51 protein-coding genes and 1 other annotated feature (1 of these 52 running past the window's edge) are annotated in these 57,671 nt (G+C 40.2%); of the genes, 26 read left to right on the forward strand and 25 right to left on the reverse strand.

Translation table 11 applies throughout. The features are described from left to right. Both gshA and B1F84_RS04835 read left to right on the forward strand, forming a co-directional pair. Positions 1-1,337 carry the 3' portion of a glutamate--cysteine ligase gene (gene gshA / locus B1F84_RS04830; RefSeq protein ID WP_131690739.1) on the forward strand. It extends 241 nt beyond the left edge of the window, so the window shows 1,337 of its 1,578 coding nt (coding positions 242-1,578); its start codon lies off the left edge, out of view; it ends in the stop codon at positions 1,335-1,337. A gap of 436 nt (positions 1,338-1,773) precedes the next feature. Further along, the gene (locus tag B1F84_RS04835; protein WP_131690740.1) at positions 1,774-2,382 is read left to right on the forward strand and encodes a hypothetical protein; all 609 of its coding nucleotides are present in this window, start codon (positions 1,774-1,776) and stop codon (positions 2,380-2,382) included. A 56-nt stretch (positions 2,383-2,438) separates the two neighbouring features. Here the strand turns inward: B1F84_RS04835 and B1F84_RS04840 are convergent, their stop codons facing one another. Beyond that, positions 2,439-3,707, reverse strand: a complete 1,269-nt coding sequence (locus B1F84_RS04840) for a CNNM domain-containing protein (protein WP_013464491.1) — start codon at positions 3,705-3,707, stop codon at positions 2,439-2,441. A gap of 61 nt (positions 3,708-3,768) precedes the next feature. Next, on the reverse strand, positions 3,769-4,578 hold the full coding sequence (gene ccsA, locus B1F84_RS04845; protein WP_131690741.1) for a cytochrome c biogenesis protein CcsA: 810 nt from the start codon (positions 4,576-4,578) through the stop codon (positions 3,769-3,771). Between the two features lie 223 nt (positions 4,579-4,801). On the opposite strand from ccsA, the gene ffh reads away from it, so the two are divergent. The 7 genes from ffh to tyrA all read left to right on the forward strand — a co-directional run bounded on the left by ffh (position 4,802) and on the right by tyrA (position 10,915). After that, positions 4,802-6,181, forward strand: a complete 1,380-nt coding sequence (gene ffh, locus B1F84_RS04850; RefSeq protein WP_131690742.1) for a signal recognition particle protein — start codon at positions 4,802-4,804, stop codon at positions 6,179-6,181. 260 nt (positions 6,182-6,441) lie between these two features. Next, positions 6,442-6,690, forward strand: coding sequence for a 30S ribosomal protein S16 (rpsP, locus tag B1F84_RS04855; RefSeq protein ID WP_008114468.1), 249 nt, complete (start codon positions 6,442-6,444; stop codon positions 6,688-6,690). 17 nt (positions 6,691-6,707) lie between these two features. Beyond that, entirely contained in the window at positions 6,708-7,244 is a 537-nt protein-coding gene (gene rimM, locus B1F84_RS04860; RefSeq protein ID WP_008114470.1) for a ribosome maturation factor RimM, read from the forward strand. Further along, a complete protein-coding gene (gene trmD, locus B1F84_RS04865; protein ID WP_008114471.1) occupies positions 7,244-8,011 on the forward strand; it encodes a tRNA (guanosine(37)-N1)-methyltransferase TrmD in 768 nt (255 codons plus the stop codon). The genes rimM and trmD overlap by 1 nt, the downstream gene beginning before the upstream one ends. Before the next feature lie 33 nt (positions 8,012-8,044). Beyond that, positions 8,045-8,404: a 50S ribosomal protein L19 gene (gene rplS, locus B1F84_RS04870; RefSeq protein ID WP_008114473.1), complete on the forward strand. Its 360-nt coding sequence runs from the start codon at positions 8,045-8,047 to the stop codon at positions 8,402-8,404. Positions 8,405-8,596: 192 nt separating this feature from the next. After that, on the forward strand, positions 8,597-9,466 hold the full coding sequence (locus tag B1F84_RS04875) for an MYG1 family protein (RefSeq protein WP_131690743.1): 870 nt from the start codon (positions 8,597-8,599) through the stop codon (positions 9,464-9,466). A gap of 315 nt (positions 9,467-9,781) precedes the next feature. Continuing rightward, positions 9,782-10,915 (forward strand): bifunctional chorismate mutase/prephenate dehydrogenase, encoded by a 1,134-nt coding sequence (tyrA, locus tag B1F84_RS04880; protein WP_131690744.1) that lies wholly within the window; start codon positions 9,782-9,784, stop codon positions 10,913-10,915. Between the two features lie 42 nt (positions 10,916-10,957). Here tyrA and B1F84_RS04885 read toward each other — a convergent pair whose 3' ends face one another. Further along, positions 10,958-12,115 carry a chorismate mutase gene (locus B1F84_RS04885; protein ID WP_008114478.1) on the reverse strand — a complete coding sequence of 386 codons (1,158 nt, stop codon included), beginning with the start codon at positions 12,113-12,115 and terminating at the stop codon, positions 10,958-10,960. A gap of 44 nt (positions 12,116-12,159) precedes the next feature. Continuing rightward, positions 12,160-12,275: a sequence feature (Phe leader region), on the reverse strand. A 196-nt stretch (positions 12,276-12,471) separates the two neighbouring features. Between B1F84_RS04885 and B1F84_RS04890 the strand changes: the two genes are divergently transcribed. Beyond that, a complete protein-coding gene (locus B1F84_RS04890) occupies positions 12,472-15,474 on the forward strand; it encodes an EAL domain-containing protein (RefSeq protein WP_131690745.1) in 3,003 nt (1,000 codons plus the stop codon). 15 nt (positions 15,475-15,489) lie between these two features. On the opposite strand, the gene B1F84_RS04895 is transcribed toward B1F84_RS04890, so the two are convergent. Further along, entirely contained in the window at positions 15,490-15,819 is a 330-nt protein-coding gene (locus tag B1F84_RS04895) for a translation initiation factor (RefSeq protein WP_008114484.1), read from the reverse strand. Between the two features lie 236 nt (positions 15,820-16,055). On the opposite strand from B1F84_RS04895, the gene B1F84_RS04900 reads away from it, so the two are divergent. Together B1F84_RS04900 and B1F84_RS04905 are read left to right on the forward strand one after the other, a co-directional pair. Continuing rightward, complete coding sequence (locus tag B1F84_RS04900) at positions 16,056-16,715, forward strand: GAF domain-containing protein (RefSeq protein WP_131690746.1); 660 nt, start codon at positions 16,056-16,058, stop codon at positions 16,713-16,715. A gap of 78 nt (positions 16,716-16,793) precedes the next feature. Beyond that, positions 16,794-17,984, forward strand: a complete 1,191-nt coding sequence (locus B1F84_RS04905; protein WP_076918962.1) for an amino acid aminotransferase — start codon at positions 16,794-16,796, stop codon at positions 17,982-17,984. A gap of 75 nt (positions 17,985-18,059) precedes the next feature. Here B1F84_RS04905 and B1F84_RS04910 read toward each other — a convergent pair whose 3' ends face one another. From B1F84_RS04910 to B1F84_RS04945, 8 genes are read right to left on the reverse strand one after another with little or no spacing between them, the layout of a single operon-like run. Next, on the reverse strand, positions 18,060-18,812 hold the full coding sequence (locus tag B1F84_RS04910) for a DUF3379 family protein (RefSeq protein ID WP_131690747.1): 753 nt from the start codon (positions 18,810-18,812) through the stop codon (positions 18,060-18,062). Continuing rightward, positions 18,812-19,369 (reverse strand): sigma-70 family RNA polymerase sigma factor, encoded by a 558-nt coding sequence (locus tag B1F84_RS04915; RefSeq protein ID WP_131690748.1) that lies wholly within the window; start codon positions 19,367-19,369, stop codon positions 18,812-18,814. Before B1F84_RS04915 ends, B1F84_RS04910 begins: the two co-directional genes overlap by 1 nt. 53 nt (positions 19,370-19,422) lie before the next feature. After that, complete coding sequence (locus B1F84_RS04920; RefSeq protein ID WP_131690749.1) at positions 19,423-21,066, reverse strand: BatD family protein; 1,644 nt, start codon at positions 21,064-21,066, stop codon at positions 19,423-19,425. Next, entirely contained in the window at positions 21,060-22,940 is a 1,881-nt protein-coding gene (locus tag B1F84_RS04925; protein ID WP_131690750.1) for a VWA domain-containing protein, read from the reverse strand. Before B1F84_RS04925 ends, B1F84_RS04920 begins: the two co-directional genes overlap by 7 nt. Then, positions 22,940-23,923: a VWA domain-containing protein gene (locus B1F84_RS04930; RefSeq protein ID WP_131690751.1), complete on the reverse strand. Its 984-nt coding sequence runs from the start codon at positions 23,921-23,923 to the stop codon at positions 22,940-22,942. Before B1F84_RS04930 ends, B1F84_RS04925 begins: the two co-directional genes overlap by 1 nt. Then, complete coding sequence (locus tag B1F84_RS04935; RefSeq protein WP_010391338.1) at positions 23,916-24,350, reverse strand: DUF4381 domain-containing protein; 435 nt, start codon at positions 24,348-24,350, stop codon at positions 23,916-23,918. Before B1F84_RS04935 ends, B1F84_RS04930 begins: the two co-directional genes overlap by 8 nt. A gap of 3 nt (positions 24,351-24,353) precedes the next feature. Beyond that, positions 24,354-25,298 carry a DUF58 domain-containing protein gene (locus tag B1F84_RS04940; RefSeq protein WP_131690752.1) on the reverse strand — a complete coding sequence of 315 codons (945 nt, stop codon included), beginning with the start codon at positions 25,296-25,298 and terminating at the stop codon, positions 24,354-24,356. Between the two features lie 3 nt (positions 25,299-25,301). Next, the gene (locus B1F84_RS04945) at positions 25,302-26,258 is read right to left on the reverse strand and encodes a MoxR family ATPase (RefSeq protein WP_076918973.1); all 957 of its coding nucleotides are present in this window, start codon (positions 26,256-26,258) and stop codon (positions 25,302-25,304) included. Between the two features lie 329 nt (positions 26,259-26,587). Here B1F84_RS04945 and fadI point away from each other — a divergent pair, with 329 nt between their 5' ends. Together fadI and fadJ are read left to right on the forward strand one after the other, a co-directional pair. Further along, a complete protein-coding gene (gene fadI / locus B1F84_RS04950) occupies positions 26,588-27,898 on the forward strand; it encodes an acetyl-CoA C-acyltransferase FadI (protein WP_008114501.1) in 1,311 nt (436 codons plus the stop codon). Further along, complete coding sequence (gene fadJ / locus B1F84_RS04955) at positions 27,898-30,021, forward strand: fatty acid oxidation complex subunit alpha FadJ (RefSeq protein WP_131690753.1); 2,124 nt, start codon at positions 27,898-27,900, stop codon at positions 30,019-30,021. Before fadI ends, fadJ begins: the two co-directional genes overlap by 1 nt. Before the next feature lie 60 nt (positions 30,022-30,081). On the opposite strand, the gene B1F84_RS04960 is transcribed toward fadJ, so the two are convergent. Next, positions 30,082-30,468 carry an MmcQ/YjbR family DNA-binding protein gene (locus B1F84_RS04960; protein ID WP_131690754.1) on the reverse strand — a complete coding sequence of 129 codons (387 nt, stop codon included), beginning with the start codon at positions 30,466-30,468 and terminating at the stop codon, positions 30,082-30,084. A 193-nt stretch (positions 30,469-30,661) separates the two neighbouring features. Between B1F84_RS04960 and yeiP the strand changes: the two genes are divergently transcribed. Then, the gene (gene yeiP, locus B1F84_RS04965; RefSeq protein ID WP_131690755.1) at positions 30,662-31,234 is read left to right on the forward strand and encodes an elongation factor P-like protein YeiP; all 573 of its coding nucleotides are present in this window, start codon (positions 30,662-30,664) and stop codon (positions 31,232-31,234) included. A gap of 144 nt (positions 31,235-31,378) precedes the next feature. After that, positions 31,379-31,573, forward strand: a complete 195-nt coding sequence (locus B1F84_RS18000; RefSeq protein ID WP_240702024.1) for a hypothetical protein — start codon at positions 31,379-31,381, stop codon at positions 31,571-31,573. On the opposite strand, the gene B1F84_RS04970 is transcribed toward B1F84_RS18000, so the two are convergent. Beyond that, the gene (locus tag B1F84_RS04970; RefSeq protein WP_008114510.1) at positions 31,570-33,810 is read right to left on the reverse strand and encodes an EAL domain-containing protein; all 2,241 of its coding nucleotides are present in this window, start codon (positions 33,808-33,810) and stop codon (positions 31,570-31,572) included. The two genes, B1F84_RS18000 and B1F84_RS04970, sit on opposite strands and share 4 nt — an antisense overlap. Before the next feature lie 51 nt (positions 33,811-33,861). Beyond that, complete coding sequence (locus tag B1F84_RS04975; protein WP_131690756.1) at positions 33,862-36,585, reverse strand: insulinase family protein; 2,724 nt, start codon at positions 36,583-36,585, stop codon at positions 33,862-33,864. Positions 36,586-36,769: 184 nt separating this feature from the next. On the opposite strand from B1F84_RS04975, the gene sixA reads away from it, so the two are divergent. After that, positions 36,770-37,246: a phosphohistidine phosphatase SixA gene (gene sixA / locus B1F84_RS04980; protein ID WP_076918984.1), complete on the forward strand. Its 477-nt coding sequence runs from the start codon at positions 36,770-36,772 to the stop codon at positions 37,244-37,246. 54 nt (positions 37,247-37,300) lie between these two features. On the opposite strand, the gene B1F84_RS04985 is transcribed toward sixA, so the two are convergent. Next, entirely contained in the window at positions 37,301-38,224 is a 924-nt protein-coding gene (locus B1F84_RS04985) for an AEC family transporter (RefSeq protein WP_008114516.1), read from the reverse strand. A 17-nt stretch (positions 38,225-38,241) separates the two neighbouring features. Then, positions 38,242-38,799 (reverse strand): endonuclease SmrB, encoded by a 558-nt coding sequence (gene smrB / locus B1F84_RS04990; protein WP_008114517.1) that lies wholly within the window; start codon positions 38,797-38,799, stop codon positions 38,242-38,244. 297 nt (positions 38,800-39,096) lie between these two features. On the opposite strand from smrB, the gene prmB reads away from it, so the two are divergent. Both prmB and aroC read left to right on the forward strand, forming a co-directional pair. After that, complete coding sequence (gene prmB, locus B1F84_RS04995) at positions 39,097-40,032, forward strand: 50S ribosomal protein L3 N(5)-glutamine methyltransferase (RefSeq protein WP_008466678.1); 936 nt, start codon at positions 39,097-39,099, stop codon at positions 40,030-40,032. Between the two features lie 91 nt (positions 40,033-40,123). Beyond that, complete coding sequence (aroC, locus tag B1F84_RS05000; protein WP_008114519.1) at positions 40,124-41,221, forward strand: chorismate synthase; 1,098 nt, start codon at positions 40,124-40,126, stop codon at positions 41,219-41,221. A gap of 62 nt (positions 41,222-41,283) precedes the next feature. Here the strand turns inward: aroC and B1F84_RS05005 are convergent, their stop codons facing one another. The 4 genes from B1F84_RS05005 to B1F84_RS05020 all read right to left on the reverse strand — a co-directional run bounded on the left by B1F84_RS05005 (position 41,284) and on the right by B1F84_RS05020 (position 44,004). Further along, a complete protein-coding gene (locus B1F84_RS05005) occupies positions 41,284-42,438 on the reverse strand; it encodes a lipase family protein (RefSeq protein WP_131690757.1) in 1,155 nt (384 codons plus the stop codon). 13 nt (positions 42,439-42,451) lie between these two features. After that, positions 42,452-43,066 carry a DUF6795 domain-containing protein gene (locus B1F84_RS05010; protein WP_131690758.1) on the reverse strand — a complete coding sequence of 205 codons (615 nt, stop codon included), beginning with the start codon at positions 43,064-43,066 and terminating at the stop codon, positions 42,452-42,454. Positions 43,067-43,138: 72 nt separating this feature from the next. Continuing rightward, the gene (locus B1F84_RS05015) at positions 43,139-43,348 is read right to left on the reverse strand and encodes a hypothetical protein (protein WP_240702014.1); all 210 of its coding nucleotides are present in this window, start codon (positions 43,346-43,348) and stop codon (positions 43,139-43,141) included. Then, on the reverse strand, positions 43,345-44,004 hold the full coding sequence (locus B1F84_RS05020; RefSeq protein WP_240702015.1) for a DUF6795 domain-containing protein: 660 nt from the start codon (positions 44,002-44,004) through the stop codon (positions 43,345-43,347). The genes B1F84_RS05015 and B1F84_RS05020 overlap by 4 nt, the downstream gene beginning before the upstream one ends. Before the next feature lie 185 nt (positions 44,005-44,189). Here B1F84_RS05020 and B1F84_RS05025 point away from each other — a divergent pair, with 185 nt between their 5' ends. After that, the gene (locus tag B1F84_RS05025; protein ID WP_010391373.1) at positions 44,190-44,576 is read left to right on the forward strand and encodes a DUF4112 domain-containing protein; all 387 of its coding nucleotides are present in this window, start codon (positions 44,190-44,192) and stop codon (positions 44,574-44,576) included. 45 nt (positions 44,577-44,621) lie between these two features. Here B1F84_RS05025 and B1F84_RS05030 read toward each other — a convergent pair whose 3' ends face one another. Further along, positions 44,622-45,320 carry a 2'-5' RNA ligase family protein gene (locus tag B1F84_RS05030; RefSeq protein WP_131690759.1) on the reverse strand — a complete coding sequence of 233 codons (699 nt, stop codon included), beginning with the start codon at positions 45,318-45,320 and terminating at the stop codon, positions 44,622-44,624. Between the two features lie 207 nt (positions 45,321-45,527). Here B1F84_RS05030 and B1F84_RS05035 point away from each other — a divergent pair, with 207 nt between their 5' ends. The 5 genes from B1F84_RS05035 to B1F84_RS05055 all read left to right on the forward strand — a co-directional run bounded on the left by B1F84_RS05035 (position 45,528) and on the right by B1F84_RS05055 (position 52,535). After that, a complete protein-coding gene (locus B1F84_RS05035; protein WP_131690760.1) occupies positions 45,528-48,713 on the forward strand; it encodes an HD domain-containing phosphohydrolase in 3,186 nt (1,061 codons plus the stop codon). Positions 48,714-48,866: 153 nt separating this feature from the next. Next, positions 48,867-49,421, forward strand: a complete 555-nt coding sequence (locus B1F84_RS05040; RefSeq protein ID WP_055011741.1) for an elongation factor P hydroxylase — start codon at positions 48,867-48,869, stop codon at positions 49,419-49,421. Beyond that, on the forward strand, positions 49,411-50,553 hold the full coding sequence (locus tag B1F84_RS05045; RefSeq protein WP_131690761.1) for an ATP-NAD kinase family protein: 1,143 nt from the start codon (positions 49,411-49,413) through the stop codon (positions 50,551-50,553). The genes B1F84_RS05040 and B1F84_RS05045 overlap by 11 nt, the downstream gene beginning before the upstream one ends. Before the next feature lie 3 nt (positions 50,554-50,556). Further along, positions 50,557-50,832, forward strand: coding sequence for a YfcL family protein (locus B1F84_RS05050; RefSeq protein WP_008114527.1), 276 nt, complete (start codon positions 50,557-50,559; stop codon positions 50,830-50,832). Positions 50,833-50,975: 143 nt separating this feature from the next. Beyond that, a complete protein-coding gene (locus B1F84_RS05055; protein ID WP_131690762.1) occupies positions 50,976-52,535 on the forward strand; it encodes an AbgT family transporter in 1,560 nt (519 codons plus the stop codon). A 311-nt stretch (positions 52,536-52,846) separates the two neighbouring features. Here B1F84_RS05055 and B1F84_RS05060 read toward each other — a convergent pair whose 3' ends face one another. After that, positions 52,847-54,688, reverse strand: coding sequence for a DEAD/DEAH box helicase (locus B1F84_RS05060; protein WP_131690763.1), 1,842 nt, complete (start codon positions 54,686-54,688; stop codon positions 52,847-52,849). A 160-nt stretch (positions 54,689-54,848) separates the two neighbouring features. Continuing rightward, positions 54,849-55,112, reverse strand: a complete 264-nt coding sequence (locus tag B1F84_RS05065) for a GrxA family glutaredoxin (RefSeq protein WP_008114535.1) — start codon at positions 55,110-55,112, stop codon at positions 54,849-54,851. 290 nt (positions 55,113-55,402) lie between these two features. Between B1F84_RS05065 and B1F84_RS05070 the strand changes: the two genes are divergently transcribed. Further along, complete coding sequence (locus tag B1F84_RS05070; RefSeq protein WP_010391385.1) at positions 55,403-55,849, forward strand: Hsp20 family protein; 447 nt, start codon at positions 55,403-55,405, stop codon at positions 55,847-55,849. Positions 55,850-55,906: 57 nt separating this feature from the next. Here B1F84_RS05070 and B1F84_RS05075 read toward each other — a convergent pair whose 3' ends face one another. Next, positions 55,907-57,460, reverse strand: a complete 1,554-nt coding sequence (locus B1F84_RS05075) for a cryptochrome/photolyase family protein (protein WP_131690764.1) — start codon at positions 57,458-57,460, stop codon at positions 55,907-55,909. Positions 57,461-57,671 lie beyond the last annotated feature (211 nt).

Raw genomic sequence — 57,671 nt, forward strand, 5'->3', positions numbered from 1 at the left:
AAACGTTACAACAACTGAAAGATCTACAAAAGTTCACCCTAGAACATATGGACGATGAACTGCTGTGGCCAATTAGTATGCCGTGTTTTATAAATCATCAAGACGATATTGTCTTAGCTCAATTTGGCGATTCTAACGTTGGTAAAATGAAAACCTTATACCGCGAAGGTTTAAAGAACCGTTACGGCAGTATGATGCAAGCGATTGCCGGCGTGCACTTTAATATTTCTTTTCCTGAAACGTTATGGCAGTCACTACACTCATTAAAGCAAAGCAACGCAAAACTTGAAGATTTTATATCTGATGGGTACTTAGCATTAATTCGCAATTTTAAACGCGAGTTGTGGTTAATTAGCTATATGTTTGGCGCGTCACCTGCATTGTGTAGCTCATTCTTGCAAGGGCGTAAAAGCGACTTACCGTTTAAAAAGCTAGGCAAAGGTACTTTATACTTAGAAGTGGGCACTGCGCTACGATTAGGTAATCTAGGCTATACCAACAGTGCTCAGTCATCACTACGTGTAATGTATAACTCATTAGATGAGTATGTTGCAGGGTTGAAAAAGGCCATAAATACGCCTTCAGATATTTATGGCAGTATTGACGACTATACGAGTGCCGAGCCGAAGCAACTAAATAAAAATATTCTACAAATAGAGAACGAGTTTTATTCGCCAATCCGCCCTAAGCGTAATGCTAAAAATGGTGAAACACCCACCGATGCATTACTAAGAGCGGGTATAGAATATATTGAAATTCGTGCATTGGATGTTAACCCATTTAGTGAGGTTGGCATTGATTTAGAGCAAATACACTTTTTAGATGTATTTTTAACCTATTGCTTATTAAAAGACTCAGCGCCTATGAATTGGCAAGAGCAAGCACGTAGCACTGAAAACCTTGATACAGTGGTGAACCAAGGCCGAGAAAAAGGCCTGATGCTTAATTTTAATAATGAGCCGCGCAGTCTTGAGTCATGGGGCGATGAAATATTTAACCAGCTCGTTGACGTTGCGAAGTGGATGGATAAAGCATACGGTGTTGACTATTACTCAAACACTATTAAGCGCATGGCAACATGGGTGCATAATCCGTCATTAACTTATTCAGGGCGTTATGTTGAGCAGTTAAAAGCATCAGGGCTAGATAATGGGCACTACGCACTTTCACTTGCTCAAAAGTACAAACAAAGCCATGAGACAGCCAGTTATACTGAATTCTCAAAGTCGTGGTTAGCGCAACAAGCGGCAGAGTCTTACCAGGCTCAAAAAGCAATTGAGCAAGCCGATAATCAATCATTTACTGCGTTTTTAGATACGTATTTCAGGGTCTGTTGACCTTTGCGGATTACAATTTGTTCAAACTAGGAGCGGTTTAATCGCGGCGCGAGGTTTGTAACCTAGTGGGCTCGATAACTGCTCCTGCGTTATTCTACTGGCTTACATCCATGTAAGAATAAGTAAAAACCGAGCAACAAAGAGTAAATCGCTCCTAGGCAGAACCCGAAGGGCAGCACCTGTTTGGCATTGATGCTGCGTTATCGCCTATTTATGGGGAATAACCACACCACATAGGCTTTGCCTTGCCTAAATACCAAACAAACTGCTGCAAATTCAACCTTGAAAGGTCAACAGACCCAAGTAAGTAGTAGGCGAAAAAAACGCAGCTCATAATAGCTGCGTAAATATTCTTTAGGGATGAAACAATGCTGTACTGCTGCATTCATAGATTCAGACCCACACTTTTTTAAAAAGTTCAGTGAGATCTTAAAAAATGAAAAAAAATATTATTACTTTATCTCTAATGCTTACTTTAGCGGGGTGTGCCACTGCGCCACCTAAGCAACCCGAAGATATTTGTAAAATCTTTGAAGAGAAATCTGACTGGTATTTTGATGCTAAAGACGCGCAAGATAAGTGGGGCTCTCCCAAACACGTATTAATGAGCATGATGTATCAAGAAAGTTCTTTTCGTCATGATGCTGCACCGCCTATGGAATACTTTTTATGGATAATTCCAACCGGCCGCGCAAGTGATGCCTATGGTTATTCTCAAGCTAAAACGCCAACTTGGTCTGATTACATTCGTGAAACAGGTAATAGTGGTGCTGATAGAGATGAATTTGAAGATGCGATCGATTTTATGGCGTGGTTTGTTTATAAAACCCATAAGGTTAATGGTGTTTCTAAATGGGATGCTTACGCACAGTATTTAAATTATCACGAAGGGTGGGGCGGTTATAAGCGAGGCACTTATCGTAAGAAAAAATGGTTAATGAGCGTTGCCAATAAAGTAAAACACCGTGCGAGCCGTTATGGAGCGCAGCTAAGACGCTGTGAAGATGATTTAGACAAAGGTTGGTTAGAGCGTTTATTCTTTTAACTAATCTAAGCCCAGATTAATTAAAAAAGGAGCCATTTGGCTCCTTTTTTATTGGGTTATTTTTTACGTTTATTGGGCTGAATTTTAACTTGTTTAATCATGTTTTCTTTCACTTCAAGTACCTCAACCGGATAACCTGCAATACGAATGCTTAAGTTAGCATCAGGGATGTCTTCTAAGTACTCAACAATGAGGCCACTTAGCGTTTTAGGGCCATCTAATGGGAATTCCCAACCCATTTCTTTATTTAAGTCGCGTACGTTAGCACCACCATCAACAATATAAGAGCCATCATTTTGTGTGGTTACTTCTTCACTCGGTGTACGAGTTTGAGTAGTGGTGAAATCGCCCACAACCTCTTCAAGAATATCTTCTAGAGTAACTAAGCCTTGGATATCGCCATATTCATCAACAACGATGCCAATTCGTTCTTTCGACAACTGAAACTTCAGCAGTTGAGTATTAAGCGACGTTCCCTCAGGAATAAAGTATATCTCGCGTACAGCTCGAAGGAGCGAAGGTTTGTCGAATTGCTCTTTAGTAAGAAGACGTAATGCATCACGAGAGTGAATAAAGCCCACTGCATCATCAATGTTATCGCGGTATAAGAGCACGCGAGTATGTTGAGCATGAGTTAGCTGTTTACTAATTATTTTCCAGTCATCGTTGATATCAATCGCCACAATCTCATTGCGGGGTATCATAATATCTTCAACGGTAACCTGCTCTAAATCTAAAATTGAGGTCAGCATACTTTGGTGGCGTGCCGGGATCAGTGCACCTGATTCATTTAGCACGGTTTTTAATTCTTCTTTACTCATGCTGTGCTCATCTATTTGTGCAGCACTAATGCCAAATAAGCGTAATATGCCGTTGGTCATCCAGTTAACAACTACCACAAATGGGAAGAGTATTTTTAACAAGCCTTTAAGTATCACAGAGCTAGGAAAAGCGACTCGCTCAGGATAGAGAGCGGCCAGTGTTTTTGGCGTTACTTCAGCGAAAATTAGCACAACTAGTGTTAATGCACCCGTTGCTATGGCAATACCTAAATCGCCATATAAGCGAATACCTATTATGGTGGCTACCTGCGCTGCAGCAATATTAACCAGGTTATTACCAATTAGGATCAGACCTATCAACCTATCTGGTCGACTCAGTAATTTACTAACGCGTTTCGCAGCACGATGGTTCTCTTTAGCGAGGTGTCGCAAACGAATACGGTTGATTGACATGATTCCGGTTTCTGACCCGGAGAAGTAAGCAGAAAAAAGCACCAATAAACCTAATATGATAAACAGGGTACTTGTCGATATGTCGTCCAACGATGGATCCTTTTTTTATAAACCAATGCGTATTAAGCTAGAGTGAGCTTTCAGAGTCAAGTTAAAACTTATTTAGGACCACTTCTTGTATAAAACGGCTACCAAAATAAGCAAGTGTGAGTGTAAATGCGGCAATCATTATACTCACTACCACTACTTTTCCTCGCCAACCACGTTTTACATGGCCAACTGCAATCGTAGCAAAAATTGCCCAAGCAACTAGAGATAAGATTGTTTTGTGAATAAACTCTTTGGCAAACATGCCATCTAGAAATACAAATCCGGTAATGAGCGCCACACTTAATAATACGGTACCTAAGTTTAATAACTGGTAAAGTTGGCGTTCTACCACCATAAGTGGCGGTAAATGACTATGAACTATCGCTAAATCTTTTCGCTTTAAGCGTTTATCAATAAAGTAAAACTGTACGCCATACAAAGTGGCAATAATTAAAATACAGTAGGCCAATAACGACATTGATATATGTGCAACCAATGCCAGCTCTACATTTATACTTTGTAATAAAACATCATGATGAGGGATAAATAGGCTAGAAATTGTTAGCAGTGCAGCAAAGCCATAAACAACAGGTAGTAGTAAGGTTGCGGGAAACTTTAAAGAAACAGTGGTAACACACAGCACGATAATCCAGCAAGTCAGTAATGCCACATTAACAATACTTAAATCTTGCCCATCAGCTCTAAATACCGAATTTACTAATAGCAGCATGTGCGCCAAAATAGCGACAGTACTAAGTATTATAGTAACTTTTTGGCTCGGCCCCTGATGATGAAACAATCGCGAAAGCACGTGAGACGTTGCTAACACATAAAATAAACTGGCAATAATAGTTAAACTAATAATCAGCATTTTGCTTTGGCCACTTAATTGAAGTCAGATAATTCGTGTTCGTTATGTAGCCATTGTATTTTATAGCAAAGCAAATGCATAGACCCTGTAAAAAGAAACTCAATAAGCAGCATTTCAGCACTGTATTGTATACCACCATTTACGGTATACTATTTCTAATTGAATTTTAATAACATCGACCTTATTAATAGAGTTGATTTCAACGTCTTTTCGGAACCGTTACATGTTTGAGAACCTCCAAGAACGATTAGGTAAAACCCTAAAAAATATTAGTGGCCGTGGCCGCCTAACTGAAGACAACATTAAAGATACACTTCGTGAAGTGCGAATGGCATTTTTAGAAGCCGATGTGGCGTTGCCTGTTGTTCGCGAGTTTGTAAAACAAGTTAAAGAACGCGCTGTGGGTATTGAAGTTACTAAAAGCTTAAGCCCTGGCCAAGTATTTATAAAAATTGTTCGTGAAGAACTTGAAAAAGCCATGGGTGAAGCTAACGAAGAGCTAAGCCTTAACGCGCAACCGCCAGCTGTTGTGATGATGGCGGGTCTTCAAGGTGCGGGTAAAACCACCAGTGTGGGTAAGCTGGCTAAGTTTTTAAAAGAGCGCAAGAAAAAGTCTGTGCTAGTGGTGAGTGCCGATGTGTATCGTCCAGCGGCAATTAAGCAATTAGAAACCTTAGCAACAGAAGTTGATGTAGAATTTTTCCCAAGTGATATTTCGCAAAAACCAGTGGATATTGCCACTGCTGCAATTTCTCATGCGAAAAAGAAATTTATTGATGTTGTATTAGTCGATACTGCGGGTCGTTTGCATGTTGATAGCGACATGATGGATGAAATTAAAGCCTTACATCATGCAATCAATCCAATCGAAACGCTATTCGTTGTTGATGCAATGACAGGTCAAGATGCGGCAAATACTGCAAAAGCATTTGACGAAGCCTTACCGCTGACCGGTGTGATACTTACTAAAACAGATGGTGATGCCCGAGGTGGTGCTGCGTTATCTATTCGTCATATTACCGGTAAGCCAATTAAGTTTATGGGTGTGGGTGAGCACACTGATGCCCTTGAGCCTTTCCACCCAGACCGTATTGCTTCACGTATTTTAGGCATGGGTGATGTACTTTCATTAATCGAAGAAGTCGAGATGAAAGTAGACAAAGAACAAGCGGCAAAAGTAGCGCAAAAAGTATTTAAAGGTGATGGCTTTACCCTGGATGATTTTGCTGATCAATTAAAGCAAATGAAAAACATGGGTGGCATGATGTCGATGCTTGATAAACTGCCAGGCATGCAAAACATCCCAGATGCGGTAAAAGGCCAAATGGGTGATAAAACCTTTATTCAAATGGAAGCGATTATCAGCTCTATGACCAAAAAAGAGCGTGCACGCCCAGAGATCATTAAAGGCTCACGTAAAAAGCGCATCGCAGCAGGCTCGGGTACGCAAGTACAAGAGATCAATAAGCTACTTAAGCAGTTTACCCAAATGCAAAAAATGATGAAAAAGATGAAAGGTAAAGGTGGCATGCAAAAAATGATGCGTGGCATGAAAGGGATGTTACCGCCGGGAATGATGGGTGGCGGTGGCCCGAAATTTTAATCATTTAACTTTTATTATCTCCGATATCAGATAAAAGTAATCAATAAAGAGGCAAAACGCCTCTTTATTGTTGAATAAACTATGCACAGAATAGCTTGTTCACATGCTTTTTCTTCTTGGATCACGGTTTAATCTACTAAACTGGCTTTTTGCATCACTTCTTACTTGCATTGTTGCTAAAAACTCGTACAATTCACCGGCTCCCCATACTGGGGAGTAAATCTTATTAATGAAAACAGTCAATCTATTTAGAGGACGGTATGGTAACTATTCGTTTGCAACGTGGTGGCGCTAAAAAACGCCCTTTCTATCAAATTGTGGTTGCGGATAGCCGTTTCTCGCGTGACGGTCGCTTCATCGAGAAAGTAGGTTTCTTTAACCCAATCGCTTCAGGTCAAGAAGAAAAACTTCGTTTAGATTTACCACGTGTTGAGCACTGGTTAGGTCAAGGCGCAGGTCTTTCAGATCGTGTAGCTAAATTAGTTAAAGACGCTCGTAAAGCGGCTTAATAGGCGTAAGTGTAACCATGAGTCAAGAGAACACCTCATCAATAATTGTCGTAGGAAAGCTCGGCGCCCCATATGGTATAAAGGGCTGGCTTAAGGTGCATTCATTTACTGATGATCCCCAAGGGATCTTCGATTTCAGCCCGTGGTTGATAGGGCAGCAAGGTAAATGGCAATCCTTAGAAGTGGTCGACTGGCGTCGCCACAACAAAGGCTTTATCGCTAAGTTTGCGCAAGTAAACGACAGAGACCAAGCAATGGCTTATACCAATGTTGAAATTTCTGTGGATTCAGCGCAGCTACCAGAATTACCGCAAGGTGAATTCTATTGGCGAGATCTCATTGGCATGTCGGTTGTAACTGATAAAGGTTATAACTTAGGCATTGTTGATGACCTTATGGAGACAGGCTCAAATGACGTACTGGTTGTGAAAGCAAACAGTAAAGATGCATTTGGCCAAGCAGAACGTTTAATTCCTTTTTTAACTGATTCAGTTATTCAAGAAGTTAAATACGATGCGAAAGAAATTACTGTAGATTGGGATCCAAGCTTTTAATGAGTCAAACAAGTTCGTTGTGGGTAGGGGTTATCAGCCTTTTCCCGGATATGTTTGATGCAATTACAACGCAAGGTGTAACCGGTCGCGCTGTTAAAAATGGTTTAATCGACTTTAACTGCTGGAATCCACGTGACTATGCAACTGATAAGCATAGAACCGTAGATGATCGTCCTTACGGGGGCGGACCAGGCATGTTAATGATGGTTGAACCACTTAAACAAGCCATTCTTGAAGCCAAACAGGCTGCAGGTGATGGTGCAAAAGTAATTTATATGTCGCCACAAGGGCGCAAATTAGATCAGCAAGGGGCAAGCGAACTCGCAAACTCTGAAAAACTGATTTTAATTGCCGGTCGCTATGAAGGTATAGACGAGAGAATAATAGAATCGTACGTTGACGAAGAATGGTCAATTGGTGATTTTATTTTGAGTGGGGGTGAACTACCTGCCATGACATTAATTGACGCAGTAGCGCGATTAGTGCCAGGGGTTTTAGGACACAACCAGTCAGCAGAGCAAGATTCATTTTCGGATGGCTTGCTAGATTGTCCTCACTATACACGGCCAGAAACATTGGACGACAAACAGGTGCCTGCTGTATTACTCAGCGGAAACCACCAAGAGATAGCAAAATGGCGGCTTATGCAGTCATTAGGTAGAACTTGGCTTCGCCGTCCTGACTTGTTGCATAACCTAGCTCTGACTGAGGAGCAAGCGGTATTACTCGCGAAATTTCAGCAAGAGTACCAAAAAGCTTGTGGCTAGAAGACAGTTACACCTAGGAAAGTGAGAAACATAATGGCAAAAGTAAACCAAAATATTATTAAAGCGCTTGAAGAAGAGCAGCTTAAAACAGACGTACCTGCATTCGGCGCTGGTGATACAGTAGTTGTACAGGTAAAAGTAAAAGAAGGTGCTAAAGAGCGTCTACAGGCCTTTGAAGGTGTTGTAATCGCTAAGCGTAATCGTGGTCTTCACTCAGCATTCACAGTTCGTAAAATCTCGAACGGTGAAGGTGTTGAGCGTGTATTCCAAACGCACAGCCCTCTTATTGATAGCGTAACAGTTAAGCGTCGCGGTGCGGTTCGTCGTGCTAAGCTTTACTATCTACGTGAGCGTTCTGGTAAATCTGCACGTATTAGAGAAAAACTTAACTAATACGCGCTGTTTATCAACGCAAAAAAACGGGTTGCAACCTTTGGGTTGCAACCCGTTTTGGTTTTAATGCTATTGCGGTTTTTATATCGCTACATTTAAAAACCAATACACACATTAACCAGCTTGCGTTAAAGTGTGGTTCACTTCAAAGCACAATATCTTCTCACTTCTTGCAAAAAATGATGTACAAAAATGAATGATAAAACGATAGTTACACACAACGGCAATTTTCACGCAGATGATGTTTTTAGTATCGCTGCGCTTAAAATTATTTTCCCTTCTTTTACCCTGATCCGCACACGCGATAATGCGATTATTAATGACGCCGATGTGGTTATTGATGTTGGCGGTCAATATGACCCACAAACTGACCGATTTGATCACCATCAGCGCGGCGGTGCCGGTGCTCGTGAAAATGGGATTCCTTTTTCATCATTTGGCTTGGTGTGGAAAAAGTATGGTTTAGCAATATGTGATGATAACCAAGATGTGGCTAATGCGGTGGATGCAGGGCTTGTATCAACTATTGATGCCATTGATTGTGGTCATGTGGAAGGGGTTGCTACAGGCATTAGCTTAAGTCAAACAATTTCTATGTTTAACCCAACTTGGGAAGAGGAAAGTAATTTTGATACTGCTTTTGATCAAGCAGTCGAGTTTGCACACACTTTGCTGATTCGTTTTGTGGCCTCAGCGCGTGGTGGTTTAAATGCTAAAAAGATTGTTGCTCAAGCAATTAAACAAGCTGACGATCCTCGATTAATCGTATTGGAGCGTTATACGCCGTGGAAAAAAACCGTACATAGTTTATCTGAAGAGGCATTATTTGTTGTTTACCCATCTCATTCTGGCAAGTGGATAGTGCAAACGGTACCTGCAGAGTTAGGCTCTTTTGAAGACAGAAAGTCGTTACCTGCACCGTGGGCAGGATTATCGGATGATGAATTTCAAGCGGTAACTGGTATAGATGACGCTATGTTTTGTCACAATGGCTTATTTATCGCCGGTGCAGAATCATTCGACAGTGTTATGTCGCTTGCGGCTATGGCATTAGAATACTAATAGTTCTCCTTAACCGCTCGCCGGTTACTTAATAAAAGTGGCTTTTGCCACTTTTTAAGATCCTCTACTTAACCTGAACCTACGTAAATTCAATGTAGTTAGCGCTGAAATAGCTGCTTGAGATAGATTTATTATCTAGCGTTTAGGTTACTTACTACCGTTTCCACCTTGGTTTTAGTTGAACAACTGATAGTGATCTTTTCAATAATTTGCCTTTTAACCCCTAACGTATCCTGTTAGTATTTATCGTATTGATTAGTTTACTTTTTTGTAAGTTTTAATTTACGATTTTGCTTTTTTGGATGGAATGAGAACGTGGCAGAGATAAGTGATTTAGCGCAGCTAAGAACAGGTATAGATGAATGCGATGCGCAACTGGTTGCCTTACTTGCAAAACGCAATGGTATTACCCAACAAATAGGCGCAATAAAACAACAAACTGGCGCGCCATTACATGCACCCGATCGAGAAGCTGATTTATTAGCTGCACGACGCCAAGAGGCTATTAATCAAGGTGTAAATCCTGATTTAGTCGAAGACATTCTCAGACGCATGATGCGTGAAGCTTATCAAAATCAACAAGCCAAATTAGCCTGTGTCGACCCACAATTATCGCCAATTGTTATTGTTGGTGGTGAAGGGGCAATGGGTCAGTTATTTGCAAAACAATTTCAGCGTTCGGGTTACGAAGTCAAAATTTTAGATAAAGCGCAGCAATTGCAGGCAGCGGATATTCTAAAAGGTGCAAAACTGGTGATGATCAGTGTACCAATAAATGCTCTTGAAACCGTTGTTAACGAACTTCCAAAGCTTGATGATGATTGTTTGCTGGTTGATATTACATCAGTTAAACAAGCACCATTAGCTGTGCTTAAAAAAGTACATAGTGGGCCAGTTGTTGGTTTACATCCCATGTTTGGACCTGATATTTCCCATTGGGTGAAACAAACCGTGGTGGTGTGCGAAGGGCGTAATCATGAAGTGGCGCAAGGGTTACTAAAGCAACTACAAATATGGGGTTGTCAGTTGGTTGAACTTGATGCCAAAAAGCATGACGAAGCAATGCAAATTATTCAGGTTATGCGCCATTTAACTACCTTTGTGTACGGTCAGTTTTTAGCAAAACAGGGGCACACACTCGCCGAGTTAAGAAGTTGTTCATCACCTATTTATCAATTAGAGCTGATGATGGTTGGCCGTTTATTTGCGCAATCGCCAGAGCTGTACACTGATATTATGTTAGCGCAATTTGATAATGTAGAAAGTTTATTAGCGCAGTATCAGTCGCTGTTTTCAGAGACGCTCGAAAAGCTAAAAGCAGGGGATAAGCCCGCCTTAATTGATGCTTTTGCTGATGCAAAGTCTTATTTTTCAGATTCAACGGCGCACTTTTTAACCCAAAGCCGCAGTTTATTAAATAAAGCGAATGACGCGAAAGTACTCGATTAAAATTACTGAAAACAAAAAAGGGCCGATAGGCCCTTTTTTTAGTTAGCTTTCTACGCTAACAGCTTGCAAAGACTCGCTTTGGTAGCAACCGAGAACGCGCACGTATTGAGTGTGCTGTTTTAGCTCTTCTAATGCATGCTTAACTTGGTTATCGATTAAGTTAGCCTCCAAGTCTACATAAAATACTTCTTCCCATGGGTTACCAGGCGTAGGTCGAGATTCTAGTTTCACTAAATTAATATTATGCTGTTTAAAAATCATTAACGCATCGGCAAGTGAACCAGCTTGTTGCTTGGTTGACATAATTAAGCTGGTTTTAGTCGGAATTTGTGTCGATACTTGCAGTGGTTTGCGGGCAACGACAATGAAGCGACTGTGATTTTCTTTTTGGTTGGCAAGATTCGCCTTAATCACTTCAAGACCTACATTTTTCCCTGCTTGCGCTGAGCCAATTGCGGCACTATTTGGCGTTTCCATAGCAGACTTGAGTGCGCTTGAGGTTGAGTCACAGGTTTCATGCTGAAGTTCACCAAGCCCTTGTAAAAAGCGGCTACATTGGGCAAAGGGTTGTGGGTGCGCAAATACCTTGGTTAATTGGCTTAGCTCAGTGCCTGGGGTTGCTAATAAGCAATGATCAACGCTATGAGTAACTTCACCGACAATAGAGACTTGTGCATGCTGCAGTAAATCAAATACTTCATTAATACTACCCGAACTCGTATTTTCAATAGGCAGTAAGCCAAAGTCGGCTTGACCTTTTTCTACTTTTCCGGTGATTTCCTCAAATGAGGTGCAACCAATTTCAACTAATTTACCCGGGCGACGGCTAAAATATTTATGACACGCAAGCTGACTATACGAGCCTTGACCGCCTAAATACGTTACGCGATGAGTTTCGCTCAGTGCATCGGGATTTAAATTCTTTTGCAGCATGGCTTGTTGATGCAACACAGAGTCTTCTAATATCGTTTGGAAAACATTGTTAACGTAGTAAGCGTCAAGTCCTAACGATTTGCCATAGCCTATGAGTTTTTCGAGTAAAGCCAGTTCACGGGCTTCATCACGAATGGGTTTATTATTTGCTATTTTATATTCAACGACGCCATGACTAATACGGCGTCGTTTTGCTAGCAAGACAAGTAAATCGTTGTCGATTTCATTTATGTCGTGCCTGAGAGTATCGAGTACATCGTTGCTCATTTGGTTTTCCTCATTCCAAAACATGTCACTGATTATGCAGTGAAAACAAAAAAGCCTCCCGGTTGGGAGGCTTTACTATTCGGTTGATTTTATCTCACAAACAGGGAAGCCTCTTCTACATAAAGAAGCTAAAAAAAGAAAAAAAGGTGTGTGAGTAATTTATATTCATACCCTTAATGTATGAAGTGTAACCCCCAATGTCAACAAGCACTTACAGGAAATCGGCTTTTTACCCGATATATAGACAAAACACGTTGTTTTTAGAAAACTTCATAAATAATTTATAATTCTGATTTAAGTTCTGGTATATTTCTATTACTTGCAAAAATAATAATTATAAATAAGGTTGGCTTTTTGTGTATCGACGCCCTCCATCTCGATTTGGCATAAACTCACTCAGTGTAAAGTTATCATTGTTGATCTCTGGCATCTGTTTAGTGGCAGGCATTTGCGCGGCTGCATTAATGCTCAAGTCAGAAGAAAAACAGCTTGTCTTTGAAGAGCATGAGGTATTAAAGCAATCAAATGAATTATTAATAAAACAATTTAACAACTTGATAGCGACCAAAGTTAAAATAGCAGAGCAAGCTAATATTGTTGTTAGCGAGCAGTTATTTGAAGGGCAGCTGTCATTTAAAAATAATAATACACCCACAATGCAGCTGACCAATGATGGCTCAGTGCGCAGTGCATCAGCAGATGGCCTATCTGCCGCGTTTATCCCTCAAACTGCATATTCTCCCTTTTATAAACAGCTAATTGCTGACTCAGAATCGCTTTGGAAAGTTATTTCTCCGACGTTAATCCAAGACTTTTATAATTTTTATCTTATAACTAAAGATAACTTTATTCGTGTTGCACCACCTAATTGGGCGCTTAATGTGCCCGGCAATTACACATTCAACCAAAGTGAGAGCTTTAATTATGCCAAATCGTTAACTAACCCACAGCGTGATCCGCTTTGGTCGCGGGTTTACTACGATAATGTATGGAATAAATGGGTAGTGAGTTTAATTGTTCCTATTTATAAAGATGATGAATTTTTAGGTGTCACGGGGAGTGATATTTCACTCGATTCCTTAGTATCGCAATTACCCGTGGGTGGAAAAGAAAAGCACCTTGTCGTATTTGATGAGCAAGGGCAATTATTAGCGCACCCAAATTTAGGCTCTGATAGTTATACAAAATACGGTGAGGCAGGTAAAAAGCTACTACCAGAAGATTTTATTTCCCCTGAACTAAAGCGCGTTATTGATAACGCAGGGCAAATTCAATTGCCAGAATATGCCGATTCGTTTTCATTAAATGATGAAGATTACATTATCAACATTCATAAGGTGGCAGGTGTAAACTGGTATGTAGGTGTTTATAAAAAGCGCTCTTCAACGTTATCGGCACTTAAAGATTTAAAGCTTAAGTTTTTTGGCTTATTTATTCTGTATGCCATTTTAGTTGCTTTATTATTACACCAAGCACTCTACCAATTAGTATTAAGACGCTTACATTCATTGGTTTATGCAGTTACTAATTTTGGTAAAGGCCAGTTAGAAATTGATTTTCCAAAAGAAAATAAAGATGAAATTGGTACGCTTAATGGTTCATTCAAAGATATGACCATTGAAATTCGTAAACTCATTGATGGCTTAAATCAGCGTATAATAGAAAAAGAAATCGCAGAAAAAGCAGCAAACCGTTTGTCTAAAGCGGTTGCGTTCTCGGGGACGGGGGTGGTGATCACCGATGAAAATTTTGTCATTGAATATGTGAATCCAAAAATGTTGGAGATGACAGACTTTGCCGAAAATGACTTCTTGCGCCAGCCATTACTGACAATTATTGCTAATGAAATGACCATGTTGGTTGAAGATATTGATCTTGATTTACGCAACCGTAATTATTGGCGAGGAGATACGCTTATTGAAGCGCAAAATAAGCCGCCATTATGGGTATCGCTAAGTGTGTCACCAATTCGAGAAGACGGTGGTAAAATCACCAGTTACGTGGCATCAGCGCAAGATATTTCGTTTGTGAAAGAAAGCCAACGAAAAATGGAACAGCTCGCTTACTTCGACACATTAACCGGACTTGCTAATCGTACATTCTTTAGGATGCAACTTAGAAAATCCATGGCGCTTGCTGAAAGAGGGCGTTACTCGTTTGCTTTATTTTATTTTGACCTTGATGAATTTAAACGTATTAATGACACTTTAGGCCATGATGCGGGCGATCAGCTATTGGTTGAAGTGGCAACACGCTTAAAACAGCGTTTACGTGCGGAAGATACCATAGCCCGTTTAGGGGGGGATGAGTTTGCTGTTCTACTTAGCGGTATTGAGCACCAAGAAGAAGCATCTGAAGTCGCTGATACAATACAAAAAACGTTAAATCAGCCAATAAAACTTGGCAGCAATGAAGTGATTGTTAGTGCAAGTATTGGTATTACCTTAGCGCCATTTGATAGCCTAGAAGAAGATCAGTTATTAAAGCATGCCGATTTAGCTATGTATGAAGCAAAAGCCAAAGGGCGTAATACTTTCCACTTTTATAGCCAAGATCTTAATGCGGCAGCTAATGAACGATTATTCCTTGAAAATGAGTTGCGCCATGCGATTAAAGAAAAGCAACTCACGCTGCATTACCAGCCACAGGTTGATTGTCGCGATAACAGCGTGGTGGGATATGAAGCATTGCTTCGTTGGTTCCATCCTACACAAGGGTTTATTCCTCCGACTAAGTTTATTCCCATAGCCGAGGCAACCGGTTTAATTGTGGAGCTTGGTCAATGGGTGCTACAACAAGCCTGTGAGTTTACTAAGCGACTAGAGCAACAAGATAGAGCAAGTAATATGTCGATTAACCTGTCAGCAAGACAGTTTAAAGACGCAAGCTTAGTACCTATGCTGAAAAAGATAATTATAGAGACACAAATTAACGCAAAAAGTCTGCATCTTGAACTAACCGAGAGCATGCTGATGGGTAACGTTGAGGCGGCTATTGAACAGTTGCATCAACTTAAAAAATTGGGTATCTCAATTTCTATTGACGATTTTGGTACGGGTTACTCTTCGCTGAGTTACCTCAAGCGTTTCCCCGTCGATATTCTTAAAATTGATCGCTCGTTTGTCAAAGATATCCCTGAGGATGACAACGACATGGAGATCACTGCGGCCATTATCGCTATGGCACAAAAGCTGAAGCTTGATGTGGTTGCTGAAGGGGTTGAAACAATCGAGCAAGTTGAGTTTTTACAAAACAATAATTGTTTTATTGTGCAAGGGTATTATTTTAGCAAGCCAGTGGCTGAAGATGATATCCCCGCATTATTTGATCAACTAGCTGCGCTAAAAATTATTGAATAAGTAAAAAGTTGCGGGTTAACCACCCGCAATTTTTACTTTAAATTTTAACCCTTCTAAAATAGCTTTTAGTTTGTCGCGGTCATCACCTTGTACTTCGATAACCCCTTCTTTTACTGCGCCGCCTTGGCCCATCTTACTTTTTATTGTTTTAGCTAACTTTTTCAAATCATGCTGTTGTGGATCAAGACCAACAACCAGCATTACACCTTTGCCTTTTCGGCCTTTGGTTTGACGCTCTATGCGAATAGAGCCATCTTTAAATAGTTTTACATCCAGTTCTTTTTCTGGCTTTGGCTGGTCAATTCGCCCCGTTGCTGTTGAATACACTAAGTGACTATCACTCATAATTAACCTACTTAAGATTGAATATAATAATGCGGTAAATAATAACAAATTTACGACGCAAAGACGTAATTTTTACGCCTCGATTCATTTTTATAAAGTTATAAGCTTAACAATATTGACCTCATTAGGCTTATTAAAAATGCGCTTAAGTATTTTTTAAAAACCGTTTTAAATTGGCTAGCACTATAAAAATATCCATGCTACTATTTCGGCATTATAGATGTATGGACGTCCAAATGCTTAATTCTTACTTAGAGCACGCTCAGCTTAATATTGAGCAACAGTTAATTCACGCTGAGCTAGAAAAGCTCGATCAATATCTAAATAATAATGCTGCACCAGCGGTGCGTTTGGAGTATCAAATTCCTGAGCTAGGTGAAGGAGGGGCATGTAGCTTATTTGGTTACCTACAAGATGAGCCATTTAAACTAAGCGATTATGTTAGTCAAAGTGCGCAAACAACTGAAAAGCTGGCGCAACTTCAGTTAATTGTTGACTACGTTATTGAAAATACGCAGCTTGATTGGTACGGCATTTATCAAAACACCGTCACCAATGAAGGTGAGCAGCTATTAAAGCTGGCTTATTTTGGTGCCCCGAGTCGTCCTTTGTTTCCGCTTACCGATGAATTTGCAATGGGCAGTAATAACGTTCAAGTAGCGCTTAGCGGTAAAGGACGCGTCATTAATAATGTTGAGCAATATATAGCAGCAGGCGGTGAGTATTATACCTGCGATCCGAAGGTAAAAGCAGAAGCCTGTTTACCGTTATTTAATGCACAACAGCAGTGTGTAGGTATTGTTGATGGTGAAGCCTTCAATACTGATTTTTTTGATAAAGCGACGCTGGCGTTATTAATTGCGTGTTGCATTAAAATTCCTCACTTTTTAGTGTAAATAACACTAGTCAACCTAGTGAGTTTTTATGTTAAGCTTAGCGCAACAGCTAACCCCTAAATAACGAAGAGATAGTCAATGTTCTCAGTATTAAAACCATTACCAACAGACCCTATTCTTGGCCTTATGGCGGCCTATAAGCAAGATACTAACCCAAATAAGATTGACTTAGGGGTTGGTGTATATAAAGACGAGCAGGGGAATACCCCGGTATTAAAGTCAGTAAAAAAAGCAGAAGCATTTCGTTTAGAAAATGAAATGAGCAAATCTTACATTGGTCTTGCTGGTAATTTAGATTACTGTCAACAAATGGAAAATCTTCTACTAGGTGAACACCCAGCATTATTAGCTAATCGCGTACGCACAGCACAAGCTCCTGGCGGTACTGGTGCACTTCGTGTTGCTGCAGAATTCATTGTACGTTGTAATCCAGGCGCCACTGTATGGGTAACGAATCCAACGTGGGCAAACCACATTAGCTTATTTGAAGCTGCAGGCTTAACGGTAAAAGAATACCCATATTACGATTACGAAAACAAAGATCTATTGTTTGATGAAATGGTTGAAACCTTAACGCAGGTGCCTAAAGGCGATGTAGTGCTGCTACATGCATGTTGTCATAACCCAAGTGGTATGGATTTAAACGAAACACAATGGAACACCATTGCAGAACTTGCAAAAGATGTGGGCTTTACACCATTAATTGATATTGCATATCAAGGTTTCGGTTCTTCTTTAGAAGAAGATGCAAATGGCCTGCGTATTTTAGCCAATGCGGTTGAAGAGTTAATTATTTGTTCTTCATGCTCTAAAAACTTTGGTTTATACCGTGAGCGTATTGGTGCTTGTTCAATTATTGCCAAAGACAGCGCAACAGCTGATATTTCAAATTCAGTATTACTGAGTGTGGTACGTAGCATTTATTCTATGCCGCCAGCGCACGGTGCAGATATTGTAAACACTATTTTAAGCAGCACAGAGCTAACGCAGTTATGGCACAGTGAGCTTGATGAAATGCGTAACCGCATTAATGGCTTACGTAGTTTAATTAAAGACAGTTTGGCAGCGAAAGATATTGCGCAAGACTTCTCGTTTATTGACCGCCAACACGGTATGTTCTCTTTCTTAGGTATTAATAAAGAGCAAATTGAGCGCCTACAAAAAGAATACGGTATTTACATTGTCGGCTCTAGCCGTGTAAACGTAGCTGGTATTAGCCAAGCAAACATCGATTACTTTGCTAACGCCGTTGCTGATGTATGTAAGTAACCAATAATAAGCCTTAGCTTATTAGCAATAAAAAACCGCACACTCGTTGCGGTTTTTTATTGTTTACAAAACAGCTTAAAGCCAGCGAATAGCGCCTGCAATCCGTTCATTGTACATATCGACCGGTGAGCCAAGGCTTGCAATTAGCACGGTATCAGCTTGTTTGCCCCGACTTATATGGCCAGCATATCGAGAGTCACTAAAATCACCCGAACCTATTTCAAATACTTTATTTTCGCTAGGGACAATAAACACGGTCATAGGTCCAAAGTCAGATTCAAACACTAAATGAATGCCTTTTTCACCTTGAAAATCACAAAAATTAACGTAAGTTACTTTGCCTGGTAAATCAGTAAGTTGACCGCCAAGTAAAGCGAGCTTTTCGTTGATAGTTTGGATGCTAATTGGTTGAGTTTTATTTAACACGTAAACTTCATGATAAACATGGGCTAGCGCATGCTCACCAGCCGCATGATTAATATTTTGCTCTGCGCTAAACATAAACGCACTGACTGCAACTACAAACGAAGCAGCTAATGCCAAATGCACGCGGTCAAACTTAAACCAAGAACGTGCACTAATCACGTTACCTTTTTGCTCAAGTTCATCTGTTCTGGCTTTTTCTTTTAACGAAGTGTTTAAGATAATCCGTTCGGCAAGATTCTCAGGTACAGTAATATCAAGCGCGTCGTCGAGCTGTTTACCGAATGCTTTGCTTTCATTTAAAAACTGTTGCCTGTCGGCACTGCTGTTCGCAAATTCCTGTAGTTCTTTGTCTAGCTCGTTTGGCTGCGCAATTGTGCGGCGACGAAACTCAAGTTCATCCATTATTTTGATGCTCCTTTAAGTTGATCATCATCACGGCTTAATGCCTCTTTAAGTTGATTTTTTGCTCGAAATAAACGCGTCATAACCGTATTTTTATTTAAGTTAAGTATGTCTGCAATTTCATCTCCAGTGCAGCCCATAACCACCTGTAGCAACAGCGGCTCTTTGTACTCATCAGCCAATAATGAAATTTGCCGCTGGATAACAGTTTGCTCCATTGCAGCATCTAAACTATGGCTGGTTTGATCCACCAATGTGTCGTTATCTACATCACTGTAATCAAATTGCTTACGCTCAAAGCGTCTGGCATTCTCACGCCTTAAAATGGTCAGCAACCATGGCTTTGCTGCTTTTTGATCGAGTAACGAATCAAGCGAGCGCCATGCACGCAAAAAGGTTTCTTGCACTAAGTCATCAGCAATAGTCGGATCGTTACATAACCAGTAAGCAAAGCGATAGAGTTCCTTATGATAAACATGAACCAAGGCTTCATAGCGTTGTTGTTTTTCAGCCATATTAATTAAGACCCGATCATTCGATTTTTTATTTCCAAACATAAGCACTTTTTAATTAAAATTATTATAGGCCAAAAAAGTAACTAAGATTCTTATTAAGAATATAGCTCTTTTAACGCAGATGATGGCTTAGCTGTGTGCGATTGATGTTTTTTTAATAAACTAACAATCGCTTCTAAATCAGTGCTAGCCGATTGGTTACCGTACAACTGTGCTTGTAAATTATTTACCTGCGCAGTGAACTGCGAGTTGTTTATCATAGCGCATAAATGGGTGAGAGCTCCTACCTTTTTATCTGTTCGAGTTAGCGTGTATAGATTAAGTGCATCGTAAAATGCTTTATTATCATGGCTTTTAGCAAGTATTTGCAGTGTTTTTAAATCTGCTTGCTGATTGCCTCTATGATTTGCTTGCGTCGTTTGTTGCACTTCTTTAGCTGAGCGTTTCATAAAGTAAAGAACTAGGGTCACAATCCATAATATGTAACCTAATACGGCTACAATAATAAGCCATAGAGGCGTACTAGTGTGGCGTTGCACGCTGAGCGCTTGCTGCGTTGGCTCTGCATCCGTGTTGTTTAAAGTACTTTCAACGGGTGTATTTAGTGAGTTTGCTGGCGCTGTGGTACTTGGTGTTACCGTAATTGTGCGTTCTGGTAAAGTTGCGTAACTAATTCGGTTCATTTTGGTGTTATACCAAGGCAGGGTAATTTCAGGCAATGTATAAGTGCCTGGGGTTTGTGGCAGTAGCGCAAATGAGGCGCTTTGCTGTGATACCACTCGACCATCGCGTACTGCATTGTTGGTTTCTTTTTCATCCGGGTAGCTGCGAATACCATCTATAGTAGGCATATCAATTTCGGGTAGTTGCTCCTTAGTAACCCCTAATGCGGTAAGCATAATAGTGCGTGTTATTGGCGTGCCGGCCTCAACGGTATTATCGTCTGGTTGCCATTGCTCGGTTAGACTTACTAATTCACTGGGTAACCAATCACCTTGATAATTCTCAGGGATGGGTTTGATTTCAATCTGTTGTTCATCGCCAAGTGCCGACACCTCTAGTTGGCGATAGTTTTGTTGAACACGCCCTTGAAAAACCGGTGCTTCAATGGTGTATGCACCACTTTTTTGCGGCTGAATTAAATAATTACGGGTGATCACTAAATAACGTTTACCGTTAACCAGTTCATAATCTTCACTTTGCTTACCTAGCTGGGTGAGTTGAGCATCTTCCATGCTTGGCGTGCTTAAGCTGCCATCAAGTAGCTCTTTAGCTAAGTAAAGTTTAATGGTGTAAACGCCAGCCTCTTGCACAAATAAGCTGTTATTTGTAAGCGAGCTTTTTAAAAATATATCATCATTTTTACCTGTATCGCCACTACGCTCTTTAACCGATAAGCTCATTGGTTGAGAGCTGAGCCCTGCAACACTAAAAGAAGGAATTGTGTATTCGCCGGCTTTGCGAGTCATTAACTTAACAGACCACGATGTTTGTTTTTTAATGTTGCCGTTAATAATGTTGGTGCGGCTACTTAAACTCATAGGACCGACGACAAAATCTTTTAACAGCGCTGAAGTATCGGGTTGTTGCCCTTTGATTGAATCATCAATGCTAATATTGAGCATAAAAAACTCACCCGCCAGTACCGGGTTTTTATCAACGCTTGCCTCTAATGAAGTGGCGGCCATTAATGGCATGGCAGTTAATAGCAATAAACAGCAAAATAATCGCATTACCATGATTTTTCTACTCCTGTTGGACGGCGTTGATATTGTCTTTTTTGGGCTTCTAATTGCATTTTGTTTCTTAATAAAATAGCGGGATCGTCGGGCACTTTTCTTAGTAACTGATTTAGTTGCTGTGCTTTCTCTTTTTCTTCATTAGTAAGTTCAGCCGCCTGTGCCTGCATAGCTTGTTGTTGTGCTTGCTGCTTTTGCTCATCAGATGGCGGTTGCTCATTCATTTGATTGGGTTGACTCTGTTGCTCGTCTTGCTGAGGCTTACTATCGTCGTCTTTGTTCTCGTCTTGTTGGTTTTGTGATTGAGCTTGCATGTCAGGCTGATTTTGTTCATCTGACTGCTCACCAGATTGGCTTTGTTGATCTTTTGATTGCTCCGAGGGCTCACCCGATTGCTGCTCTTCACTGTTATCTTCGCTTTTATCTGCGTTATTTTTATCGCCATTTTTTTGCTGATCTTGTTTTGATTTATCTGCATCATCTTGACTTTGATCATCTTGATTTTGCGAATCATTACCTTGTTGGTTTTGCTGTTGCTTCAGTAACTGCTCAACTAACGCTTGGTTATCGGCTGCTTGGGTAAAATCAGACTGCAGTGATTGCGCTTGTTTGTAAGCGTTTATAGCAGCCTCCAATTGTCCGGCTTTAGCCAGTGCATTACCGTAATTGTAATAACCAGTAGCTGATTTATCTTGACTAAATTCGTTCAGAGCGCCTTCAAACTGACCTTGCTGATAAAGTGCAGCGCCTTTGAGTGCGTTGGACTTCGCTTGCGCTGCTTGTTGGTACTCTTGGTTGTTGTAAGCTTCTAATGCACGTTGATCGGTATTTTTAAATAGCGTTGGTAACTCTACTGCATGGGCATTTTGCTGAGGTAAAAAGCTTAGCAATAGCACCGCACCAATAAACGCAGAGCGCCTAAATAAGTATAGAGCTAAGGGCAGCAAAATAAGCAAGCCATAAATGCCAGCATCGATTCGCCACAAGGCTAAATTTGGTTTTTCACTTTTTAGTATTTCACTGTTTGCTTGCGGTGAAAAAATAGCAATATCGCTATTACTTGGCTGATAATTAGCGTATTGGCCGCCACTATTCTTTGCTAGTCCTTTGAGTAAAGAACCATTGAGTGTAGGCACTACAATTTGGCCGTAATTATCTTTTAAAAATCCGCCTTCAGGTAACTTTATTGGTGCACCTTGCTCAGTGCCAATACCGTAAATATTAAGTCGATACTGGCTACTGTTAGTAAAGCCACTTATATCACTTTGCTGTTGTTGTTCAATACCATCGGTGATCAAAATAATATCACCATCTAGGTAGCCTGCTTGAGTGAGCAGCTCTTGCGCCATGTCTAAACCTGCCAGCACGTTGGAGCCTTTATCAGGCATAATTTCAGGGCTCAAACTAGGAATAAGATTAGCAAGGGTGGTTGCATCATTGGTCAGTGGTGAAATGGTATAGGCAGTGCCTGCGTAGGCTACTAATGCAGTATCACCTTCTTTAAATAACTCAATCATATCGAGGGCTTTAAAGCGAGATTGCATTAATCGATTAGGAGCAATGTCGGTGCTATACATAGAGTACGACATATCCATTACAATAACGCGGGCACTTTTGCTTTGAAATACAGGGACTTGTTTTTCCTCAAAACTTGGGCCTGCACTAAATATAATGGCTAAACTGCAAAATAACGCAACTAGCCACAGCGGCTGACGAGCCTGATTATTTGATTCACTCATAACAAATTGTGCTAAATGTGGCGCAATGAGTGGCGCCGATTGGGCTTTTTTCTTTTTAAGCATGGCAATAAAAAACAGCCCTAGCGCAGGAAGTAGTAGCCATAGAATAGCGGGGCGAATAAACTCAAAATCCATTAGCTTGGCTCCTTCAATGCACGTACTGTTTTTAAAAATGCCATTGCACTTATTAATAGAATGGCCAGTAATAACGGATAATAAAACAAGGCTGTTTGCGGGCGAAAGGTCTGCTCATCGGCACTAATTGGCTCGAGTTTATCAAGCTCTGCATAGATTTGTTGCAACCCAGCGACATCTTTGGCTCTGAAGTACAGACCCCCTGTTTGTTCGGCAATATTTTTCAGTAAACTCTCATCTAAATTGCTGCCCCCAGAGCCCATATTAAATAAACTAAAGCCACGAGGATTATCTGAGCCGACTCCGATGGTGTACACTTTTATGCCTTCTTCACGAGCTAGTAATAGGGCATCTTCGGGATCAAGGTTTCCTGCGGTGTTTTGTCCATCTGTTAGTAACACCACAATGCGATTACTTTCTTTTTTACTAGCAAAGCGTTTAACAGATAAGCCCAAAGCGTCACCAATAGCCGTGGCACGTCCTACTAAACCTATTTGTGCTTCAGTAAGCATTTTGCTGACGGTTTTTACATCACGAGTGAGAGGTGTTTGCAAAAACGCGGTATCACCAAACAATATTAGCCCAAGTCTGTCGCCTTGACGTTGCTCTATAAAATCGCTAAGCACTGCTTTAACCATAGTTAAACGGTCAACATATTGGCCATTATAAGCCATGTCTTGTTCTGTCATTGAGCCCGATAAATCCACAGCGAGCATAATGTCGCGACCTTCATTAGGCAGCGATATAGGCTCATCTAACCAAGTAGGGTTAGCCGATGCTGTTACTAATAATGCCCATAGCAACCATTCAAGAGTGTTTAACTTACGTGCACTGGGCTCTACATGTTGATTATTTAAATTATGCGATGCAAAACTTGGGATGCGTAAACGTGTCGTTGCATTACTTGCTGCGGGTTTTAATAGCAGTAACGTTAAAGGAAGCGGCAGTAATAAAAACAGCCATGACCAGCTAAATTCAAACATGCAGTGGCTCCTTTAGCTTAAATTGTTTAATAGCTTGGCGAAACTTATCACTGAGTGCCGGTGGTGTTTGTGCTGTGCTATATAGGCTTGAAATTTCATCTTCATTAAAACCAATTGCAGCAAGTTGACTTAGGGTTTTACACCAGTTAGCTGTGGATTGCGCTGCTAAGCGTGGATCGTAATAGGTGATCACTAAACGCTTTAAAATAATATGCAATTGCTGCGCTGATTGTTGTTGATTAGCTAATTTAATCGCATTACGTTTTGGTTTTTTAAATTGATAGTTTTTGTACATAATTATAATTAAGCCACACACTAAGCACAGTGCAATGCTAATAACTACCCACCAAGCAGGGGCTAACGGCCACCAGTCAACGTGAGAGGGAGCAATAATATCGTGAAGGCCATCAAGTGGAGAGGTTTGCATGATTTATCTTCTCACTAATTGCAGTTCCAGCGCAGTGGCTGCATCGAATGATAATAGGTTAAGCCCAGATTTTGTTAAACGATTAATACGCGCGCTAAATGCGTGCTCGGCATTTTTGGCAAATCGTTCTCTAAAACTGTTATCCATCAAAGGGAGGGCAAACTGCTGATTATTAGCACTTACCGTAACCGCTTGTTGGAAAGCCGGTAACTTATGCTCGAAGGGATCGCTAATATGGCAACCTATTAATTCACAGTGCCGCGCAAGTAATTCGAGTTGTTTAAAGCTGGCGTCATCTAAGGCGTTAAAATCGGATACGATATAAACCAAACTACCGGGTTTAGCTAAGTGATTTAAACGCTTAAGGTTATCACTAAAGCTATTGCTGGCGGGTTTATCAATATTTTCAAGTGCCTGCTGATGGGCGTCGCACAAATTATGACACAGCTTTAACACCGCTTTTTCACGGGCGCTAGGTTTAAGCTCTAAATGCGAGTGCTGATTAAACACAATACCGCCAATTCTATCGCCACGTTGGCAAGCAGACCATGCAACCAGGGCGCTAATATGTGCAGCTTGCACCGATTTTAATAATAATTGTGAGCCAAATAACATTGAATTTGAAAAGTCAGTAAACACAAATACCGGGCGTTCTTTTTCTTCTTGAAAAAGCTTGGTGTGAGTTTCACCGATACGGGCCGTGACCCGCCAATCAATAGAGCGTATGTCATCACCGTGTTGGTAATGGCGCACTTCGGCAAACTCCATGCCACGGCCTTTATGCGGCGCCAGATATTGCCCCGCTAAGGTATTTTTTATTCTAACTTTAGGTGCCAGCTCAAGCAGTTGCGCTTTTGCTTTATAATACATCAGCTCTTTGAGCGATAAATTAACACCATGGCTATGACTTAATTTAAGCCATGCCTGAGAATCAAAGTGTGTTTGCATAACTTAAGGTACAGCAACTAGTTCAACAATACGGCTAATAACCTGATCTTTTGTAATACCATCGGCCTGTGCTTCGTAACTTAAAATAATACGATGGCGTAATACATTATGTACCACAGCTTGAATATCGTCAGGCGATACAAAATCACGACCACTTAACCACGCATGAGCTCGGGCACATTTATCTAAAGCAATCGTGGCACGTGGGCTGGCGCCGTATTCAATCCAGCGGCCAAGTTGCTCATCTAAGTTTGCGCCTTCTCGAGTGGCAATAATCAACTGAACTAAGTACTGCTCTAGTGGTTCAGCTAAATACAAACCTAAAATCGCTTTTCGAGCAGCAAACAACTCTGCTTGCGAAATTTGCTCAAGCACTGGGGCTTCATCATTAAGTGCTTCACCACGAGTTAGGCGTAAAATATCAAGCTCGTGCTCTGCACCTGGGTAATTAATACTTAAATGTAATAAAAAACGGTCTAATTGCGCCTCAGGTAGTGGGTAGGTCCCTTCTTGCTCAAGCGGATTTTGTGTTGCCATCACTAAAAACAGGTCACTAAGTGGGTACGTATTTTTGCCCACAGTAACTTGGCGCTCGGCCATTGCTTCTAATAAAGCTGATTGTACTTTTGCTGGTGCTCGGTTTATTTCATCCGCTAATATGAGATTATGAAATAAAGGGCCTTTTTCAAACACAAATTCACTGGTTTGTTGACGATAAATATCAGTGCCGGTTACATCGGCAGGTAATAAGTCTGGGGTAAATTGAACACGCTGAAACGATCCTTCAATACCTTTTGCAAGCGCATTTACTGCGCGAGTTTTTGCAAGCCCTGGAGGGCCTTCAACAAGTAAGTGGCCATCGGCTAATATAGCAATTAAAAGTGCTTGAGTAAGCGCTGGCTGGCCAATGATTTGTGTATCTAAGTACGTTTTTAATTGTGAAAATGCGTTAGCTGCCATAATAAGTGGACTGTCCTCGTCAGCTTAAATAATACCTAAAGTGATTAGGTAACAAATACTGAGCTAGTTATAAGGTTTATAAGTGGATAACTCAAGAGTTAGACTGATTTTTTGAAAATAGTTCGTTATTTTTTAACGGTTTTTAGCCTAACATAAAACTTTGTAAAATCAGCTAAAAAAGCCTATTGTATTACTCTTTACTGTTGTAAGTAGTGATTTACAATGGCGCTTTATGATTAATTTACGTTTATCTATTGGCTTTATCACACGGGTTGTTTAGAATCGAGGAAAACACACAGGTCTGACCTGTCAGCGGGAGAGAATAATAAATGTCTGAGCAAAACATACTTAAAACACCAAAAGGCGACCGTATTGCCATCGTAAGCGGCCTACGTACTCCTTTTGCTAAGCAAGCAACTGCGTTTCACCATGTACCAGCATTGGATATGGGTAAGTTAGTTGTTAATGAAATGCTTGAGCGATTAAATTTCGACAAGTCAGAAATCGATCAACTGGTTTTTGGTCAAGTAGTACAAATGCCAGAAGCGCCAAATATTGCACGTGAAATTGTATTAGGTACAGGTATGCCAGTGGGCGTTGACGCATATTCAGTGTCACGTGCGTGTGCAACGAGCTTTCAAGCAATTGCAAATGTTGCCGAATCAATTATGGCGGGTTCTGTAAGTGTAGGTATCGCTGGTGGTGCCGATTCATCGTCTGTATTGCCAATTGGTGTAAGTAAAAAATTAGCCGGCAGTTTAGTTGATTTAAACAAAGCCCGTACGCTTGGTCAGCGTTTAAAAATATTCTCAAAACTACGTTTAAAAGATTTATTGCCAGTACCGCCAGCGGTTGCTGAGTACTCAACGGGTTTATCAATGGGACAAACAGCTGAGCAAATGGCTAAAACCCATAATATTAGCCGTGAAGATCAAGATGCTTTAGCACATCGTTCTCACTCATTAGCAACTCAAGCTTGGGCCGATGGCAAGTTAAAAGATGAAGTAATGACGGCGCATTTACCGCCATATAAAAGCTTTATTGAAGAAGACAACAATATTCGTAAAAACTCAACGGTTGAAGGTTACGCTAAGCTCAAACCTGTATTTGACCGTCAGCACGGCTCTGTGACTGCCGCTAATGCAACCCCATTAACCGATGGCGCAGCCGCAGTGTTAATGATGAGCGAAAGCAAAGCAAAAGCATTGGGTTACGAAATTTTAGGCTACGTACGCAGTTTTGCGTTTTCAGCCATAGGCGTAGAAAAAGATATGCTAATGGGGCCAGCTCACTCAACGCCAATCGCGCTTGATAGAGCGGGTATTACGTTGGCTGATTTAGACCTTATTGAAATGCATGAAGCGTTTGCATCGCAAACCTTAGCGAATATGAAAATGTTTGCTTCAGATAAATTTGCACAAGAGCACTTAGGGCGTAATAAAGCCATAGGTGAAATTAACATGGATAAGTTTAACGTTAACGGCGGTTCACTCGCTTATGGTCACCCATTTGCGGCAACCGGCGCGCGTTTAATTACACAAAGTTTATACGAGCTTAAGCGTCGTGGCGGTGGTTTAGCGTTAACGACTGCCTGTGCTGCGGGTGGTTTAGGTGCAGCCTTTGTATTGGAGAGTGCGTAATGACAGATTCAGTATTTAATTTAACGGTTGATGATAACAAAATAGCCGTGGTAACCATTGATGTGCCGGGTGAAAAAATGAATACCCTGCGTGACAGCTTTGCTGATGATTTAAAAGCATTATTAGCACAAGCTAAAGAGCACGCAGTTAAAGGTATGGTATTTATTAGTGGTAAAAGCGATAACTTTATTGCTGGTGCCGATGTTAAAATGCTAGACAGCGTGCAAAAGCGTGAAGATGCATTAGCTATTAGCGAGTTATGCCATCAAGCATTTTTTGATTTGAAAAAGCTTCCGTACACCACAGTTAGTGCTATACATGGCGCAGCGCTTGGTGGCGGTTTAGAATTTGCTTTAGCATGTGATTACCGCGTAGGTACCGATAGCGATTTAACTAAAATTGGTTTACCAGAAGTACAACTAGGTTTATTACCTGGCGGTGGTGGTACACAGCGCTTAACTAAAATCGTGGGCATTCAAAAAGCCCTTGAGTGGATGCTAACTGGTAAGCAAATTCGTCCAAAACAAGCTAAAAAAGCCGGTGTATTGGATGATTGTGTTCCACAAAGCGTACTGCTAAAAGTGGCCAAAGAGTTTGCTGCGAAGAAAAAGCCACAAGCTAAAGAGCCTAAACTTGATAAGATCAGCAAGCTATTAGAATCAAACCCGTTTGGTCGTAACTTTATCTTTAAAAAAGCTAAAGAAAACGTACTTAAAAAAACCGGTGGTCACTACCCAGCGCCGCTTGCGATTATTAAAGCGGTTCGTGCAAGCGTAGAGCTTGATGAAATGAAAGCGTATAAAACCGAAGCCGAAGGCTTTGCTACGTTAGTAATGAGTGATGAGTCTAAAGCACTTCGCGGTATTTTCTTTGCAACCACTGAAATGAAAAAAGAATGGCGCAACGATGACGCTCCTGCGATTAGTAAAACTGCTGTGTTAGGTGGCGGATTAATGGGCGCAGGTATTGCCCATGTAAGTGCGGTTAAGGCTAAATTGCCGGTACGTATTAAAGATGTGGCAGAGCAGGGCATAAGTAATGCCATGAACTACACATACAAAATCTTAGATAAACGCCTTAAGCGCCGCATTATGTCAAAAGCCGATATGCAGTTAACCATGAACCGCATTACTGGCACTACGGATTACAGCGGCTTTAAGCACATAGATTTAGTTATAGAAGCGGTATTTGAAGATTTAGAGCTTAAGCAAGGTATGGTTGCTGATGTTGAGCAGCAATGCCAAGCGAATACTATTTTTGCAAGTAATACCTCGTCATTACCTATTTCTCAAATTGCAGCAAAAGCAGAACGCCCTGAAAATGTAATTGGTTTACATTATTTCTCGCCAGTAGAGAAAATGCCACTGGTAGAGATCATTCCTCACGAAGGCACGTCACAAGAAACCATTGCTCGTGTAGTTAACTTTGCACGTAAGCAAGGTAAAACGCCAATTGTGGTAAAAGATATGGCTGGTTTTTATGTAAACCGTATTTTAGCGCCATACCTTAATGAAGCGGCTAACTTAATGCTTGCTGGTGAGCCGATTGAAAAAATAGATGCGGCTTTAGTCGAGTTTGGTTTTCCTGTTGGACCGTTGGCATTGCTGGACGAAGTAGGTATTGATATTGGATCTAAAATTGCGCCAATTCTTGAAAAAGAATTGGGTGAGCGTTTTAAAGGACCCGATGCTTTCTCACGCATGATTGATTCAAAACGTCTTGGTCGTAAAACAGGTCGTGGCTTTTATGAATACGACAAGAAAGGTAAGAAGGTTGATGAGTCAGTCTATGAGCTACTAGGTGTAACCCCAGCCCCACGTTTAAATAAAAACGAGATTGCTAAGCGCTGTGTTTCACAAATGCTTAATGAAGCGGCTCGTTGTTTAGATGATGGTATTATCGCAAGCCCGCGTGATGGTGATATTGGTGCTATTTTTGGTATTGGTTTCCCACCATTCCTAGGGGGGCCGTTTAGCTACATGGATAAATTAGGCGCGAGTAAAATAAGCTCTGATATGTCTACACTGGCTAACAGCAATGCGATTTTTGCACCCTGTGAGACTCTGCTTGAAATGGCTGAGAAAGGCGATAAGTTTTACAGTAAAGCAGAACAACAAGACTAATTATTTAATTTTAAAGCAAAAAAGCCGCATTAGCGGCTTTTTTTATGTTTGCTGTAAGTGCTATAGCAAATCGGCAATGGCCTGTTTGTCTTTATCTGGCATGTTGTCGACCACCAAATTAAATGAATTATCAATCATACGCTCAATTTCACCTTGTGGTATTGAGCCGTCTAAAATCACTGTATTCCAAAGGCGTTTATTCATATGATAACCTGGAATCACCGAAGGAAAAATGTCACGTAATGACTGTGCTTCATCAGGGTCGCACTTTAAGTTTAGCCACCAAATAGGTTCGCCGTTTTCATCGGTTTCACCCTCATTGCTCAGTGCAAGGGTGGCGAACATCTTATGGTTTACTTTATATACATCAACATCTTTAGCAAAAGGTTGCGTTAGTTTAACTAACGGTTTGTTCATTAAATAAGTATGTACAGTTTGTTGGTTCATGAGCCATTCCTTGAGGTCATAATCGATAACTTAACCATAGCAGCTTTTTGCCACTAGATGACACGTGTTTCAGTCTAAATTACAGATTTATAAGTCAATACGAAGTAAGAAGCTAATCATATCACTTTATTGTTGAACAAAATCAGTTTCGTGGTATGTTTCTCGCAATCAAAAAAACAATAGGAATTCACCCATGCCAAAGGCGAGTGATGTTAAAAAAGGGACGGCTATTGACTTTAATGGCCGTGTATTAGTAGTAAAAGATATCGTACGCTCAGTACCACAAGGTCGTGCTGGTGGTAGTTTATACCGTATGCGATTATACGATGTAGTAACGGGTAGTAAAGTTGACGAAACATTTAAAGACAGCGACATGCTTAATCTTGCTGATTTAATCCGTCGTGAAGCCATGCTGTCGTATATTGATGGGGATGAGTATGTCTTCATGGATAATGAAGATTACACGCCTTACAATTTAAATAAAGACGCCATAGCGGAAGAAATTCAATTTGTTAATGAAGAAACCCAAGGTGTGCATGTTATTGTGATTGATGGCGCGCCGGTAGGGCTTGATCTTCCTTCAAGTGTTGAACTTGTTGTTGAAGAAACTGACCCTTCAATTAAGGGGGCTTCCGCCAGTGCTCGATCAAAGCCTGCACGCTTATCAACGGGCTTAACGATTCAAGTGCCAGAGCATATTTCAACCGGTGATCGCATCCGTATAAATACCGCTGAGCACAAGTTTATGGGTCGTGCTGACAAGTAAGCTGTAATGAGAATTGAGAGCCGAGCATGTTAGTTGCTTGGCTTTTTTTGTGTCTGAGTAACGGGTAAATAATGTGTTGCTTTAATTTTCGCCAGTTTGACGCTATTATACGCGCCTCAATTTTTAAGCAGTTTGGTGGCCATGGTGTTATTTATTTTACTCAGTGGTGTGTTTATCATACTTATGTATATTGAAACCATTAAAAAGGGTATGCCCGTTAAGCGCTGGCTATTTTTAAGCGGATTGTTGGGACCTGCAGCGTGGTGTTTATTTAACCTACATTATCGACGTGCATTAATACGCAATACCGGCATAAAAACGTGCCTATGGCGTGCTTAACTCGTCGCTCTAATTAAACTTAGTTTTGATTGGCTCTGTTGTTGTTTTAAAAACGCAGTAAATTCATCTTTTGACAGTGGCTTAGAGTAGTAATAACCCTGCAGTGTTTCACAGTTAAGCTCTTCAAGTATGCTTATTTGCGATGCTTGCTCTACACCTTCTGCAACTACGTGCAAATCAAGGTTATGTGCAATTGTGACGATAGAGTCCACCATATTGCGGCCACGCTCTGTCTTCATATCATCAATAAAGGCTTTATCTACCTTAAGCGTATTCAGTGGAAACTGCTTTAAATACGCCAGCGATGAATACCCAGTACCAAAGTCATCCATGGCTAAATGAATGCCACGGGCACTTAAAGAGCGCATAATAGCAATCGCTTCTTGTGGGTCGTCCATTACCGTACCTTCGGTGATCTCAAGCTCTAAAAAGTAAGAGGGCAGTTCATTTTTTTGTAAAATCACATCAATGCGAGAGGTTAAATCGGGTAGGCTAAATTGTTTGGCCGATAAATTTACCGCTACACGAGCGTTAAATAATCCAGCGTCTAGCCATTGCTTTACATCACGACAAGCTTTGTTTAAAACCACTTCACCAATTTCAATAATTTGCCCTGTCTCTTCGGCGATTGGAATAAATACACCGGGGCTAATAATGCCTTTTTTAGGGGTAATAAAGCGCACCAACGCTTCCATTCCGGCAAGCTTACCAGTACGAATATTCATTTTAGGTTGGTAGTACACCTCAAAGTGATCTTCTTTTAAACCAAAGCGCATTAGGTTTTCTATTTGCAGTCGTTTTACTGCTTGGCGATTCATAGTGTCATTAAAGAACAGGTAGCTATTGCCTTTCTTTTTCGCATGATACATGGCGGTATCGGCGTTCTTTAATAGTATTTCGGGGGTATTACCATCTTCTGGAAACAGTACAATTCCTACACTTGAGGTGATAGCAAGTTCATGACCTGCCATTTTAAATGGTGTGGCTATTGCCGCTAAAAATTGTTTAGCCATGCGGGTAATAGTGTGAATATCGTTGGTGTTAGACATAACAAGCGCAAACTCATCACCACCAAGGCGATAAAATACATCATTTTCACGGGTGAGCTTATTTAAACGCATAGCAAGTTTTGCTAGCAAGCTATCACCTAACTGATGACCCAATGAGTCATTTATCTTTTTAAAGTTATCTAAATCAAATACTAACAAGGCATGGTGAGAATGCTGCTTGGCTAGTTTTTGTAAGTCAGAAAAAAACAAATTACGGTTAGGTAAGCTGGTGGTGCGATCTCGATTAGATAAATTATTGAGCTCAGACTCGGTTTTTTTACGCTCGGTTAAGTCAGAATATACTACGACATAATTGGTAATTTGATTTTGCGCGTTTTTAATTTCATCTATCGAGATTTCAAATGGTAGTAAAGCATGATCGCTATTGCGCAGCTTTACTTCTTCTTGAATATGCTCGTGCTTTCGAACGGTGTCTTTTATGGTTTCTATGTAGCTTTTGTCATAACCGGCTAAATGAAATTCTTTTTTAAGGTATTGCTCACGTACACCGCCAAACAAAGTTAAAAAGCTGGGGTTAATATCAACAAGCTTAAAGTCTTTATCATATATAGCCAGTGCATCAGTGAGTGACTCAACGCATTTTGCAAATAGGTTCAGTCGCTCTTCGGTTGATTTTAACTGCGAAATATCTCTTACCGTGCCAGTCATTCGCAGTGGGCTAAGGTTCGCGTCTTTTTCAATTATTTTGCCACGGTCGAGTACCCAATGCCATTTACCAAAACTATCTTTAATACGATAAGTAGCTTCGAAAAAAGTACTCTCTTCAGCAAAGTGTTTTTTTAATAGGTAGTCTACATGGGTTAAATCACGGGGGTGTATTAGGCTTTTATTCGGTGGAAATTCTACTAGATTGCTACTATTCATTACGTACTTGTCGTTAATACGAATAACTTTTCCGGTTTTTATATTCCAGTCCCATAGCGTGTCACCACTGCCTTCTACGGTACTTTTTAAACGTTTTTCAGACAGCTGTAATTGAGAGTGTGAGCGTTTTAGTGAGTGAATAACCGTTAACAAATAAATTAACAGTAATGACATTATTGCGCACACGCTAACGACTAGCGCATTTAAGTTCAAGCTAAACGATGACTCGAATGCACTAGCAGAGTAGGCTGTGGCCAAAGCGGCCAACAATAGAATGTATTTTATTATTTTTATTTTGTTCATTGTCTTACTTCTTATTTACAAAAGACAATCTAAATCAAGCGCGAGCAAGAGTCAAAGAGAATGCGAATAAAGTGGTAGATTCTCCGATTGATTCGCAGTTTTAGCGCTTAAAAGCTCATATCTTGGGCGATCTACATTGAAAATTTCAGCTGCATAGATTTTTAAATCTTCAAGCGTTAACGCGTTTAAAGAATCCAGCAGGCGTTGCTGCATATGAAACTGATGATCGCCATTGCCAATAGCAAGCCATAAACGTTGTGAACGTAAACGCAAGTTTTTGTCTTTTTCGGCAATATGCGTTGTTAACCCATGTTTTTGTTGCTGCCAGACTTGCTCTGTTAGTTCATCAATGGTTGATAAATACTGACTGATAAACACGTTATGCCTGTGCAGTAACGTGTTAGGTTCAAATTTAGGTGACTGAATATAAAATGCAATTCCGGCACGGGTATTAAAGGGCGCATAACCGGCACCAACTAAATAGCCCAGTTGTTGTGTGGTTCTTAGCTCATTGAAGTAATCTTGATTAATTAAATGATTAAGCGCCATCATTTTTACTTTTTCATCAACATCATCGCTTAATGCTTGGTAGTAAATCACCATAGCATTATCGCTACAAGCGAGTTCTAATTCGTAACGAGTCACTTTGGTAATTTCAAAAAGTGGGCGCTTTAAATCTTCTATGACCGCTGACTTTTTAAGGTGCAGTGCCACCTTTTTCTGAAACTCAAGTGCCTCATTTTGCTGCCAATTGCCATGTAAAAAAGATTCAACATGAAGCGCATTTAAAAACGCCTGTCTAAACTCATTAAACTGATGAAAACAGGTATCTTTAAGTGCATTTGCTAACTCGTCAGGCTGTGGGTTCCACGGCATTATTTTAGCGCCTAATATACTAAAGAGCTCACTAACAGGTTTGTTTTGGTTGCTATTGCGCCAATGCCTTACTAGTTGCTTTTTATATTCAGCAAAGCGTTTAGCACAAATTTTTACGTTAAATAGTGCATCAATTAGTTGATCAACCAGCTCAAGTTGGCTTGAAGATAGCCCCGCAGTATGTAAAGTTAAGCCGCCTTGGTGAGAGGTCAAGTGATAACTTAAGCCAGCAAGCTCCGCTGGGTAAAACTGCTCGCCAACACTATCCATAAACAAATCTGAAAACAATCGAGTCAATGCCATATGTTTTACATCTTTAACTGCAAAGTCAGAGTCCATGGCTAAATAAAAATGCCCTTTGGCCACTCTGAAGGTGGCATCTTGTTTAAACCAAAAGTCAAAGCCAGCTTCTTTTACCAGCAAAGTTGGATGAGCTTGCTGCGACTCTATTGGATATAAAACAACATCTTTAGCTAAATAAGGATTTGCGGTAGGTAATAACATTTCACCTTGTGGCTGACTAATTTGTGCCAGCGCTTCGAGCCAATGCAGTGACAGTTTTTCAATTTTATACGGTGTGTTATACCAAGCAGCTGTGTGTTCAGGCTCTACACCCGGATGAATCAGCACTAAACGCATATTGTGAGGGGTTAACCATTGCATCGCCATTTCATGAGTGGTGGCTTTAAAGCCTTCCATTAAATAGTCGCCCTGTAAGTAATTAACTTCATCGTAATGTTGCATGTTAATACTTAAATTACTGACCCAGTCAATCAGTCGAGATTTTTCTTGGTTATCAAATGCGATCTGTAGCAGTTTTTGTTTATCTTGATACAAGCGAGGCAGTTTGCTGATGTTGTTATTTATTAGGCAAATGTATTCAAATACCATTTCAATAATGTCTTCGTAGTATTCAATGCCTTCATCGGTCAGCGCCATACTAATATTAAAATCTTTAAAGTTACTACCGTTGATGCCACCTCCGGCAGACAGAGCATTGATCCAACCTTGTTCTTTAAGTACCGAATATAGCGAGCCTTGCCCTTCATATCCTAGTAAATGGGCAATAAAACTAACTGTTTTATGACGGTAAAAATCGTCTATGTTTGGCATGGCAAAGCTAATAATTAGCTTTTGTACGTGTTTGTGTGGCTCTATATGAAGCAACTTACCTAAATCTTGGCTGCGATAAAGCGGCGCTTCTATAGGTGGCTTTAACTTACCTTTTTTGCCTTTAATTTGGCAAAAATACTGAGTTGCCCATGCCTCAAGTGTATCTAATGATTCATTGGCACAAATCACTAAAGTCATCCATTGAGCTTGGTAATGCTGATTAAAAAAGTCACGTAATTCATCACTAATACAGCGTTTTCTATCAGCTAATGTTTGTAAGTTGCCTACGGAGAACTTAGCAAATGGGTGTGCAGGGTTGACCGTTTCTTTATGCACTTGATAGATACGTCGGCCATCATCTTTAATCTTTAATTTAAACTCAGCTTCAATAGCATTTCGTTCTTTTTCGGTTTCTGCGGGGTTTAATGTGGGCGCTATAAAAAAACGGCTAAATTGCGCTAACGCCGATTCAATATGATTGTTATTAATATCAAAAAAGTAGCAAGTATGCTCCGTGCCAGTCCAAGCATTGGTGTTACCACCAGATTGAGAGACAAAATTATTAAAGCTGCCTGATTCAGGATACAGATCGGTGCCTAAAAACAGCATGTGCTCTAAAAAGTGCGCTAAGCCTTGCCTATCAAGAGGATCGTCAAAGTGGCCGGCGTTTACAGCCATGGAGGCTGCCGCTTTTACTGAGTCCTGATCGTGCACTAAAAGCACTTTTAGACCATTGTCCAGTGTTAGTGTGCGGTAAGCTCTGTTATCATTAGTGCTGATTTTCAAATGATGCTCCTGAAACTAAACGTATAATTGTTAACAACAGATGATAACTTCAGGAATGCGACGCTATTTACCTGAACATCATGAAAGAACTATTTTAAGAAAATAAATAGGTTTGAGTTATTAATATAGCGGAAATTCGAGCAAATTGGCTACTGTTTTATATTCTTTAATTGGTTGATTTTTTATGAAAACAATCTTGATAATGCGTCATGGTGAAGCAATACCTATGCAGGCTGATGATGTCAGTAGAAATTTGACTTCTGTGGGTCAGCAACAAGCTGAAAAGATGGGTTTATGGTTGCAAAAAATGCACGCTCCCAGTGGCTTGTTAGTTAGTCCCTATGTTAGAGCGCAGCAAACGGCCGAGGCTGTTAAAAAAAGTAATCACTTTTTATTTGAAGAAACCTGTCACGATATTATTCCTGATGGGAACCCCCAGGTTGCCGCAGATTATTTAGAAACGCTAATTGCGCTTCACCCCGAATGCGATACCTGGCTTGTAGTTGCCCATATGCCCATAGTGAGCTATTTGGTTGACCAACTGTGCCCGGGTAATATGCCAATTTTTAACACCGGTGCAGTTGCCCAAATTAGTTACAATGAAGTGAGCCTTAAAAGTGATTACATCACCATAAATGCGCCAGCTAATGTAACCGTATAAACTACGAATTTTCCCAGCTTAAAGCCTGACAATAAAACGTGGTTAGGCATATATCTAAAGTAAAATGGTTAACCATACACTAAAACTCAGCACACTTAATACTGTAGATAAAACCACTGCACTGGCTAGGGTATCTTGATGTTGCTTAATTTGGCATGCAATTAAATAGGCATTAACGCCTAATGGCGATGCACTTAATAGTACCAGTACTTTTAACAGTGACTCATTAAGTGCAAATACGTGTGTGCCTAGCAATAACACCAAGGCAGGTAATATGACTAATTTTAATAGGCTGGCAATAGCTGCTGCTTGCCAGTTATCGCTAACTTTATAAAAGGCTAAGTTGGCGCCCAAAACAAATAACGCACAGGCAATTGCAGGTTTAGCTAAAAGTGCTAAGCCATTAGTTAAATCAGCAAATAAAGTAACCCCTGCCAAATTAACCAATAAACCAGTGCTAATACTTAACACCACTGGATTGAGTAGCATATTCTTGGCAAATGCTGACCAGGAAAACACATGACTGGCGCTGTTTGCACTAATTAAAAAAGTAAGGGTGAACAATAACGCGCTATGAAAGGTAATGATCATAAAAATAATGCCCATCATTTGCTCGCCTAATGCGGCAATAATAATCGGCAAGCCCACTAATACGGTGTTTGAATAACTACTGCCAAGGGCAAACACACTGTGACGCTCGTATTGAGGGTGTTTAGAGAGAATATAGCGGTCAATAACCAGGGCAAGAAAGTAAATTAAAATAACGGGAATGTAAAAACTTAAAAAACCATTTAAGCTGACACTGGTTTGTAAGTCTGCTTTGGCCATATTTAAAAATAAAAAGCTCGGCACACTAATATAAAAAGTAAACTTGCTTAACCCCGCTATGTGGATGCGCTCTAAAAAGCCACTGCGACTAGCAATATAGCCACATAGCACAATAAAAATCAGCGGGAATATAATCGAAAATATATGCACTAAAGGGCTCTTATTGATTAGCGTCTAAACTCATCACTTTGCGGTAAATTAATTAATATGAGTACTGCACCTTTACCGCCATATTCAAGTGGTGCTTGATGCATAGCAATAACGTCGGGGTGCTGCACTAAATATTGCGGCACTTTATGCCTGAGGATATGGCCGCCAATTCCGTGTACAACACAGGCGCAGTAGTAATGCTTTTTTTTACACTCATGAATAAGCCCTGCGAGTTCATCTTTGGCTACTTCTTTATTTAAGCCATGCAGGTCGAGGGTTAAATCAGGTATAAAATCCCCTCGGCGTAGTTGTTTCGCTAAAAAACGATCCTGACCCTGTTGCACATAATTAACAGTACCGTTAGTGTCTATATCGGGCACATATTCATCAGAAAAGAAAAATTCTGATTGTTGTTGCTTTTTTTGCTGGGCAAATTGCTTCGCTTGTGACACTTTAGGTTTATTACTAAAACGGTGAGTGTCTTGTTTGAACACGCGCGCACCGCTGATACTTTGACGAAACAAGTCAATGTCATCAGGGCTAATTAGATTGTTTGAGTGTGGATCTTTTTTCATAGCGGCAGTCTAAACAAAAAAGTGGTAAAAATCGAGTAAAAAGGTGTGATACCCAAGCAGCTTTGAGGTGCATAGTACGGCGCCAATAAGGTTAGTTTAAAAGCGATTTATACTGCGTTATTGATTTGAACAACAGAGTGACTATTACACTTGCAATCAATGCCTTGTTTAAATTACTTTTAATTCTAACTGTCACTCGCACCTAGAGGTGGCTTGGGTATACAATAGGGCAATCATGGGGCCCATAGTGTGCCCCGATTGAGTTAATTTTTTGAAAGTAGCAGGCAGATAATACTGATGAGTGAATTACTAATAGAAGAAGCAACCCTGGATGAAGCTGTTGCAGAACTTTCAACCTTACACGATTGGCTTCGTTGGACGACAAGTCAATTTGCAAGTAGCGGTATTTTCTTTGGTCATGGCACCGATAACGCATGGGATGAAGCGGTAAGTTTGTTATTACCAGCACTTAGCTTGCCAATTGATGCACCCAAAGAGCTGATGCATGCCCGTTTAACCAGCACTGAAAAAAACCGTTTAGCAGGCTTAATTGCCGAGCGCATTAACGATTTTACCCCAGTTCCATACCTGACCAACATTGCATGGTTTGCCAATATGCCATTTTATGTGGATGAACGTGTATTAATTCCTCGCTCGCCTTTTGCTGAGCTTATTAATAATCGTTTTACACCTTGGCTAGAGCAGCCAGAGTCAGTTGGGCGTATTTTAGATTTATGTACGGGGTCGGGTTGTATCGCGATTGCATTGGCACAAGCATTCGAAAATGCGCAAGTTGATGCGGTTGATATATCTTATGAAGCGCTTGAAGTGGCTGATATTAATATCACTGACTATCAACTAAGTGACCGTGTATTACCGATCCAGTCTGACGTATTCAGTGGTGTGCCTGGGCAAAAATATGACTTAATCGTAGCAAACCCTCCGTACGTTGATGCTGAAGATATGGCTGATTTACCACGTGAATTCCACCACGAGCCAGAGCTTGGGTTAGCATCGGGTCACGATGGCCTTGATGTAACACGTACTATTTTAGATCAAGCTAGTGAGCATCTAACAGATAACGGTTTGTTATTTGTCGAAGTAGGTAACTCTATGGTACATATGGATGCACTGTATCCAGGCGCACCATTTGAATGGATTGAGTTTGAACAAGGCGGATTAGGGGTGTTTGTTATTAGCAAGCAACAACTAGATGCCTACTTTGCGCAGTAATAATTAATACTAGCCATTCATCCCAAATGGCTGGGTAACACTATAGCCGAGTTAATCCTCGGCTATAAGTCATTAGGAATGAGGAAAGTTAATGGCAGGTAATAGCATAGGGCAGTTATTTAAAGTGTCCACCTTTGGCGAAAGCCACGGCGTTGCATTAGGCGGCGTAGTGGATGGCACGCCCGCAGGCCTTGAGATAACAGAGGCCGACATACAACACGATTTAGATCGTCGAAAGCCTGGACAAAGTCGCTATACCACGCAGCGCCGTGAGAGCGACCAAATTAAAATTTTAGCGGGCGTTTTTGAAGGTAAAACCACCGGTACCAGTATTGGTTTATTAATTGAAAATACTGATCAACGCTCACAAGATTATGGCAAAATTAAAGACGTATTTCGTCCAGGTCACGGTGACTATACCTACTGGCACAAGTACGGCCTACGCGATTACCGTGGTGGTGGCCGCTCATCTGCGCGTGAAACCGCTATTCGGGTTGCCGCAGGCGCCATTGCTAAAAAGTATTTAAAGCAGTTTCATGGTATTGAAGTTAAAGCATGCTTGAGTCAATTAGGGCCAATAAAAGCCGAAAACTACGATTGGGACGAAGTGGAAAACAATTTATTTTTCTTCCCAGATACAAGTAAGCTTGAAGCACTTGATGAATATATGCGCGAGCTAAAAAAGCAAGGCGACTCAGTGGGTGCCAAAGTAAAAGTAGTGGCTAAAAATGTACCAGTTGGATTAGGTGAGCCAGTATTTGATAGGCTAGATGCCGAACTTGCACATTCATTAATGAGTATTAATGCTGTTAAAGGCGTTGAAATTGGCGATGGCTTTGATGTAGTCGAGCAAAAAGGCTCAGAGCACCGCGACGAGTTAACCCCTGATGGGTTTACTTCAAATCATGCCGGTGGCGTGCTTGCAGGAATTTCAACGGGGCAAGATATAATCGCATCAATTGCGCTTAAACCGACATCGAGTATTACTATTCCCGGTAATAGTATTAACACCGAAAATGAAGCGGTTGAAATGATCACCAAAGGTCGTCATGATCCTTGTGTAGGCATTCGTGCTATTCCGATTGCTGAGGCAATGATGGCTATTACTTTAATGGATCATTTACTTCGTCAACGCGGTCAAAACCCGCATGTAAACCACGAACATGGGCCAATTAAAGGCGCTATTTAAGCGCCTTTAATTATAATAAATGCGGCTGATATTTGATGCCGCACTTACATAACTGACTATACTTAAATACGGTCAATGGCTTGTTTCGCAACCATATAGAGTTTTTTAATCATTAAACCTAACACCCAACGGATAAATTGAGTTGTGAGCTCTACTACCTCGTATGACGCTTTACCTACAAAAGCAAGCATATGGCCAATTAAACCCTTTAACTCTTCTGTAAGCTCTACAAACTTAACCACAGATTCATGTAAGCATCGCGCTAAAATATCATAAAAAGTTAACCCAACGCTAAGACCTGCTTGTGCAGAAATAAAGGCGTATTGGCCAGTTTTCTTTAAAAAGGTAATTAAGCCATCGGTAATAATTCGCTGCCATCTAAGTGAGAACGTCACGTTATAGCGCAGAGCATATTTTAAAACTGTATGATTATAGTGAAGAGTTTTTAGTGAGCTTTCCATGCTTCCATAATCTTTGTGTGCAGCTACAGTATTAACATAACCGGGTGTGTTTTCTTCCATAGAGTGTGCACCAATATTAAAAAACGATCCTTCATTCATCGCCGTTTGGTATTCGCTTGAGGTATGACTAAATGGCCAAGCTGGTACGCAGGGTACAGGATCTGCACCGTGCGTTACACGGTACTGACCAACATTGTGTGCAGCTGAATGTACCGAATGATTTAGCACAACCCTCGGCGCACCAAACGTATATAAATTGGTGGGAATACCTTGATCACTTGCCCATATTGCTGATAGTTGGGCAATCGCACCACCTAAACTATGGCCAACAAGGTGCAAACATTTAGGCTTATGCTGTTTGACATAACTTGCAAACATCGGCTTCATGCTGGTAAAGGCTTTTTCAAAACCAGAGTGCACTTCTAAATTTTTAGGGCCATGGGTAATTGCTACGTTTAAGTTTGTTAACCAATCAGCACAGGAAGTAAAAACGGTGCCACGTATACCAATAATATGGTGGCCTTTAAATTGTTGTGAAGCACCCTCTGCAGTCAAAGCGAAACCTGTAGTGCGGTTTAGAAGTTGATTGATTAAGCCACCACTAACACCTTTAATTTGGTTATTGGTGATTTTAAAATCTCTATCAAAACTTTGTCCTAATTCTTCCTTAAATGACGTAGAGGTTCTTATATCATAAACTCTAGCCGCTATAGTGGCAGCTATATTTGGGGGTAATATTGCTTGGACTTTTTCCATGTCAATCTTCCTTTTATCTTTCAGTTAAATCTGTTAAATCGTAGTTATTTATCTGGTACTCTTTACCATCTTTTAAAAGTTTATAAGGTAAAAAGTCTTCTTCCCATCGGCAAATACTTTGTGCTACATAGTTACGGTGTATATTCTTTTGATTTCTAAACTCAAATACAACGTGAGGATTGGTTATTTCACAATTTAAAAGTGATAGCTTTTTACTATACTCGGGGACTTCATCAATACCTGACTGAGTTGCAATCCAAAGGGGGATTAAGGCGTCATTATTTTCAATAAAGATTTCTTGCGAAACACGGTTTTCAACTATTAGCTTATTTGGTATTGAGGAGAGGATCTTTTTTTTGGAAAAGTGAAAACGTCCATTTTGATCTGTGCTTACAGTATCTCGGTGGACTTTTTCATCTATGTAGATTAATGAGCGAATTATTTCTAAGTTGGCAACTGGTGTGCCATTTTTTGTAACAATACCATTGACTTCAGGGCTTAAAAATACTTCTTTTTTCTTTTTGAACCAGCTAAACATATCTTCTCCTTGACTAATGGCTGGGAAAATAATCACACAAACAAGAATTAATAAGATAATGAATCGAGGGCTATAGCTAGATTTATTCATAGGCAATCCTTGCATATTTTTATTGAACTCTAATTGAGAATAAAACACATGTAAAGTGAAATGCCCTCTTTTTTAACCTCTCAGAGAGCCTGTAATTTGAGTAACCAGATTTAGCAGTTGATTGATTAAACCGCCACTAACGTCTTTGATTTGGTTGTTGGTGATTTTAAAGTTCCTGACAAAATCGTTGTGAAACTCGCCATTGAAATCATAACTTTCTTTGATGTCGTAAACTCTATTAGCGACAGTAGCAGCCGTGCTTGGTGATATTCTTTTATTCATAGTTCAACCTTTTTCCCTGTAAAACGTTCTGTTAGATTATTCAAATTGCCATTATGAATTTCATACTTTTCCTGACCATTCTCCATAATCCATGTGGGAATGTAATCTTCGTCCCATGTGCAAATACTTGTCGCAACTCTATTAAGGTGCTTATTAATATTATTCTTAAATTCAAATCTTCCTAATGGATTAGTTAGTTCGCAATTTAGAAATTTTAATTTATCTGTGTACTCAGGAATTTCGTATATATCAGGCTGAGTTGCTCCCCATAAACCAATGATAGAATTATCATCTTGTTCTATAACAATTTTTTGGTGTACGCGGTCTCCGGAAATTAATTTATTCGGAATAGAGGAAAATATTGTTTTTCTTGGGAAATGGAAGTGACCATCTTCATCTGTAATAGTTGTGTCTAAACGTTTTACACCGTCTATATAGGTTAGTGCACGTATTATTTCTAAGTCCGCAATGGGAGTTCCATTTTTTGTAACAACACCATTGACTTCAGGGCTTAGAAATACTTCTTTTTTCTTTTTGAACCAGCTAAACATACCTCCTCCTTGACTAGTGGCTGGGAAAATAATCAAATATGCAATAATAAACAAAATAGTGAATTGAGGACTGTAACTAGATTTATTTATAGGCAATCCTTGCATAATATTGAACTTTAAAGATGAGAGTACACTATTTAAAATGAATCTACAGTAAGCTTTTATATAGCCTCGAACTTTGATACTTTTAGTGTAAAGTAGTGCGTTTAGTATATACAGGCTATACATCTTTATTGCCGCTCAATAATTTAAATGTGCTCAGCGCACCTAAAAATAAGAGAGCTGTTAGTATGCAAAAAAACAATCAAGCTTCCATCTCACAAACTGAATATAAAGCCACCATAAAACGACTCGAAGAGTTTAGCCGCTTTACTGATAGCAGTATTGGTATTCCGTTTACTAAATTTAAATTTGGTGTAGAGTCGCTGATTGGGCTTTTACCTGTGATAGGTGATTTAGCAGGGCTTATTTTGTCTGGCTATGTACTAATTGAAGCGCAGCGCTTAGGTGTTAGCAAGCGAGTAAAAAGCCGTATTATTATAAATATGTTGATTGATTTTGTTGGCGGGCTCATTCCATTTTTTGGAGATATTTTTGATGCCATGTTTAAAGCAAATACGCGTAACACCCGCATACTTAAAAAACATTTAACAGATAAGCTAACCACAAACCCATAAACATTATTAGTTACAAAGTGTGTAATTAGCCCTGTTATTAACTATTTATTTGGCATCAAAAAAGTACTTAGCGAGTATTTCTTTTTGTTGACCAAATTGATCAGACACTCCAATTCCAATCCCAATTATTTCCCCTTGTGCTTGCGGTGGCTCAGCGTGCAGTGCTTTTTTTACTAACGCTAATGCTGCGCTTTGTTCATTCGCGAGTAGTGTTAAATGCGGCTGAAAATTCTGAAATACATTAGGGCTGCCATAACGTTCAAAAGCCACAAGTTTATTAGGGTAATGCTTTACCCAACTAGGCACTGGTGCTTGATGATCGCGAAGCGGCTCAAGCTTAAGGGTAACCTCATCTGCCAATCGTTGTAATTGATATGATTTTTCTAAATTTATAAATGCCCAATTACTTGGTGACACACTAAACCCATTGGCTTTTATCTCAAACGACTGATGCTCTTTTACAATACGCTCTACCACTTGCTTAATTTCGTTTTGTGCTTCAACGGGATAATCAGTTAAATACAAGGTGGCATGCACGGGTAACCCTTGTTGGTAAAACGTAGTTATTTGGTGCGTAGCCAATTCATCGCTGGTGTTAGCGACTAGCTCAACGATAGGCTTAGAAGGAATAGCAAATACGTTAATACTTATGCTTTTTGCATAACTGCTGGCAGGAGTAGCCAACAGTGTTAAAAAAGTAAAAGAGATAAATAGCCACAAAAAAGAGCTGTGTTGTTTAACCATAAGAGTGAGTCAATTTAGGTTTTTGGTTTGCATATGGTAAGCGCAATTAAGTGATCAGTAAATAAGTGCATAAAGTTTTATATTTTTGATTTTATGACTAATATTATTTTAGTTCAAATTAATAACCATTTGGATTATGAACATTGTTTTTAGCAATATTCAATCCCCTTTATTTACTGCTCTTAAAAGTGCTCCAAGGAAAGTTCAATGATATTTAAAGCGTTAAATAAGTTAAAAAGAACAGTACGCTTTTCTATTCGTTTAACGGTTGTGGCGGTATTTGTATTAGCGACGTCTATTACCGCGATTATAGCTACGAGCTTACAGTATTACTTCAGCGAAAAAATGGCGTTGGAGTCTAACTTGCAGCATTTCAATATGACCACCCAATCTGTTGCTGATTACCTAACACGCGTCAATGAGAAATCAGAAAACAGCTTAAATATGATGGTTAAAAATACCTCAATAGTGGGTGATAACTTTTCAGATAAAACAGAGTTGCGTAATGTACTAAGCGAAATAATGGAATTGAACCCTTTGTTTTATGCTTTTTTTATGGGCTATAACAACGGGGACTTTTATGAGCTTATTAACCTTGAAAGTGGCAAAATAGTTAGAGAACGTTTAAATACGGTTGATAATGACCGATGGGTTGTGATCCATATTAAAAGTGAAGAAGGCCAAAGGATAGAGCACAGGTATTACTTTGATGCAGATTTTAACCTAAGAAAAAAAACCAATAAACCGACGTTTTTTGATCCCCGAGAGCAAACCTGGTTTAAACAAGCAAACTCAAAGCAGGTTAATAAAACTAAACCTTACTTATTCACGCATTTACAAACTTCAGGGCAAACCTACTCAATTAAAACTAAAAATAAAGGCCATGTGTTAGGCCTTGGGATTATGGTTGATAATATTTCTAATTACTTAGCAACACAACAGCAGCAGTTAGGTATGCATAACTCTGCGCAGTTATTTATATATAATCGAGAAGGAGAGATTGTTGCTTCAAATCAAGAGGTAAATGTTGATAATAATAAAAGTTTGAATCGATTAACGCTAAGCGAGCAGCAGCAAAAAGTAATTGCACAATATCCGACTATTACAGTATCAAACGAAACAAATTGGGCCCCTATGGATTTTAGCGTTAGTGGTACGCCCAAAGGCTACAGTGTTGAATTTATAAATGCGACTGCGCAGCTGTTAGGTATTAAGGTAAATTATATTAACGGACTAAGTTGGCAAGAATTGCTAGATTTATTTGAAAGCAAACAGATTGATATACTCCACCCGGTACTAAAAACAAAATCAAACACCACCTTAGGTAAGCTCAGTGCGCCGATAACTTCCTTACCATTAAATATTATAAATAAACAAAGCAACCCACCAATTACAAGCATGCAGCAACTTGCAGGTAAGTCAGTTGCAGTAGGAGAAGGATGGGCAATTGCTAATATACTTCGCATTCACTTTCCAGAACTGAATTTAGTGACTGTCCCTAATACAAAAGAATTGTTGATCCGTGTTGCCAACGGTGAGGTCTATGCAGGAATAGATAGTAAAGCGGTATTACAATATACCCAACAACAATTCTTTATTAAGGGGATTCGCTATAACCCACTAGATAAAAAAAGTGCGGCGTATTTCCCCAGTAATTACCACCTCCTTTTTCATCATCATGATGAGCCACTTAAAAATTTATTCAATTATGCGGCCGCGCAATTACCGATTGAATTTAAGCAGCAACTCAGTGATAAATGGCTTAATACTCACCCAGTGAAAAAGTCTAAAATTGTTGGTACGGTTCCCTATGAGCCTTTAGTTACTTTATTAGCCGATGAACGTCACTTTTCCAAATTGCAGTTAGTAATTATTAATGGCAAAGAGCAGTACATTTTTATTAAACCTTTGTCTGATTATCTAGCTTTCGCTAGCACGGGCTATTTAGCCATTATGGTATCTAAAGATGATGTGTTGAGCTCAACGCATGAGAAAATCAGGCTTTCGATAATAATTACTGTTGCTTGTTTTATCATGATGCTGCCGGTATCTTGGCTTTTTGCATCCCCCATTGTTACCCCAATTAAAACCCTGGTGGGTGAAAATAATAAAATTAAAAATCGTCAGTTTAAGCAAGTCTCGACCTTAAAAAGCCATATTAAAGAAATTAATACTTTAGCCAGCTCTATGGTCGATATGAGTAAGTCGATACAACAGCACGAACAAAATCAAAAAGCACTCATGGCCTCGTTTATTGAATTAATAGCACAAGCGATTGATGATAAATCCCCTTATACAGCAGGACATTGCGAACGTGTTCCTGAGCTCGGTATTAAGCTTGCTAAAGCCGCTTCGGAATCAGAGTTACCAGCTTTTAAAATGTTTGCGTTTAAAAGTGATGAAGAGGTTGAAGAGTTTAGTTTAGCTGCTTGGTTACATGATTGCGGTAAAATAACCACTCCAGAGCATATTGTTGATAAAGGCACTAAGTTGGAGGTGATTTATAATCGTATTCATGAAGTAAGAACGCGTTTTGAAGTCCTTTGGCGAGATGCTGAGCTTGATTACTACAAATCATTACAGCAAAATCCACAAAATCAGAGTGATTTAGCTAAGCAGTTGGCGGCTAAACATCAACAGTTGTTGGACGATTTTGCCTTTATTGCACAGTGTAATATTGGCGGCGAAAAAATCACAGAAGCCTCGCTTGAGCGTTTAACCTTGCTGAGTAATATTACTTGGGTGCGGCACTTTGACGATAAGCTAGGGCTTTCACCTGTTGAAATGTATCGCTATACACAAACGAGTGACGCGCTGCCTGCTAATGAAAAGCTACTCAGTGATAAACCTTGGCATTTAATTCCTCATGATAAACCGATTGAATATGATGAGCGTTTAGGAATAAAAATTGCCCCGTGTAAATATAAATACAATTTAGGGGAGCTTTATAATTTACAAATTTCTCGAGGCACGCTTACCAAAGAAGATAGGTTTAAAATTAATGAGCATATTATAAGTACCATACGTATGCTCGATACATTACCGTTTCCTAAAGAGTTGGAGCGTGTCCCGCGTTTTGCTTCTACTCACCACGAAACGCTAAAAGGAACTGGGTACCCTCGTAAGCTAAGTGCCGATGATCTATCGATACCCGAGCGAATATTAGTACTTGCTGATATTTTTGAAGCGCTCACTGCAGCCGACAGGCCCTATAAAAAGGCAAAAACACTCAGTGAGTCCATTGGTATATTAGCTAAAATGGTGGCCGATCATCATGTTGATAAAGCCGTATTTGAGTTATTTTTAAGTTCAGGTATTTATCTTGATTATGCTAAGCGCTATCTCAATGCTGAACAAATAGATGAAGTAGATATTTCTAAATATATAACCTAGCAGTGATCGGTGATGGTCAAAGCGATAAAATTAAATCGCTTGTTTTTTACTTTGTAGATAAAAGTACGTACAATTCGCTTCGTTTTTAGTGTGCTTTATACTAATTTCATCTGTCTTTAAAGCATCGGGTTCAAACGAGTATACGAAGTATTTATGCACCAAGTAGCTGATCTAATTTCTATTTTCGAACACACTTTTTACCAAAGCTATAACACGCGTTTGGTAAAAGGTGAGCATGAGCCTATTTACATTCCCGCAAATGATACAACCCCGCATCATCAAATTGTGTTTGCCCATGGTTTTTATGCCAGTGCATTGCATGAAATAGCCCATTGGTTAGTGGCAGGTTCTCAGCGCCGCTTAGTTGAAGATTATGGTTATTGGTATTGCCCTGATGGGCGCGATGCTTCACAGCAAGCGGAGTTTGAATCAGTAGAGGTAAAACCTCAAGCAATAGAGTGGGCATTGAGTGTGGCTGCCGGGTTTGATTTTAACGTATCGGTAGATAATTTAAATGGTGAGCAAACTTGTCGATTTGCGTTTCAGTCTCGCGTTCATGCAAAGTTATTAGAGTTATTGCAAAACGGGTTTAACCCAAGAACAACTTTATTATTAAAAGCACTGTGTAAATTTTATAACACCACGTGGCCATTACATGCTGCGCAGTTTTCATGGCATTCTCCCGAGGAGCTAAAAGATGCAGTTTAAGTTAGGGTTGATTGTAAATCCGGTCGCAGGACTCGGTGGTAGTGTGGCGCTAAAAGGCAGTGATGGCGAAGAGACCGCTGCTAAAGCAATCGCATTAGGTGCAGAGCCTAAGTCAAATAGCCGCACTAAAGCTGCACTTGAAGTGCTGGTACCTCATCAATCAAACATTACTATTTATACTGTTAATGATGAAATGGGGGAGCAAACAGCAAAAGCGCTGGGCTTTAATACGCAAGTGGTATATCAAAGTAACTCACCCACAACCAGTGACGATACCGAAGCTGCAGCTCGTTTATTACAGCAACAAGGTGTTGATTTAATCTTATTTGCTGGTGGCGACGGAACGGCGCGCAACATTTGCCATGCTGTAGAAGACTCGGTACCCGTGTTGGGCATTCCAGCAGGGTGTAAAATTCACTCAGGGGTATATGCCATTACGCCAAAAGCTGCAGGCCGCGTAGTTGAAATGTTAGTTAAAGGTGAGCTGGTAACATTAAGCGATGCTGATGTGATGGACATTGATGAAGTGGCTTTTCGCCAAGGAACAGTAAAAGCAAAACGTTATGGTGAAATGCAAGTGCCAAGTGAAGTGCGCTATGTACAAGCGGTTAAAAATGGCGGTAAAGAAACTGACGAGCTGGTGCTAGCAGATATAGCTGCTTATGTCGTTAGTGAAATGGATGCCGATACCCTCTATGTTATGGGCAGTGGCTCTACCGTTGGTGCGGTGATGGAAGAAATGGGGCTTGAAAATACCTTACTCGGTGTTGATTTAGTTGAAGATCAAGCCTTAGTAGGCCAAGACCTAACAGCCCAACAATTACTTGAACTTACCTCAGGACGTGAAACAAAGTTAGTGATTACTCTAATTGGCGGCCAAGGGCATATTTTTGGTCGAGGCAATCAACAACTCAGTCCTGCGTTAATTAAAGCGATAGGCCGCGATAATATTATTGTTGTGGCTACTAAAACAAAATTACAGGCTTTAAATGGCCGACCGCTGATTTGTGATACCGGTGATAGCAAATTAGATGATGAATTAAGCGGTTATATACGTGTAACCAGTGGGTTTAACGACCATATTATGTATGCAGTAGGTCATCAAGATGGGCTGCACCCAGAGGAGAAGTAACACATGAGTTTAGTAAATTACATAGATGCTGCGCAGCAATATTTTGATGATTTAGTGATAAAAGCCACCGATGACGAGCTATTTGCCGGCGGTTATTTACGCGGCCACTTTGATTTAGCCGTAGGTTATGCACAAGTCGAAGAATTAAATCTAGACGTTGCAGAACTAAACGACACGGTTGAAAAAAGCTTAGTAAAAGCTTATCGCAACGGCGAACTTAATGAAGACGATAAAGCACTCGTAGTAAGAATATGGGATGAAGTAAAAGCGCTCGCATAAGTTTTTTTTATTCATTAATAATAGCGCGGCCACTGAGCCGCGTTTTTTTGTGCCTAAAAAAGAACTTGTTTATTCAGTTAAAATTTACCTCATTCCTTAGATACGCTAAAGTAGCGTAGTCTAAATTCTAGGGAACAAGTGAAATGAATAACAATAATGATGCGACAATGCCAACGGGCATAGTTGCGCGATTTTTAAATTTTGTTGAGCGGGTAGGGAATAAGCTTCCTGATCCAGCAATTATCTTTTTGTTTGCCATGTTATTAATCTGGTTTTTGTCTTGGTGGTTTTCAAGCGTCACATTTGATGCAATAGACCCTCGTACTGGCGAAGCCATTATCATCAATAACATGCTTGCCAGCGATTCGTTGGCCACTTTTTTATCTTCTATGGTAAAAACATTCACCGGTTTTGCGCCACTGGGTGTAGTACTGGTTGCTATGCTAGGTGTGGGCGTTGCAGAGCATTCGGGCTTTATTAATACCGGCCTTAAATTAATGCTTAAAGTAACGCCTAAAAAATTATTAACACCTTCAATTATTTTAGTGGCTATTGTGAGCCATACTGCGACCGATGCAGGCTATGTGCTGGTTATTCCACTTGCTGGGGTAATATTTTTTGCAGCTGGTCGTCATCCGCTTGCCGGTATTGCAGCGGCATTTGCCGGGGTAAGTGGTGGCTTTGGGGCTAACTTTATCCCATCTGGGATTGACCCATTACTGCAAAGCTTTACGCAAAGTGCAGCACAAATTATTAATCCAACAATGAGCATTAACCCGCTTAATAACTGGGGCTTTGCTTCAGCATCAAGCTTATTTATTGTGATGCTAGGCTGGTACATCACCGATAAAATTATTGAACCACGTTTAAAAAATTCACCAGTAGATGGTGAAACTCAAGACCTACCAGCATTTGAAGATGCTCGTAGTGACGAAAAACGTGCATTTCTTATTGCCAGTTCCGTAATGATTGCTGGTATTGCATTATTAGCCTATGTATCTGCACCAGCTGATTCAGCGATGCGCAGCAGCGATGGCTCGTTAACAAACTTTAGTTCACCACTAATGCAATCAATAGTGCCACTGATATTTTTGTTATTTTGGATCCCAGGCGCAGTATATGGTTTTACCGTAGGCACCTTTAAAAGCTCTAAAGACATGATAGATGCGATGAGCAAGGCCATGAATGGTATGGCGTATTACATTGTTATGGCATTCTTTTGTTCATTATTTATTGCTGCATTTAGTAAATCAAACCTAGGTGCCTTACTGGCAATTGAAGGGGCTCAAGTATTAAAAGCAATGGAGTTACCAAGCTCAGTAACGGTAGTAGGGATTATTTTCCTAACTGGTTTTGTAAACTTATTTGTTGGTTCAAGCTCGGCTAAGTGGGCACTATTAGGTCCGGTATTTGTACCTATGTTAATGCAACTCGGTATTTCGCCAGACTTAACGCAAGCGGCGTACCGTGTGGGAGATTCTAGCTCTAATATTATCACTCCGCTCATGCCATACTTCCCGCTAGTGGTGGTGTATTGTCAAAAATACGTTAAAGGCACAGGCATTGGTACGCTTATCGCGATGATGCTACCGTATTCAATCGCCTTTATGATTGGCTGGAGTATTTTCTTGCTAGGCTACTGGGCACTCGGTATCCCATTAGGACTTGATGCTAGCTACGTTTATCCAGCAGTAGCGCCTTAACAAATATATTCGCTATAACAAAGTAAAAGCCCTACCATGAACTGGTGGGGCTTTTTTGTGTTAAGTGAACTATTCTACAAAGAAGCTTGAGATATCAAAGGCTAGTGGGTACGGGCTTCGAGGTACGAGCTGCGGGGAACGGGCTAAGTGAATTATTTACAAAGAGGTGTAGGTACACTGCACTTTAAAGCTGATAAAAGTTGGCTGTGCGTTACGAAGATTAAGCTAATCTGATACCTGATACCTGAATTCCAGGCACAAAAAAACCTTGGCACTTTCGTGGCAAGGTTTTTTTACTAAAGAATCGTTGCTTACTTAGCGGTGAAGCTAACTGGGCGACGTTCTTTACGAGGACCGCTACGCTTATCAGGGCGTTGGCCTTCTTTGTTAAAGCTACGCTTCTTGTCACCAGCAGGGCGTTCAGAACGCTCGCCGCGTGGCTCAGAAGGACCTTGATCTTGTGTTAATGTCATACCCATTGGGCGTTTACAAATAAACACTTTTTGGAAGTGATCAAGTACATCTTTAGGCATGTTTTGCGGCAATTGTACCGTACTGTGACTGTCGTGAAGACGAATGTCACCAATAAACTTGCTTGAAATGTCTGCTTCGTTAGCGATTGCGCCAACAATGTTCTTAACCTGAACACCATGTTCACGACCTACTTCGATACGGTATGTATCCATAGGGCCTGCATCACGACTGTTACGCTCGCGAGGTTTACGCTCAGCGCGCTCACCGCCACGTTCAGGGCGTTCGTTACGACGACCACGGTCTCCACGGTCATTGCTACGAGGATTACGATCATTACGTTCGTTACGCTCACGCGGTTGAATCTTAACTTCTTCAACTTTAATTGGTGATTGTTGCTGTGCTAAACACAGTAATGCACCCGCTAAGTCTTCAGGAGCCAGCTCAAGTTTTTGTGCCATGTTGGCAGCCACTTCATTGAAGAAAGTAATATCTTTGTTTTCAAGAGCAAGCGTAAGCTTTTCTTGTAATGCATTGATACGTTTTTCTTCAACGATTTTAGCTGTTGGTAATTCAACTTGTGCGATTTCAGATTTAGTATGACGAATGATATTTTTAAGTAAATAACGCTCGTTATGCTTAACGAAAAGAATCGCTTTACCAGTACGACCAGCACGACCTGTACGGCCGATACGGTGAACGTAGGCTTCAGAATCTTGTGGAATGTCGTAGTTGATAACTAAGCTTAAACGGTCTACATCAAGACCACGTGCCGCTACGTCTGTTGCAATAACAACGTTTAGCATGCCGCTTTTTAAACGATCAACTGTGCGCTCACGCGCTTGCTGGTTCATGTCACCGTTAAGTGGTGCTGCAGAGAAACCTTCGCGCTCTAATAACTCAGCAAGTTGCACTGTATCGTTACGCGTACGTACGAAAACAATAGCACCTTCATATTGTTCTGCTTCTAAGAAACGAACAATCGCTTTGTTTTTATGAACGTGTGCATTCCAAAACACTTGCTCTACTGACGATACAGTTGAGTTGCGCGCAGAAATATGAACCTGTTCAGGGTTATTCATATATTTGCTGCTGATGTTTTGAATTTGCTTAGGCATAGTCGCAGAGAAAAGGCATGTTTGCTTTTCACGCGGCGTTTTTTCCATGATGCTTTCTACATCATCGATAAAGCCCATACGTAGCATTTCATCGGCTTCATCAAGTACAAGTGCTTGTAAAGCATCAAACTTGATTGTTCCACGGTTAATATGATCGATTAAGCGACCTGGTGTAGCAACGATAATCTGTGCGCCACGACGAAGTGCGCTTAACTGGATGCTGTAGCTCTGGCCACCATAAAGTGCCAATACTTCAACACCACGAGTGTGTTTTGCATATTGTTCAAATGCCTCAGCAACTTGGATCGCAAGCTCACGTGTTGGTGTGAGTACAAGGATCTGTGGCTGTTTCACAGACGGGTCAATATTATTTAGTAATGGCAGTGCAAATGCTGCTGTTTTACCTGTACCCGTTTGTGCTAGTCCCAGTACGTCCTTTCTTTCTAGCAATAACGGTATACATTGAGCTTGGATTTCAGATGGTGTCTTGTAACCCAACTCTTCAACTGCCTTTAAAATTGCAGGAGAAAGATTTAGAGATTCAAACGTGACTGGTTCTGACATTAATACGCCTCAACGAATTTAAAGAGGCGCGCATTGTATAGGAAATGCGAGGCAAATGCTTGTATAAATTACAACTAATTTATATGTGTTTGATGTTGGTCGAAATTTAACCAGCTCAAGTTGTGCGTTAATTAAGCTGGTTAACAATATACCTACAAAATTACTGGTAAAGGCCTAGGTTTTCTTTGGCGTAGGCTTCAAATTCTGTAAAACCACCAATGTGTGTTTGGTCTACAAAAATTTGTGGCACAGTCGGGCATGGCTTGCCTGCAGACTTTTCTAAATCTTCTTTACTGATACCTTCTTTGATGATGTCGATGTAGCGGTATTTAAAATCATCGCGGTCATTAGCAAGTTGCTCTGCAACATCTTTAGCGCGAACACAAAAAGGGCAGCCTTCACGGCCAAAAATTACTGTTAACATAACGCTCTCCTCAAATTAATTAACCCTAGTGTAACTAATTTCATTATTTATTACAGTGCAAAAAAGCGATTATTGCGTTCGCTTTTTTTAGGGATTAAATAAAAATAAAAAATATTTTATAAAAAAATCTTGAAATAAAATTGTCCGCCCATAAATAGTTATTTGAGGACGCCTGATGGGTCTTCATCTAAACAGAACTATTTGAAAATTATATTATTTATTAAACTTTGCCGTTACTTGTTCAAACGAAAAGTAGCAGCAAAATATCGCTTAAATATGAGGATATTATTATGCGTACAGTAGATTTATCACCCCTATACCGTTCATTCATTGGTTTCGATCATTTAGCATCATTAATGGATGCCGCTGCACGAACTGACAAGCAGCCAAGTTTTCCCCCGTACAACATCGAAGCGCTTGATAAAGACAAATACCGTATCACTATGGCAGTTGCTGGATTTAGTGAAGACGAGTTAAGCCTGCAATCTGAAAACAACACTTTAGTTGTATCAGGTACTAAAGCAGGTAAAGATCAAAACGATGAGCGCAAATTCATTCATCAAGGCATTGCCGAGCGTAACTTTGAACGTAAGTTCCAGTTAGGTGATCACGTTAAAGTACTTGGCGCAGATTTAGCCAATGGCTTATTAAGCATCGACCTTGAACGCGAAATCCCAGAAGCGCTTAAACCACGTAAAATTGAAATTGGCTCAGGCAATATGCTAGAAAGCAAATAGCTAAGCTAGCACACGTATTTTCCCTGTGAAAAGCCGCCATTTGGCGGCTTTTTGCGTTTATAGAGTTTCAATATGTTTAATGTAGTGCTGGGCTTGATCTAAAGTTTGTTGGCGTAATGATTCATCTTGTTTATCCCAATTACGATAAACCATGCCTATTCGTGGGTTTTTCTCAAGTCGCTCTCGGTGTTTGTGCATAAACTGCCAGTAAAGGCTGTTTAGCGGACACGCATCTTTACCCACTTTTTCTTTCACTTTGTATTGGCAGCTTTTGCAGTAGTCACTCATTTTATTTATATAGTTGCCGCTGGCCGCATAAGGTTTAGTGGCAATGATGCCATCGTCAGCAAATTGGCTCATCCCTCGGGCGTTAGGCATTTCTACCCATTCAATAGCATCGATATAAACACCCAAATACCATTCATCCACTTCATCAGGATGAATGGCGGTTAATAAGCAAAAATTACCTATTACCATTAAACGTTGTATATGATGGGCATACGCGCTGTCTAAGCTTTGTGTTAATGAGTGGCTTAAACAATTCATTTTTGTTTTACCATTCCAAAAATAACTCGGTAGTGCTCGAGTTGCATTAAGCTGGTTTTTGTTGGCGTAATCGGGCATGTTTTTCCAATACACGCCACGCACATATTCGCGCCAACCCAGTACTTGGCGAATAAAGCCTTCAACCTGAGAAATCGATATTTCATCTTGGCGTTGGTGGAACTCTTTAACAACACGGTCGATAACATAGCGAGGGTGTAAAATTTTGGCATTTAACGCAAACGATAACCGGCTGTGATAAAAGGTATCTTTATCAGGACATTGATCTGTCATCGCATCTTGAAATTGACCAAAACGAGGCAGTAAATGTGTACAAAAGTGATCAAGTGTACTGATAGCTTGTTTACGGGTTGTTGGCCAGCTTAACTGAGTTTCTATTTGTCCAAAGTAATTTATTTTATGTTTATCTAAACGTTCAATAATGGCGCTAACATCATTTTTAAATAATTTTGGTTTGGGGATATCGGCTAAGTCGTTTTTTGAGAACTTATTACGGTTATTTGCATCAAAGTTCCATTGACCGCCGTGAGGTTTGTCATCCTCCATTAAAATATCGAACTGCTTACGCATTGCCCGATAAAAATGCTCCATAGTGACGTGTTTATCTTTTTTAAAGCGTTTGTCTATGTCGTTAAATGCCAATAAAAAGTGCTCGCTGTCGCAGGCATTCACCATTAACTCGCTATTAGTCGCGAATTCGTGAAGTTGTGTTTTTAAACGGTACTCATCTGGGTATTGATATTCTATAGAGGTACATTCATGCTGTTTGGCTAAACGCGTTAAAAGAGCGGGTAAGTCATTATCGTCTTTGGTGTCATCTAGCGTGAGATGTAATACATTGAAGCCAGCATCTTCTAGCGCATTAGCGAAGTTTTCCATGCCTTTAAAAAAGGCTGATATTTTTTGCACATGGTGTTTAACATACTGTGCTTCTTGCATAAGCTCAGCAATTACAAATACGGTGTCGTCTGATTTGTCTTTAAACCACGAATGAGCAGGGTTGAGCTGATCACCTAAAATCAATTTTAGAGTGTTGTATTTTTTCATAATTAGCCAAAATTTATTTTTATACGCTGTATTTAAAAAAGCGATCGATTTCTACATGTCGTTTTAATCATAGAGCAAAGCAATAAACAGCATTGCTTTTTTTATCAACTTATTAGTTATTATGGTTGCTAATTTAGTGGCACATCCTTATAATAGCGGCCATTGTTTAGTAGGTTATAAAATTTACTAACAGCGATATTAAGTTATTAAC

Source organism: Pseudoalteromonas sp. DL-6, from assembly GCF_004328665.1.
Classification (GTDB): Bacteria; Pseudomonadota; Gammaproteobacteria; order Enterobacterales; family Alteromonadaceae; genus Pseudoalteromonas.

What these genes read in the sequence shown, in the direction of transcription:
- B1F84_RS05005 (WP_131690757.1), bottom strand. Translation starts at nt 42,438, where the DNA reads ATGGAAAAAGTCCAAGCAATATTACCCCCAAATATAGCTGCCACTATA.
- B1F84_RS04905 (WP_076918962.1), top strand. Translation starts at nt 16,794, where the DNA reads ATGTTCTCAGTATTAAAACCATTACCAACAGACCCTATTCTTGGCCTT.
- B1F84_RS05055 (WP_131690762.1), top strand. Translation starts at nt 50,976, where the DNA reads ATGAATAACAATAATGATGCGACAATGCCAACGGGCATAGTTGCGCGA.
- aroC (WP_008114519.1), top strand. Translation starts at nt 40,124, where the DNA reads ATGGCAGGTAATAGCATAGGGCAGTTATTTAAAGTGTCCACCTTTGGC.
- B1F84_RS04930 (WP_131690751.1), bottom strand. Translation starts at nt 23,923, where the DNA reads ATGTTTGAATTTAGCTGGTCATGGCTGTTTTTATTACTGCCGCTTCCT.
- B1F84_RS04925 (WP_131690750.1), bottom strand. Translation starts at nt 22,940, where the DNA reads ATGGATTTTGAGTTTATTCGCCCCGCTATTCTATGGCTACTACTTCCT.
- B1F84_RS04940 (WP_131690752.1), bottom strand. Translation starts at nt 25,298, where the DNA reads ATGCAAACACACTTTGATTCTCAGGCATGGCTTAAATTAAGTCATAGC.
- B1F84_RS05035 (WP_131690760.1), top strand. Translation starts at nt 45,528, where the DNA reads ATGATATTTAAAGCGTTAAATAAGTTAAAAAGAACAGTACGCTTTTCT.
- B1F84_RS05065 (WP_008114535.1), bottom strand. Translation starts at nt 55,112, where the DNA reads ATGTTAACAGTAATTTTTGGCCGTGAAGGCTGCCCTTTTTGTGTTCGC.
- B1F84_RS05050 (WP_008114527.1), top strand. Translation starts at nt 50,557, where the DNA reads ATGAGTTTAGTAAATTACATAGATGCTGCGCAGCAATATTTTGATGAT.
- B1F84_RS04960 (WP_131690754.1), bottom strand. Translation starts at nt 30,468, where the DNA reads ATGAACCAACAAACTGTACATACTTATTTAATGAACAAACCGTTAGTT.
- B1F84_RS05040 (WP_055011741.1), top strand. Translation starts at nt 48,867, where the DNA reads ATGCACCAAGTAGCTGATCTAATTTCTATTTTCGAACACACTTTTTAC.
- B1F84_RS04875 (WP_131690743.1), top strand. Translation starts at nt 8,597, where the DNA reads ATGAATGATAAAACGATAGTTACACACAACGGCAATTTTCACGCAGAT.
- B1F84_RS04970 (WP_008114510.1), bottom strand. Translation starts at nt 33,810, where the DNA reads ATGAACAAAATAAAAATAATAAAATACATTCTATTGTTGGCCGCTTTG.
- B1F84_RS05070 (WP_010391385.1), top strand. Translation starts at nt 55,403, where the DNA reads ATGCGTACAGTAGATTTATCACCCCTATACCGTTCATTCATTGGTTTC.
- trmD (WP_008114471.1), top strand. Translation starts at nt 7,244, where the DNA reads ATGAGTCAAACAAGTTCGTTGTGGGTAGGGGTTATCAGCCTTTTCCCG.
- B1F84_RS04910 (WP_131690747.1), bottom strand. Translation starts at nt 18,812, where the DNA reads ATGGATGAACTTGAGTTTCGTCGCCGCACAATTGCGCAGCCAAACGAG.
- yeiP (WP_131690755.1), top strand. Translation starts at nt 30,662, where the DNA reads ATGCCAAAGGCGAGTGATGTTAAAAAAGGGACGGCTATTGACTTTAAT.
- B1F84_RS04915 (WP_131690748.1), bottom strand. Translation starts at nt 19,369, where the DNA reads ATGTTTGGAAATAAAAAATCGAATGATCGGGTCTTAATTAATATGGCT.
- ffh (WP_131690742.1), top strand. Translation starts at nt 4,802, where the DNA reads ATGTTTGAGAACCTCCAAGAACGATTAGGTAAAACCCTAAAAAATATT.
- rpsP (WP_008114468.1), top strand. Translation starts at nt 6,442, where the DNA reads ATGGTAACTATTCGTTTGCAACGTGGTGGCGCTAAAAAACGCCCTTTC.
- fadI (WP_008114501.1), top strand. Translation starts at nt 26,588, where the DNA reads ATGTCTGAGCAAAACATACTTAAAACACCAAAAGGCGACCGTATTGCC.
- B1F84_RS05045 (WP_131690761.1), top strand. Translation starts at nt 49,411, where the DNA reads ATGCAGTTTAAGTTAGGGTTGATTGTAAATCCGGTCGCAGGACTCGGT.
- fadJ (WP_131690753.1), top strand. Translation starts at nt 27,898, where the DNA reads ATGACAGATTCAGTATTTAATTTAACGGTTGATGATAACAAAATAGCC.
- B1F84_RS05025 (WP_010391373.1), top strand. Translation starts at nt 44,190, where the DNA reads ATGCAAAAAAACAATCAAGCTTCCATCTCACAAACTGAATATAAAGCC.
- B1F84_RS05015 (WP_240702014.1), bottom strand. Translation starts at nt 43,348, where the DNA reads ATGAATAAAAGAATATCACCAAGCACGGCTGCTACTGTCGCTAATAGA.
- B1F84_RS04900 (WP_131690746.1), top strand. Translation starts at nt 16,056, where the DNA reads ATGCTTAATTCTTACTTAGAGCACGCTCAGCTTAATATTGAGCAACAG.
- B1F84_RS04835 (WP_131690740.1), top strand. Translation starts at nt 1,774, where the DNA reads ATGAAAAAAAATATTATTACTTTATCTCTAATGCTTACTTTAGCGGGG.
- B1F84_RS05030 (WP_131690759.1), bottom strand. Translation starts at nt 45,320, where the DNA reads ATGGTTAAACAACACAGCTCTTTTTTGTGGCTATTTATCTCTTTTACT.
- B1F84_RS04920 (WP_131690749.1), bottom strand. Translation starts at nt 21,066, where the DNA reads ATGGTAATGCGATTATTTTGCTGTTTATTGCTATTAACTGCCATGCCA.
- B1F84_RS05020 (WP_240702015.1), bottom strand. Translation starts at nt 44,004, where the DNA reads ATGCAAGGATTGCCTATAAATAAATCTAGTTACAGTCCTCAATTCACT.
- B1F84_RS05060 (WP_131690763.1), bottom strand. Translation starts at nt 54,688, where the DNA reads ATGTCAGAACCAGTCACGTTTGAATCTCTAAATCTTTCTCCTGCAATT.
- B1F84_RS04895 (WP_008114484.1), bottom strand. Translation starts at nt 15,819, where the DNA reads ATGAGTGATAGTCACTTAGTGTATTCAACAGCAACGGGGCGAATTGAC.
- ccsA (WP_131690741.1), bottom strand. Translation starts at nt 4,578, where the DNA reads ATGCTGATTATTAGTTTAACTATTATTGCCAGTTTATTTTATGTGTTA.
- B1F84_RS04935 (WP_010391338.1), bottom strand. Translation starts at nt 24,350, where the DNA reads ATGCAAACCTCTCCACTTGATGGCCTTCACGATATTATTGCTCCCTCT.
- sixA (WP_076918984.1), top strand. Translation starts at nt 36,770, where the DNA reads ATGAAAACAATCTTGATAATGCGTCATGGTGAAGCAATACCTATGCAG.
- B1F84_RS05010 (WP_131690758.1), bottom strand. Translation starts at nt 43,066, where the DNA reads ATGAATAAATCTAGCTATAGCCCTCGATTCATTATCTTATTAATTCTT.
- B1F84_RS04945 (WP_076918973.1), bottom strand. Translation starts at nt 26,258, where the DNA reads ATGGCAGCTAACGCATTTTCACAATTAAAAACGTACTTAGATACACAA.
- B1F84_RS04885 (WP_008114478.1), bottom strand. Translation starts at nt 12,115, where the DNA reads ATGAGCAACGATGTACTCGATACTCTCAGGCACGACATAAATGAAATC.
- B1F84_RS05075 (WP_131690764.1), bottom strand. Translation starts at nt 57,460, where the DNA reads ATGAAAAAATACAACACTCTAAAATTGATTTTAGGTGATCAGCTCAAC.
- smrB (WP_008114517.1), bottom strand. Translation starts at nt 38,799, where the DNA reads ATGAAAAAAGATCCACACTCAAACAATCTAATTAGCCCTGATGACATT.
- rimM (WP_008114470.1), top strand. Translation starts at nt 6,708, where the DNA reads ATGAGTCAAGAGAACACCTCATCAATAATTGTCGTAGGAAAGCTCGGC.
- rplS (WP_008114473.1), top strand. Translation starts at nt 8,045, where the DNA reads ATGGCAAAAGTAAACCAAAATATTATTAAAGCGCTTGAAGAAGAGCAG.
- prmB (WP_008466678.1), top strand. Translation starts at nt 39,097, where the DNA reads ATGAGTGAATTACTAATAGAAGAAGCAACCCTGGATGAAGCTGTTGCA.